This window comes from Candidatus Bathyarchaeota archaeon (assembly GCA_023131225.1).
Taxonomy (GTDB): Archaea; Thermoproteota; Bathyarchaeia; order Bathyarchaeales; family SOJC01; genus JAGLZW01.
Genome location: JAGLZW010000017.1, coordinates 1 through 55,685 on the forward strand (window position 1 = coordinate 1; position 55,685 = coordinate 55,685).

Below are 55,685 nucleotides of genomic sequence, written 5' to 3' on the forward strand. Positions count from 1 at the left end.
CGAAACCAGAAGCTCCTTTTTCACTCTCTATCATACCTTTCAGTAATTGCTTTCCGAAGCTGTGCCCTTTACCCCTTCTATGCACCCATATACAATTCATAACGACAACGTTGTCACCAATGATGGGAAGACCTGAACCCTCAGCAGGTGCATACTCGATTGTGCCAACTGGGTCCCCCTTGAAAATCAAAATCTTCTTGTGAAAGCCCTTTGGAATTACAGACTGCAAGTACTCATGGCGCTGCTTATAGAAGGCATCTCTCTTACTACGAAAGCGACCTCCGTAGGTATCTCGCCTACTATGAAAGAGGCATCTGTAAAGGTATCTCTCATACTCGGGATTTTCAGTTACATCAACGATTTCAACTGCAGAGTTAACCTTCATTTCACCATATACCTAACCAACCCACAGAAGATAAGATTTCTTGTCTTTCATAGTCCCTCTACACTCTTCGTGATAACAACACTACTAGCAACCTTAACGTATAGAATAAGCGGAAAAATCAGATTCTTCTTTCTCGCAAAACCTTAATCAATTGATTAAGCCTATTAAAATCATTACAGAAATCAACAAAATCTTTCTACACAACGATTTTCGTGATTTTAGAAGCTAGACAATGAAATTTGATATAAAACTTCGTTTAATGACTAGTTAGTTGCCGTTTTCAGAGAGGGACGACTTGACATGAAACAATGGAAACCACCGTCTCGCTTGGAGAGAGCGGTATATATGCTAATGCTTTTGCAAATGATACTGGGCGTTATTTATGGAGTCTTATTTGGACCTTATTTGGGTGTCGAAATTCTACTGTACTTTGGATGCGTTGTCTTGACAGTTGGCTTTGTCTTTTTCTTTCTGGGTCCATATGAACTTGGAAAAAAGGGTGGCGCTTCAAAAGGAGCAAGTTGTGTGTTTGCTTTAGTTCTCGTTGACAGTGGAGTTTATGCCGTTGTTCGACATCCCCAAGCTCTGGGCTTTAAACTGTTAATGTCTGCCTCTGTTCTAATTTCCCAACATTGGTTAAGCGCAATTCTTGGTGTTCCAATGATAGTGTACGCTTACGTATCCATGCGAAAGGAAGAACAATCCAACATCGAGAAATTTGGCGATGCCTACAAACGCTATATGCAAAAGGTGCCAAGAATGAATTTTGTGCTAGGATTTATTAGACTGCTAAGACGCAGAAAAGAGCAGTAAGAATCTATGAATCTAATCTTTCACAGTCATCAACATGGTATTGAACCAAATCTCTCCAAATTTGTTATATTTAATTGCCCCTCAAATAACAAATTTGTATAATGAGGGGATGAAAATATGAAAGACACTATGAGGCTGGAATTGCTTGGTTCGGTTCAATTAATTGTGGGTATAGTCTTGGTTCTCCTCTGGTCATTCTATTCTTCGGAGTGGTGGTCTGTGGTATGTGGATTTCTCGCAGTATTTTTCTTGGTTGAAGCAATTTGGCACTATGCAGTATGTGACTGTCTACGATATTTCAGAAAAGTTGTCTAACAAGTGCGTGCAAGTGAGACATAAATCTTGAAAGGTTATTGAAAAAAATGGGATCCGTTGAATTGGAATGTGATTGCAAAAATGACAGGGAAGGGATTTAGTTGGAAAGAGAACATCTGGTGGGTTTCTTGGTCCGTTTTGTGGTTCTTCAAATTATTGCGGGTTTTTTCCTGTATAACCGAGAGAGTTTCTTGGCAGTAGCCATTTTTGGATGGATAATCATGATAGTTGGGTTTGTTATAGGTTTGATGGGTGTCTCTACTCTTAGAGAATAACGTACATGAGAGTGTTGCTCATAGGTTATTTCCATTTTTTTTTGGAATTTATGCAGAGTTTTCTTGTTCATGCTTTTCCATCTGTCCATATATGGTTCATTGTTACTATTTACCCGTGTGCATGTCACTACTGAGAAGAATTGGGGAAGTTATGGTTTTATAACCTTAGGCGACTCTGTAGTTTTTGTTTTATTTGCTTTTCATGACTTCGATGTATAAGAAACCCTCTTTAACCTTCTTTTCCATTTCCTCAGCCCACTTTTCTTTTCCTATCTCTTTGATTCTACGAAGCCTATCTAGATGCCCTCCGTAGGCTTGAACTTGTGGTTTTAGTTTGTCGCAAGGCATTTTTTTGCACTCTGCACATGTTGAAAATCCTTTTTCCCTACAACAATCTCTGATTACACAGACTGGTGGTCCGCCACCAGCTAAGCAGCTAGGACATTCTCCAAACATTTTCATCAGAGATTGCAGAACTTCTTCAAACTGGGAGTAGAAAGCAAGCTTTGGGTCCCATTCTTTGGCTTCCTTTGCTATTTCTCGAAATTGATAAGCATTCAATACTTCGAGTAGTTGCAAGGCTCTCTTCCTAATCATTTGCTGATAAATTGCACACGCACCGCAATAAAGACCACAATACCCAACTAAACTTGGCCCATCACTCATAGATGCTCCCCCTTTCGGATTGAAGATAAGATTGTTGATGCTTCAAATAAGTTTCACCTTTTAAGAAATGAAGATATAAAGCATTTATCCGCCTAATTATACAGTTTTCAGCCTTTCTTGGAAAGCCTTTCTAATCTCTTCCTCACTTAGCGGTGGTCCTGCACCTAAGTATTCGCCATTTACAATAATCGCTCCCACGATTCCATATTTTAATATGTTCTCCCGCTTGTTGGTATCAAAATCATTTACGACAACACGGTCCCCGAATTCTCTTGCTATCTTCTTAACTCTTTCCGAGTTCTGCCAGTCAAACGGACATTGGTCATTATGGAAAATGTCGATTTTCAACTTTCCCTCAACTAGCTTTTGCTTATGTAACAATGTTAACCAACAAGGATTTTCCACACTTCCAAATTTTTTCATAAAGATGTTGACTGGACCACTTTTCGTCACATTCTTAAATCCATACTTCTCAAAGAAAGTTCTTGGCATAAAATTCTGCCAGTCAGTCGCTTGCACAGTCAATCCTTTCCTTCCCATATTTTTAGTGTCTTCAATGCACGCTCGAAGAAGTTTGTCTCCAATTCCTTTTTTTCGTTCATTAACTTTGACATTCATGCAAGGAACAACCACAGCATCTTCACCGACAACGTTCAAAGGAGCGTCTTCTACGGGGTAATACTCGATGAATCCAACTGGCTTGTCCTCCTTATACGCGATATTGGCCCGTCCACCCCTTTGCAACTTCTCCAGCAAAAGCTTCTTCTTTCTCTTTTCTCCTTGTAGAAAGAATTCATTTTTGGTTCCTCTCGGAGAACAAAAGGTTGCCACATCTTCCACGTTTTTTTCAGTTAACTCACGAATCTCAACCATGTTCTTCGCCACTAGTAACTAGCCTCTGCCGTTTTAAAGCCTTGAGGGATATGTGTGTTCTGGGCAACCTTTGTCAAAATCTCAGTCTATAAGAAACGACATTCTTAAGCAAACTTGACTTGATATAGCATCAAATTCAAGGTGATATCGGGAGATATCTCCATTTATGATAGTTCTGACAAGAAAATACGCTGCATTATCAATGTCGTCTCTAAACGAGCCATCTTCTGGTAAACCACAACTTTGGGACAAATAGCCAGCTCTTCTACAGCTTACTAAAAGGATTAATAGAGCAGTTCTGCTTGGAAAAAAACAGTCTCGTCTGCCCCATCGCACGCACGTCTAATTTTCTAACTTTAACAACAATCGGAAAATCATTTACAACCCGCCCCAAAACAAGACAGTGATGCGGCGGCAAATCTCGAGCCACAGCCTTCACAGTTTCCGCGTCCACCTTAGAAGCTCTAGAAACAGTCTCTAGATCATGCCCATTAGTAAAGTTAAAGAGAAACAAGTTATCGGCTTGACGATAAATATTCTCTCGAATCGTATCTGGCTGATTAGTTATGAAAGTGGTGAACACCCCAAAATGCCGCATTCGAGTAACTATGTCAATCCAGTAAGTCTCTCTCAGATACAAGTGCGCCTCCTCAGCAAACAAAAAAATAGCTCGCAGTTTCCAATCTGTTAATAGCTCTACAAGCTTGCCAAGCACATACTCAACCACAATAAGCCTATTTATCGTTGATGTGTCACGAAGATTGATCACAACTGCACCGCCTACTCGGGCTTTGTGAAGCGAATTCGTCAACGAGGTTGCCTGTGCCGGGTTGTCAGTAAGCAAACCAGAATTCAGCAATGTATGATATCGAGATAACAAAGCATCACGCACATGCTGATTACACTTCCAATTCCTTATCGCCTCACCTAACTCATGCATCGTCAAAACGTCTTTTTCTTCAAGAAAACGCCATATGCGTTTAAACTCTCTGGCTGAGGTCCCTGGCAAACTAAGCGCGTTCACAAGAACATTAAGCATTACACGAAGTTTCAACTGCCCCAGAGTTACTTTGAGGTTTTTTCCAGGCGTTAAAACATGAATCTTTTCACGAAACTCGTTAGGTTTTCCATCAACATTTTGACCAAGGCCTGCATATTCGCCGTTCAAATCAAGGATTACAACGGGGGCACCGTGGCTTATCAGACTAAGGGTTAACAGTTTGGATATGTGAGACTTACCGGTTCCTTTTTTGCCTGTAATAATGTTTAGACTGCCATCTAAAGCCCGCAAATCAACGAGAAGCTGCTTCTTTTCTGTTGTTTCACCCAGATTTATCTGATAATTCCCGTCAATTTCTGTCTGAGCAAGTAGCCTTTCAATTGGGAGCGTCTTGATTATTGCACGAGAACGGGAAGGAAGCCAAGAACTCGTAGGCACTAACTCGCCGTTATTGTTTGTAGCTCGAATTTTGCAGATTAGTAGGCGTGCATCTTGAATATAGGCAATATGAGTCGCCACTTCAAAAGGATCTACATCTTCCCCTTCTATATAGGAACCATCATTATGGTTTCGAAGCAATTCCTCCAGAATGCCTGGTATGTCAGCGTATTGTATGTCTATGACTTGAACGATTAGACCTTTTCCAGTTTTAAGGTCCTCAATAGTTAGGTAATCACCTTTCTCAACTTCTTCATTTGGAAAACTTATGATGTGCACCGTTGAACCTTCTTTTCTATAAAGCCGCAAGTCAACTAACCTTCCGGTCCTTTGCCGAAGCGACCAAAAAGTATGCGACGTATATTTGGCCTTCTTAAAATTCTTATGTTGTTTTCTCTTGCAACGCAACGTTGTATTCCTAAGACCTCTGTTGCCGTGAACGTAGAGAATATATGAGCAAGACGGAGGGTTTCTGGATAACTCTGTAGAATTAAATCGTTCCCAAGCAATCTTTGGACCGCTTCAATCGCTTGTGTATGAGACAACTGCTTATCAACATCTAATCGGAAACTGCAGCAGCCCCCAGTTAGCCTTGCTACATATATATTACCCATTGAGCGCATTGGGCCTCCATACTCAGGATAGCCCTGTATTTTGAGCAAGCATGGAGGCGGATATTTCCATGCAAGGTCTGTTAGGCGATGACCATATAGAAGTAGTCGTGTCATCTTTGAAAAAGCTAAGATAGTGTTTTGATTGTCACGCGATTCCTTTAGCAGTCGTTCCATGTTATGTACAGGTGTTTCAGGAGTGCCCGCTGTGAGACTTCCATCCCAAAGAATAAGGTTGCCATGCGTTGTCTGGTTGATGGTTGCCTGTATCCATCGTTCGAAAAGAGTTGTTAGTCTGAGCTGCATGTGAAGAATGTTAGGTGAAATGTATCGTTGTATATGTGCTGTTTGGCGATTTTCACCAAAGTTGTGAATATCATTTTTGTTTTTCTCAGTAATGTGAAAAGGAAAAGGACCCAATCGCAAGTAACGGTAGCGATCAGCTTGTTTCCATACAATAGCACCTCTTACTGCAAGTAACAAGCCCGTTTCGGTTTCGCCCAGTTTTATGCTTGAGACATCTATTGCAACTATGGGAGTTTTTGTATGATTTGGCTTCAGCTTCACGAGTCTTGTCGAAGGAAGGAAACATTTTGGTTCTTCTCGTGCAAAACGTTGAGTTGTTGTGTTTCCTGCAAAAAATGGTTGATTGTCCACCCATTTTTTCATGGAGCGTACGCTGAGCTCTATGAATTGCTGCGGAAATTGTAGGTCTTCTTTTTGGGGTGGAAAATTATATTTTGGTGTTGTTGTTATAGGTAATTGTGCATTCACCAAGATTCACCAATATCTTTATGTTTGGTGTTCTTGGCATTTAAGTATTGTGCATGAACAAATTGCACAATACAATAACCAATAGGCGAGAAACAGTGGTTGAAAGCAGAGATGCCAAGGGTCGTGTACATGTACGGTTGAAAGTGGGGAGCATCGATGTTGAGGTTGAGTGTGGTGTAGATGAAGTGGGGGACGTTGTTAGTAGGGTTTTGGAAGCGCTAGCTGAAAGTGGTGGTGTCGTTGCGGATGGTGCAAGTTCTTCTGGAAGAGTCGGGGTTAGCTATCGAGAGACCTGCAAAGGTTTGATTTTGGATCTGTGGCGGGAAGGCTGGTTTGGACTTGGTCGTAGCCTTGGTGAAGTTCATGGGGAAATGGGTCGTAGAGGTTTTCATTATGATCGCACAGCTGTAGCGCACGCGTTGGTCGATTTGGTTCGAGAGGGAGTCTTGACACGGGAGGGAAGGCCCAGAAGGTATCGCTATCTGCAGAAACGTCCACCGCCAACTGTCGCCAAAACCAAGAAAAGCCAAGAGAAGTGAAAAAACGATAGGGGGGAGAAGAGGGGGAGGTAGGGTGTTTTTGGTGTGTGCATGCGCAATGCTAGGAGCTCTGAGTTTTGTTTAGCTTCGAAAAACTTTCTAAAAGGATTGCGAATGCGAATGAAGTATTTGTATCATTTACAGGCTACATGGGTTACTGTGTGTTTCAAATTGATATTGGCTTCTGTTATTTCAATTGGAGATTTTCGAACTGCAGGATCTGTTCCTGATGCGCGCGCGTATGAAGAGATACAAGGGCGTGGATTCGGCCATTGAGAATCATTTTAGAAAACTACGAAAGAACCGGAAAATTGTATATTTACGCTAAGAAAGGAAAAAACCCATATAATAATGAGAACACAAAAATTGTACGAAATGCTAAAGCGACTTGTGTGAATATGCGGGTGTATAAGAACTATAAACTGTCGAACGCAGCGACGAAACAATCCGAATCTTGTAAAAAAGAACAAGAACTCTAAAGTCTAAGCCTTGCCTCGAATCTGTGGCAAGACCTCATCTATTAACTGCTTGACCCCTAAGGTCGAAAGCCGAAAACCTACATCCTCTACTCTCACTACTAGACCCTTACGACACAGCTCGCCAAGCCGGGTACCTGTAATCTTTCCGCTCTTTCCCAGCCAAATCTGCATCTCTTCCTTTGATAACCACGGTTTGTATAAAACGCCCAACCGCCCCCCAACATAAGCTGCAAGCAACATCAACAGCAAACCTTCATTATCAGTCAACTTTTCCTTAGGAACCAAAACCGCCGGTCCCTCCTCTGCCACAGCAACCAAACCCTTTGCAGCTTCAACAACCTCCACTAAATCCACAGTAAGAACCACTTCCCGCGTCGCATCAAAAAGCGGAATCATCTTACCGAAAAACTGGTTAATGCCCGCCCAAACATCGTCAACATCACCTGTAAAAGTTTCCTCAATGTCCTTATACTTAATATGCACCGTAACACTCAACGTCAAGTGCTCTCCTTCAACTTCGACATAATTTCCTCCTCAACCCACTTCTCACCCTGCGTTGTCAATCTAAATTGCGGTCGCCCCGGGTCAGGCTTGAACACCAAACCCCGCTTCGTCATCTCATTCAACCTTGCTGGCACCATAGACTTCACACCGCTAGATTGCAGCAAACGGTCAATTTGCGTCGCCGTATTCGTCTTTCCATCAGAAGCATACAAAACCAGCCCAATAGATTCATAATGCGTGAGTTTACGTCTCGCTGTAATTACTGGTCCTTTCGTAGTAAACTCTACAATTCCATCCAACTGTGCTTGCAAAGGCGGTGTCAGCTTCGATGAAACCAGATCGCCAATTCTCTCCATAAACTCAGGGGGCATCTCTTGCAGCATATCCAAAATATCATTTGCGCTATTACCTTCAATAATAACTTCACCGAAAGACGTCTTCACTCGAATTCGTAGGTGCCCAGGCAATACTTAAGCCTCCTTCTTGGCCAAAATGTAGACGTACCCAGCGTCAGTTTTCCATCGTCTCACTTTCCCTTTTTTCACAAGCCAAGACAATACACCCGACAAGGTTGTGGATGGATAATGAATAGCATTCGCCTTCAAAGCTTCAGTGATCTCAGGTGTTGTTCTAGGTCTCCAAGCCCCCCATTCAGTCTCAAGCAGCTTTAAAACAGCCTGACTACAGTTCTTTGCCTTCTTGATTGAGGGGTACATTTTGGACGGTTTGGCAGTGGGGGAAGTCAACTGCACTGTTACAGGTGATTTTTGGGTGGCACTGATTTTAGAGTCTATGTGGGAGAATGCTTTGGAAATATTCTCAACAAGTTTTGGGAGATCCCTAACTGTTTTCAAAACTTCCTTTTGTGTGCCTGAAATTTCAACCTCGTTTTGGTTTATTTTGATGCGGAACGAAAATGGCATGCTTTGTCTAACCTCATAATGATAGAGTGATATTAGATAGATATTATAAAATCTTTTACTGTTCAACATGGGATTTCGTATTCATTCATAAGAGAAGATATGTGCTGTTGTTGCGTCGAAGCCTTATGTTGCCAAAGCTGTAACTTTCAGACAGAATCGCGGAAAGATGTCAAGATATGATTTCACCCGTTTCTTGTCTGTATGATTGAGCGAAGTGAATGCGGTAAAAAGTCGTTTCTCTTCCGTTAACGACTTCTTTGTAGCTGCCTTTGTAGACTTCACAGTCGCAGCGGCTGGGTTCAATGGCCACTGAAACGAAGTTGGGGAAGCATTTGAACAATCTTGTGCAGAGTTTCCTCCCTTTTTCTGTTAGTTCGAACGCTTTTTTCTTTTTCACCTACTTTCTTGATGCTGTGTTTTACGAGTCCTTTTTGTTCAAGTTGCTGTCGATGGGAAACTTGCGGGAGTGTGCGCCGTCGCCGACACGTTAAAAAAAAGATTCTGTTAAGTTGAGTAGACATTCGCCCCTTCTCATAAACTGAAGTAGAAGGTGTGAAGTGAGTGGCAAAGGATGCACTTGCAGCATGGAAGTTGATGAGAAGGGCATCTAACTAGGCTAGATTCGCTGTTTCTAATACTCCTAATTTTTGATTATTTTGAGAAAACCTTGGATATTATATACTGAGCGATTACATTAGCGAAACGCTCTTAGAAGATCATCTTTGAAACGATAGGTTGACGCTTAAATCTCCTAGTTTTGCCTAGACCTTTTCAAGATCTGCAAGAGTAAGGTGCTTTTTTATTCCAGCTAATGGTGCTATGAACGAATTCATGTTTTGGACAGTTTTTGTTTTCTGCAAGTCTGCAAGGAATTCTGAATAGTCAGTATAGTTCTTGTGCATAGTGACGATTATGGAATTTTTTCCGTCAAGTCCGTTGCCTTTGCCAACAAATACTACTCTAGGGTCTTTTTCAAGCCATTTGTAAGGTATTTCAGTATCTGCTTTTTCCTCTGATAGCCATTGTGTGAAAGTAAATGCTGCTAGTTCGAATCCAAGCTTGGTAAAGTCTGGCAGCGCAGTATATTGCAAAACATACTTTTCGTCTTCAAGTTTTCTCCTTGTCCGCGTAACGGTAGGTTGTGAAAACCCGAGAACCTTTGCTAAGTCTCTATCGCTTCTTCGAGAGTTCTTAATCAATTCGTACAGAAGTTTCGGAATTTTGTCAGTATGCATGCCTTTGCATAAACTGCAAAGTAATATATAAATTATATGATTGCCTTTGAGACAGGTGCGATTTTTTAATTTCAGCTAGAAATTAGCGTTTTTTATGACCTTTTTAAAACATAGAGCCCTCTGGTGAATCTTTCAGCTCTGCTTTTCCTCACCAACACTGTGTCTTCAATTCGAAAACCGCCGAAGCCAACGATGTATACCCCAGGCTCGTCGGTAACCACGTTTCCAACCTTTAGTATGTCTTTGCTTGTAGGACTCAAAACAGGCTGCTCATGAACTTCTAGCCCAACGCCATGACCGAGACCGTGGACAAAATATTCACCGTACCCCTCCTTCTCTATAATACTCCTTGCAGCTGCATCTGATTCCGCAGCCTTCGCTCCCTCCCGCATCTCTTGAAAAGCTTTCTCCTGAGCCCTTTTCACCACAGTATAGATTTTTTCCTGTTTTGCAGATGGCTTACCGACTGCAAACGTTCTAGTCATGTCTGCACGGTAGTTCTTGTATGTCGCCCCAATATCGACAACCACTAGATCTCCAGTTTTAAGTTTTCGTTCACCACATCCCCCATGGGGATAAGCCGAGTGGGAACCTGAGGCAACTATAGTGTCAAAAGCTACGCCATAAGACCCGCTGACGCGCATCGCATACTCAATTTCAGCGGCAACCTCATACTCTCGAGGCCCAGCTTTAATTGTTTCGTAGGCAGCTTGCATGCCCTCAACTGTCAACTCTGCAGCTTTTCGCATTTTCCTCAGCTCATCCTCATCTTTTACTTTGCGAAGATTCCAAACGTATTCGCTCTTAGCTTCGAGCTTAGCGGTGTTCATAAGAGTTTTGCTGAATTTCTGATATGTCTCAACATTCATTGTGTCGAAGCCTAACTTCTTTAACTTTAGGCTCTTAATCTGCTTGGCAACTTTCTTAACCAAGTCTTCGCCACGTTTCACCAGTTCTACCCTACAGTTCTCAGCTTCAGCCTTTGCCCCTTCATAATTTACACCGTAGACGTAAAGGATACTTTCATCATCGCTTGGAACTAACATCGCAGCAGCACCCGAGAAATCGGTAAAATAGAGCATATTAATCAGGTTGATGATTAAGTAGCCGTCAAATTCCTTTCTGAAGGCAGCTTTCAAGGCTTTAATTCGATTCCTCAACGCACATCCTCCATTATAAAGAATTCTAGTTGATAAAAATAGAGTATAACCTTTGTGGACTTCTGCCTAGCCGCCACTCATTAGCGACATAAGTATAACTTGGTCTCCGTTCCTAAGACTTGTCTCTACGTCGTCAAGCTGTCCAATCAGCACTCCATTTACAGTGACCACAAAACCTGTTTTAACATCTTTTTGACCTGGCTCAAAAATTTCCTTTTTGAAAAGCGTTCCATAAAGATTTGACAAATCACTCAGCAGTTCCTGAAGCGAAGCTCCCTTGCTTAACTCGATTTCTTCAACTCGTTTGTTAAGCAAGTTCTTGATGAAGCCTAAATACTCCACTTTCACCTTCATGTTAAGCCACGTCTTCAAAGAATATTTTTCGACGGGTCTATTTAACTCTTCTAAAAGAGTCATGTTGTAAGCGGAAGGGGAATTGTATGTACTAATCGATAAAAGTGCAAATCTAAGCTTAAACAAAGTTACGGTGTTAGCCTGAAAATAGAATCTTGCTCAACTGAGTGGTTGGTAGCCCGGGAGAGATTCGAACTCTCGTCTGAGGGTCCAAAGCCCTCTATGCTTGTCCACTACACCACCGGGCTCTACATTGCTTATACACGTAACCATCGTAAAAATCTTAACATCCACTTATACATAGTGTTAAAAAGCGGGAAAAGCTATGGGCGTCAACCTCACTCCAATTATGGTAAAACAAATTCTCACCCTAAACGATTTAAAAGGCAAAAGCCTTGCAGTGGATGCCAACAACTACCTCTACCAATTTCTATCCCTCATACGAGTAAGGGACGGAACACCTCTAAAAGACTCAAAAGGAAACATCACATCCCACCTTACAGGTCTAATGTTCCGATCCACCCGCTTAATACACGATTTTAACATAGACCTTGTCTTTGTATTTGACGGTCAACCACCAGCACTAAAAGGAGGAGAAATTAAAAGGAGACGCGAACAGCGAGAGAAAGCCCTTCAAGAATGGCAAGAAGCATTGAAAGCCCGAGACTACGCTAAAGCCTTCTCAAAAGCGGTCATGACAAGCCGACTAACACGAAGCATGATAGAAGACGCTAAAAAATTACTCACGCTTCTCGGAATCCCTTACGTGCAAGCTCCAAGCGAGGCAGAGGCTCAAACCGCTTATATGGCGATGCGAGGTGATGTTTGGGCCGCAAGCAGCAAAGACTATGACTGCGTTCTTTTTGGGGCACCAAAACTGTTGCGGTTTTTAACAATTCATGGACGGGAATACCTGCCAAGCAAAGGAGTAGCGAGACCCTTGAAGCCTGAACTTATCACCTTATGCCAACTTCTTTCGCATCATGAAATAACGCGTCAGCAACTTGTTGACTTGGCGATTCTGATTGGAACGGATTTTAATAAAGGAATAAAAGGTGTAGGACCTAAAACAGCTCTCAAACTTGTCAAAGGACATGGGAGAATAGAAAATCTGCCTAGCAAGTTTTTGTCAAAAATCCCACCACAGTACAAGGAAGTAAGAGAAATTTATCTTCATCCAACAACAACGTTAGAATACGATCTTAGTTATAATCCCTTGCGTGAAGAGGAGCTTTTTCACTTTCTCTGCGATCAGCGAGACTTCGCTCAGAAACGGGTGAAAACGATTGTTCAAAGAATGAAAGAAATTCACAGACTAAAAAAGCAAGCAAGACTTGAAAAATGGTTTACCAGGAGCATGTGACCTGTTTGCTCTGCGCCAAGGTTTCTGAAAAACAGTCTAAACACTCTAAAAAGACAGAAAAGTATCAGAAAATTATTTAAACCATTTCCACAGAAGCCTATGATACCATGGGAGGCAGGTAGAATGAGATTCGATTACGCTTTGTATGTTGTAGCAATGGTGTGCTTCATAATAGCGATCTATGCTTTTGTTGCATCTTTAGCCGAAGTAACTGAACTTTATCTTTATGTGCTAGCCGTTATCGGCGTTGTTTTCATAGGGCTTGGATACATGGCAAGACCAAAACAGGCAACACTTGCGTCAGCAACAACAGTAGCTCCGCCATCACCACCCGTATCATCGCCAGAGCCAACAGTGAAGCCAAAAACTGAGCCAAAAGAAGAACCGAAGAAAGCTTCAACGAAAAAAAGAGCGCGAAAGAAAAGAACCACAAGAAAACGTAAAAAATAACCTAGCTTTGCTGCTTCACTTCTTGATTTCTCAATGTTCCAGTTCCGTCGTGAAAAAACTTTCTGTCATTTAGAAATAGAGTGCGAGCTAACAAAAAAAATAACTGCGTGTATTGACTAGGCATCAGTTTTAGTTACAATTTTGCTAATCGCTGAAAATCCAACAAGATATGATAAACGATGTTCAAGCGCGCGCATTGAGACAGAAAGAACTTATAATTTAAATTCCCAAAATTTGACGGCTCCTAGAGCGATAAAAGTTAAGAGAATGTTAGTTGCATTAGGAAAGCAGAAAAGTAGTCTATTGAGGTGAACAGTGTGCAAGTAAAACGTCATCCAACAAAATACATGGGCGAAGAATACCGCCGCCTCGTAAGTGAAAGCTTGAACTGGGAGCTCAAAGAGCTTCAAACTGCCAGCGAACCCGTCTGCACAATCGATGGCAAAGAAGTCATCATGCTCTGTGCCAACAACTACCTCAACCTGTCAACACATCCTAAAGTTGTCAACGCTATGCTGGAAGCAACCAAGAACTATGGAGCAGGTGCAGGGAGCGATCGCTCCATTGCAGGAAACATGATGCTGCATGAAGAATTGGACATCCGTTTAGCCAAGTTCAAGAAAGCTCCCGCCTCATTAACATACCAGACTGGCTTCATGGCTAACGAAGGATTAATTCCCCAACTATGTGGTAGAGGTGATCTTTTCGTGTCTGATGAGCTTAACCATGGCTCCATCATAGACGGTGTCCGCTTGACCCACGCTGACCGAGCAATCTTTAAACACAAAAATGTTGAAGATCTGACCCGCGTCATGGACGAAGCTGAAAAACACCAACCACCTTACAAGCACATTTGGATTCTAACTGACGGAGTCTTCAGTATGGACGGTGACCTCGCTCCTCTCCGCGAAATTGCCAAAATCGCTGAAGAACACGGTGCAGGCGTTTATGTAGACGATGCCCACGGAGAAGGCGTGCTCGGCGAAGGCGGTCGCGGAATCGTCAGCCATTTCAACCTAACCCCAGACCAAGTGCACGTTGAAATGGGAACGTTTTCCAAGGCCTTCGGCGTCATAGGAGGGCACATAACAGGCTGCGAAGACCTGCGAAACTTTGCCTATAACAAATCCAGAAGCTGGCTTCTCAGCGGAGGCGTACCGCCAGGTGTAGCTGCGGCATGCATCGCAGCGATCGATGTTCTTGAAACTGAGCCGGAACACGTAAGAAAGGTTTGGGAAAACCGCAACTACTTCCTCAAAGCAATGCAAGACCTCGGCTTTGACACGGGAAATAGTGAGACTCCGATTGTACCGGTTATGTGTGGAGAAAGTAAAACAGCGAAGGAGCTTGCAAACTTCATTTGGGAGAAAGGCATCTTTGCATTGCCAATTGTTTTCCCAATGGTGGCGCGTGGAAAGGCGCGAATCCGAGTCCAACTATGCACCAAACACACGAAAGAGTATTTAGACAAGGCAGTTCAAGCGTTTGAGGAAGGGGGAAAGAAGCTAGGTCTAATCTAGGCAGAGTGAAATAAGAGGCCAGCACAACCCAATTTTTTCCACAACATACATTTAAAGTTCTTCGTTGCGTAAAATATGATGGGCTTGAAAGAAGAGAAAAGAGCTTTCAGAGAAACTATCTGGCGCGAAATGACAGAAAAGGAAATAGTGGAATTCCCACTACCATGCTTTGGCAGAATTCCAAACTTTACAGGCTCAGGAGAGGCAGCTAACAGAGTCAGGTCATTACCTGAATGGAAAAACGCATCAATAATTTTTGCAAACCCGGACTTCGCCCAGCAAAAAGTCAGAGAGAACACGCTGAGAGAAGACAAACTCCTAATCATGGCTTCGCCAAGACTGAAACACGGTTTTCTTTTGGTCGCTCCAGATAATGTGCAGGAGAAAGAAAGTTTTGCATCCACCATAAAAGGGGCATTCAAATATGGACGAAAAATCGAAGCCAACAATCTTCCGAAGCCGAACCTTGTGGTAACTGGCTGCGTGGCCGTGGATAAGCATGGACATAGGCTTGGAAAAGGCGGCGGTTTCGGAGACCGAGAGCTTCAACTGTTGAAACGTAGGTTTGGCAATATTCCAGTAGTCACAACTGTTCATGACACACAACTGGTGAAATTGGTGCCTTATGAGACGCATGATGAAAGCGTCGACATAATTGTTACGCCAACTCGAATAGTTAGAGTTAAATGCAGTCGAACCCAAATCACTGCAACTGAAAAATGAAGTGTCAACTTGTTGTTCATAGACTGGGATTGGATGTATCAAGTGGCATCGCAGTTTGGATTTTTTGGCGTCTTTCTAGTTAGTCTGATAGGCACTATGATGATTATCGTTCCTATCCCTTATACGCTGGTGATTTTAGGGTTAGGTGCTGCTGGATGGAACCCTATATTGCTCACAATTGCAGGAGGCTCTGGCTCTGCTATTGGAGAACTTTCAGGTTACTTTCTTGGATACTACGGACGAAGAATAATCAGCGAAGAAAGACAGAGAAAAATGCGTTATTTCCTCAAGCTTTTTGGCAGATACAGTCCCGCCGCCATTTTTGTTTTTGCACTAACCCCGCTTCCAGACGACCTGCTCTTTATTCCACTAGGCATACTGCAGTACAACCTTTTCAAAGCGTTCATTCCAGCTATATTAGGGAAGCTTCTCATGTGTTACATCCTAGCATCCTTCGGCAAGGTCTACGGGGACATTCTCATTTTCCTTTTCGGAGACACAGGAGGCTGGATAGGCGCACTTATAATGGCTGTGCTTCTGATCCTCGTCATATATGCCCTATATCGGGTTGACTGGGAAAAACTCTTTGACAAGTATGTTGCAAACAGAGGAAAAAGTTAAGATGCCATTGACTTCAAAGACTTGAGGATAGGCGAAAGAACTTGAGGGTTATAGCTGACTTACACATTCACAGCCGCTTCAGTAGAGCCACAAGCAAAAGGATAAACATCCAAGAGATTGCGCGATTTGCCAAAATAAAAGGCTTGAACTTAGTAGGCACGGGAGATTTTACGCATCCCAAATGGATGAAAGAGCTGCAAGAGGATTTAGTTGAAGCGCCAGGCAAGGGGCTTTTCAAGTCATCCAAATTCGCAAACTCAGCCTGTTTCATGATAACCGGCGAAGTAAGCACGATATTCATGTTCAGAGGCGAAACAAAGAAAATTCATCATCTAATTTTGACGCCCAACTTCGAGACGGCAATACAAGTCAACGATCGACTAGCACAGTATGGCGACTTGAGCCTTGATGGAAGACCTACACTTGAAATGTCTGCGCCGCAGCTGGTGGAGGAAGTCATGTCTGTTTCGGCAGATAACGAAGTGATACCCGCTCATGTTTGGACCCCGTGGTTCAGTCTTTTCGGTGCCTTCAGTGGCTTCGACAAAATAGAAGATTGCTATCAAGACATGACAAAACACATTCACGCCTTAGAAACCGGCTTGTCTTCCGACCCACCTATGAATTGGCGGATAAGTGCCTTAGACAAGTTTACCCTAGTATCAAACAGCGACAGCCACAGTTGCTGGCCATGGAGAATTGGACGAGAAGCCAACGTTTTAGACCTTGAACAGCTCACATATGAGGAAGTTGTGGACGTAATTCGCAAGAAAGACCCAGAACGGTTCAAGTTCACCATCGAAACAAACCCAGCCTATGGCAAATATCATTGGTCTGGACATAGAAGCTGCAATGTCTCCATGCCGCCACAAGAAGCAATGAAGTTTGGTAATCTTTGCCCAATGTGTCGTAAGAGGCTAACGAAGGGCGTGGAACAAAGAGTTGAAGAGTTAGCGGACAGACCAGCAAGTTTCAAGCCGCAAAACGCTATCGGCTACATGCATCTACTGCCACTGTCAGAAATCATTGCAACAGTTTTGAACGCGTCATCTCCTAGCGTGCAAAACGTCTGGAGCGTCTTCAATAGCCTGATGGCCAAGTTTGGCAGCGAATATAATGTGCTGATTGACGCTTCTGCAGAAGAACTGTCTAAGGTTGTTGACCCAAAAATCGCTGAGGCGGTTGTTAAGGTTAGAGAAGGAAGAGCCCAAGTCATCCCTGGTTATGATGGGGTTTATGGTCAACTTATTCTCTTTAAGGAGCGCAAGACGGAGCCTAGGGTTAGCAAAGTTCCCCAACGCAGTCTGACGGAATGGTGTAGCCACACTTAATACCTGCTGGCACACATACATGAAGATATATAGGGCTAGTTAAGCACGCGTTCTCTAATCTGATTGTTTTCATTTCTATGTTCAATCTTATCTCTATTCAAGGTTTTTCAGCGTCTATGTCTCTCACTGAGCTTCCCATTCCGTAATGCGGCACAATCAAGTGCTTTGAGGACGTCTGCTCTCTCCTTAAAAAACCTTCTAAAATAAACTTCAAGATTCTTGATTTGCACATTCTTACGGGGTATCTTAAAGCTCATCTGGAGTGTATATCCTTGGAGAAATGGATTGGAACTGGCGGTGTAGTTGCGGAGGCTCAGGTTGAAAATCTCCTGAAACAGCTGCAGCAGTTGCCAACGAATGTTCTAAGATTAGGATGATAACTCAAATGTGAAAGCTGAAGGACATAGCTTATTTACTGTACATTCCCCGCAGTTAGGTTTCTTGGCGGTGCAAACTCGTCGACCATGAAATATGAGCAAATCATTAAGTTTCGCCCATTGTTCCTTGGGAACAAGCTTCATCAAATCCCTTTCTATCTTGTCAGGGTCCTTACTCGCACTCAATCCTAATCTTTGGGAGAGTCTTCGAACATGCGTGTCAACGGCAATTCCTTCAACAACTTGGAAGGCGTTCGACAATACAATGTTTGCAGTTTTTCTAGCCACTCCAGGCAGTGTAGTCAATTCATCCATTGTCTTCGGCACTTTTGACCAGAACTTTTCCACAAGCATCTGCCCCATCTTCTTCAAGTATTTAGATTTGTTTCGATAAAAGCCAGTAGATTTTATGTCCTTTTCTAGTTCCTTAAGGTCTGCATTTGCATAATCTTCCGCTTTCCTATATTTTTTAAACAAGCTCTTCGTGACTTCGTTGACTATCTTATCAGTTGATTGAGCTGAAAGTATTGTTGCAACTAGAAGCTCCAACGGGTTGCTGTAATGAAGCGCTATTTTCGCATCTGGGTGTTCCTCTGCTAGAAGTTGGATGACTTTTTGAACTAGTTCCTTATCTTTCATTTTGCAGACTGCCTTTATTTCTCCTAATGAATAACGGAGAAGCTGTAGAAACGGGGCGACTATGATTCTGTTATCTTAATCGCTTGAGTTGGACAATTGACTTCGCAAGCTCCGCAGAAGATGCATTCAGGCTCGTTCACTGGGTCTGATTTTTGTTCCGAAACAGGATGCCCAGGCGTATCGATCATTTCAAAAACTGATACGGGGCAAACTGAGACGCAAATGGCATCTCCATTACATAGGTCTTGGTCTACGGCCACTTGAGTTCCATGAATGCCAAGTTTCTTCGGAGGGTTCACTTCTCCTCTCACGTCATGACCATTATGGGTGTCCACTTTCGATTTCTTCATAAAGTCGGGGTCAATAGGCATCTTTCACAATTCCTCCTAATTCTTTCACTACTATCCAAGTGCCATTATATATTTGCTTTTTTCAAATTTTACAGAAAACCTTAATCATGGTTCGACGCTATCTAGGTGGCATTGGTGGAGAAATTGGAAGGATACGCAGACAAAATATTGAGAGTAGATCTATCTACCAACGCTTTTAAGGCAGAAACACTGCCACCCGGATGGCCGCGCAAATTTTTAGGTGGAATGGGCTTTGCAAGCACCTTGCTTTTCAAGGAAACAAAAAAGGGCTTAGATGCTCTTGGCGCAGATAATAAGCTAATCATTGCACCAGGGCTTCTGACAGGGACCGGTATTCCGACTGCTTCGAAAACACTTTTCTTAGCGAAATCTCCTCTAACAGGTGGCTTTGGAAAGGCAGCCGCGGGTGCATCAATTGGACCTGCATTGAAAAAGGCTGGATATGACCTTTTAGTAATACAAGGAAAAAGCTCGAACCCTATTGTCTTGGTTATCGCTGATGACGTAGTAAAGGTGGATGGTGCGGGGGAGCTTTGGGGCAAAAACGTGCGTGAAACTGCCGCTCTGTTAAAGAAGCGCTATGAAGGTTTTTCAACTGCCGTGATTGGGCCAGCTGGTGAAACTCTTTCGAGAATAGCTGGAATTGACTGCGATGAGCGACAGGCTGCACGAACGGGTGTTGGCGCCGTTATGGGTTCCAAAAAATTGAAGGCAATTGCTGTGAAAGGCACTTCTAACATTGAATATGCTGACGCTCAAGCTTTGCGTGATTTAGTTATTAAATGGACTAAGAGTATTAGAGAAAACCCTGGCTCGCAACTGGACATGAAGTACGGAACAGGAGAGTTCTATGCTTGGATGAATAAAGACAAAGGAGTTCATCCGAGTCGCAACTGGCAACAAGGCTACTTCCAAAAGTCTTTCGACAACCTCAAAGAAGGAGATTTGAGTCAATTGGATCCCTATTATTGGTCGCCAAAATACACAGTCAGAAACAAAGGTTGCCCAAACTGCACCAAGCCGTGTGGCAGGATCGTTAGAATCAATGAAGGCAGATACGCAGGCACTGAACTCGATGGTCCGGAATATGAAACAATTTATTCTCTAGGGGCCAACCTTGAAATCGACGATTTTGAGGCACTGTGTCACGTCCAGATGATGTGCGACCTTTACGGATTGGACGCTATCTCTGCAGGACTTACTGTTTCGTGGGCCATGGAAGCTTTCGAGAGAGGGTTGCTTACTATGGAAGATTTGGACGGCGTTGAGTTGAAATTCGGAAATGTAGACGCGACGCTCGAAGTTTTGGGGAAGATGGCGCATCGAGAAGGGAAAGTTGGCGCACTTTTATCGGATGGCGTAAAGGCTGCCAGTGAAAAGCTGGGCAAAGGCTCCAGTCACTTCGCAATTCATTCAAAAGGGCTTGAATTACCTGCCTATGACATCAGAGGAATCAAGGGAATGGGCTTAGCATTGGCGGTTGCTGTCCGCGGCGGTGACCACTTGACAGCAGTGGTTTATGGAACGGAGCTTGTTGGAAAATGGTGGAAATTCTCTGGTATAGACCGGTTTTCAGCTGAGAACAAGGGTTATGAAATAAAGGTTCACGAGGACTTGATGACCCTTTATGATATTGTTGGAGTCTGCAAGTTTACTAGACACATGTTCTTCGCTGAGGCTTATCCTGAAATGATTAAGGCAGTTACTGGAATGAAACTGAGTGTAACTGATCTCTTTGCGATTGGTGAGCGAGTATATAACCTGCAGCGAGCTTTCAACGCCAGAGAAGGGCTTGACAGAAAGGCTGACTCTCTGCCTGCTCGAGTGTTTGAAGATCCGATTCCCAAAGGGATTTCTAAAGGCAGTAGAATCAAAAGAAGCGAGTTTGAAAGGATGCTTGATGACTACTATCAAGTTCGAGGATGGTCATGGAATGGTGTCCCCACAAAGGTCAAGCTTGTTTCCCTTGACTTGTATGAAGTTGCAGAGGAAGTGGGTGTCTAATAAGCAAGTGATGGCAGCTAGGGGCTTAAGAAGCATAGGAAGAAGAAGAAAGATTTGAGTAAGACAAATGAGCCAACAGGTGGAGAGAGGTTGAGTGAAGGGAACATATATGTGATTCAAAAGCACAATGCAACCCATCTTCACTATGACTTGAGATTAGAAATGGACGGTGTCCTGAAGAGTTGGGCGGTTCCAAAGGTTCCTCCAACCCAACCAAGAATCAAGAGGCTTGCTGTGGAGGTAGAAGACCACCCTATTGAATACGCTAGTTTCGAAGGTGAAATACCCGAAGGTGAGTACGGTGCTGGCACTGTGAAAATCTGGGATAGCGGGAGCTATACACTTTTGGAGCGGAAAGAAAACAAAATAATTGTTGACATTCATGGCGAAAAGCTGAATGGAATCTATTTTCTCATTAGATTTAAGGGTAAAAAGAATTGGTTGTTCTTCAAAAAGAAATAAAGTGTGCTTGACTCAATGTTAGACGTTCCAAAAATGCGGAAGCGGCTTGAATGTTTATGCATGGCTTAACTTTCCACTATGAGCTCTGAACGGAGCTTGATAGGTGCCAAATGTAAGTAGGGATTTTCTAGAGAAATGAAACACTATTTTAATAAATCTGGATATTCTGTAGTCGTAGTCTTGTAGAGATGCTACTCTATGGTTGTGGTCGGTAAGCTCCGAAGTAAAAAAGACTTTCATCACTTCCTTAGAGAACTTGATGTCAAAAGCGTGATTTTCGTAGTAAAACCAAACTGGAGCAACGCGCATACTTTTACTTCAGCTGAGACGCTTGACAAGCTTTTTTCCGCATTGCAAGGCAGAATCAAAGTGATTGAGGGCTATTCAGCGTGGAGAAACGAACTTAATACTGGACCAGAACCAAGAGATGTCATAACTCCAAGTAACGCCAAAGCGAAGTGGCAGTGGATTAAAGAACAAGACAAGTGGTTTCTCAAATACAGCGGCATCGATGAAATCTTGGCAAAGCATGATGTTGAGTACATAAACGTCACAGAAGAAATCTGGTCAATGAGAACCCTCGATCCCAACGAGGTTAGAGAGTTCGTTGATAACAAATACGGAATACTTGTTAGCCAAGAGATGTACAGTTTTGTACCCACCAAAATCTATGAACTTCGAGAGAGCGTCCTCATCAGTCTCAACAACAGCCGGCGAACCCGCGAAAAAATCTCGCTCTCAACCAAAAATCTGTTCGGCTTGATCCCTGACCCTGCACGATATGGAAAATGGCACGGCAAAAACGACAGTCACCTATCCCGAAGCATTGTAGACATTAATAAAATCTACCGCAGCCTCTTCTCACCGTGCTACTGGATTAACGAGATAAAGGAATCGGGCATTTTTGTGGGAAGTAAAAACTCGATGGAGGCTGACGCGGTTACAGCCAAATTAATGGGCCTAGACCCTGAAACGATTGATTATCTCAAGCTTGCCACTAATGTCTTTGGTGGGTATGACAAGGAAGTTTTGACAAAAATACCTAAAAAGCTCTGACCTTCGCTTTCTTACATCTCTTCAGTGAAAAAAATGGGGATTATTGAAAGCATAGAGCTTTCTTTCATGGCGTCTCCCATTCCTCAAGTGCCCTCTTCATGTGCATGAGCGCTTTTTTCTCTAAGGGCTTAACTTTCCTCAGCATATCTGCTCCTTTCCTCCGGTCCTCTAGTTTCATTTCGCCTTGGAATTTGAAGGGGAAAATTCTAGTGAATTCTCCCATGAACTTCGCTCCTTTCGCATAGCATTCAGCAGCAGCCAACAAGTGCTCTGAATGTTTGCCGGGGTGCTTTTTGGCAAGCCGCTTCAGAAACTCGCCAGACATTTCTCGCCCTTCCTGAACACAAGCGGCAACATAGCTGTTGCCATGATAGTTTTGCTTTTCCTCTGGAAGATTCTCCAGAACGTTAACCCACTCGTCTAGCGCAGCAGGACCCGCAACATAATTTTCGAGAATCGGAACACCGGCTTCAGCGAAGCGAACAACTCTCTCAAGGGCCTTTCTATCCAGTCGAGCAAGGTCTGGCTTAGCTTTGTCTCTGAAGAAGAGAGCCTCAAGACAGCCTGGCGCTTTCAAGTCATAGAAGAGAATAGGGTCTTCAGGCTTATTGGTGAGATGTCTGAAGGTGCTTGTGAGATATGATTTTCCCTCATACCCCTTGACGATCCCATATTCGGGCACTACCAGCCCCCATAGAACCACAGGCCTATCTTTCTCATCTATCTCTTGCTTAATCTTCTCGAATAGCTTTCCGGCAATCTCGATTTCTTTAGGCGTATGTTTGCCCTCAACCTCTGGGTAAGAGTGAGGATACTCATACTGTTCTAATGTCCATCCGAAATTTTCGGTGGCATTGTGGATTTGCTTCCAAGTTTCGTTGGGTAGGGCAGTTGGTCCCGAGGGGCAAGTGATGCCTTTTGAGACATTGATTAGAAATGCGTAGCCAGAGTAACCGCCTATGTCCACTGTATCGCAGTCGACTCCCAGGGCTTTCAGTGATCCAGATATTGCACCAGTGTAGGACAACCAGCAATGCTGATACACAACTTCTTTGCTTATCACTTTTCTACTCAAGGTTTTTCCCTCAATCAAACCTTTGGTGTAGCGTCTGCGTAGAGCATATCTTCTCTCCTCTTTTCTCCAAGCAGAATTTTTGTACGTAGTCGCTGCTGCGCTTAATAGTTCCTTGCCATCAACTGTTAGATTGTATTCTCCCTTAGCAACTCTCTGGACGAGTCCTTTTTTTATCAATTGGCTCATGTGGTTGGCAAGGGCTGTTTTCGAGAGTTTTGTATGTTGCATCAATTTAGAGAAGTCATGGACTCCTTGTAGGAGTAGCGCTAGTACTTTTATCCTTATAGGATGAGCTGCTGCTTTTAGAAGTTCTGCTATGCCTTTAGGAGACTCTGAGAGAATGTTTCTTAACTGTTCATTGTCCTCTTTTTTGCTCAATTAGGCTACACCTTAGGCGAATTAATTGAGTATCTGTGTTCATTTAAAGGTTTCTATTTTCTGTGAACTAAAGCACTAATTTTGGTGAACAAGCGCGACAACTCTTGGAAAATGAGCACTCTAAAATTCGCTAGTTTCTAGTATTTGGTTTAATTTTTCTCAGGATTCTCTATATGTGTTCTGGAGAGATGCCACAGGAATATGCCAGAAAAGAACACTAATAGCTCTAAAGAAAGTTAAGTCGTAAGTCCCAAAGGAGCACAGAACTACTGTTATGCAAACTGAGAAAAGAACAAAAAAGGATGATTGAAGCTGACGCTACCTTACTACATCAACTGAGATGACGGTTTTCTCTTGCATTCGTTCAGATGCATACTTCAATAAAGCATTAAACTCTTCATTATCTAAAACATTTTTCGCGCGTGCTAAAATCTCCAAACAAACTTCTTTGAACACCAAGTCAGCACATCCAGCTTTGGCATCGTCAATCAAATCCTTAGAAGCGTTATACAAAACACTGTTCAAATGATTTCACCTCAGCCAAAAAATGAAGGGGCAAACCATTAACCTTTACGACTTGAAAATACATATTAAAAATACATTTTCTTTACTCGATTCAAACGGATAATTAATATTCAATATTCAAGGGAAAAGAAGAATTGGTTGATTATTGATGATGGGGGACTAGACAGAGAAACCTCAAAACTGCGCTTCCTTCATTTCTAAAGTGGTGCATCGCGTTGGGCGGAATGAAAGTTACATAGCCGGGGCCAACTTTTTTTCGTTGGTCACCACAGACAACTAAACATTCACCGTCCAATATGAAAACCTCATGCTCCCATTTGTGAGAGTGATGAGGGGTGCTCCCTCTTGGAGCAATTTCGAAGCAGCGCATAGCGAAATGTTCTGCCCCGTCGTCTTTGGTTATTAGCCAACGAACTTTAACTCCTTCAGCGCCACTCTCCGTTACTTCATCTGCCTCTACTTCTGAAAAATGCAGCGCTTTGAATCCCATGTAAATCACATATTCACAAAAAAGAACAGCTGTATTTAAAATTAGCCCAACTCTTCTGATCGACATATATCGGTTTTTGACATATGTTTTCTCTGAGAATACTGGCTTAATTAGTGAGAAGTGTATTTTTCTTCTAGAGTTATTATCTAGAGGAGTTGTTCATCGTGGTCAGGAAGGGTGTTGCTGTTTGGATTTTAGGCTCTTTGACTTTTATAGCTGGGTTACATGTTCTAGACAGTTTTCTATGGTTAACAGGCAATGGAAGTGAACCGCTACTCTTGGCGATTTACCCATTCACTCGGCTGTTAGAGACCATTGATCCAATTGTTTACTTGCTCTGTTCCTCAGTGACAGTGTTTTTTCTTTGGGGTGGAACAACAGTAATTGCACTGCGAAATCCTATTGAAACATTTTTAGGGAAAGTGTTGGAGGACGGAAAGAAGGAAAATCAATCTGATGTGGAGTTGTTAGAGGCCAAAACGAGTATTTTGGAAATGATGAGTGAAACTTTGGAAAACAACAGCAGGTTGTTGTCTGGGTTGCGAGACGTTGTTTTCAATGTGCGTAGCGAGGTCTTGAATATTAGACCCTTAAACAAGAGCGTAGAAGGGTTGAAAAACGATGTTGAAAGGTTGAAGAAGATGATGAAACGCTTGGAGAGAGAGGTTAAGAGATATAAGTTGTGCCCAGCTTGTGGGCGAGAGGTATTGGCAGAGTTTAGAATATGTCCCTACTGTGGCGAGAATTTGCTGAAACCCGCAGTGGACAGCGGAGCGGTGATGTTAGCAGCCTTGCCGATATCGCATGCTAAGAAGAGGAAATGACGTGTGGGTTCGCCTTCATGGTATCACTAGATTTTACTTAGTTTCAACTAAGTAGCCAACAGACACTAGGTGTGCATCTCATTCTACAGCGTGAATGGATGATGAACAGCAAAAATTATGCATTCCTTATGTTTTCATTTTCCTTCAAGATGCATCTTAAGCACAGCAAATATAAGTAACCCTTCATTATACAAATCCAAATTCACAAAGGAAAACCTCACCATGACCGCAACCAAAACCACAACTACGATACAAACACCCATCTGCACCAGCTGCAACCGCACCATACTCACAGGCACAAAAGCCACAAAATTCAACTGCCCAAATTGTAACGAAATAATCATCTGGCGATGCCAAAAATGCCGCAAATTCGGGCGCCATTATAGATGCCCAAAATGCGGATTTACGGGGCCATAAAAGTGGCAAACGTAGTAATAAGCTACAAAATTTTTCCAACAGGAATAGAAGTGGACTTTAATAAGCTGCAAAAGCAAATAGAGAAAGCCCTTCCGCCTCAAGCAAAAATTTACGCTGACTACCAAACAGAGCCCGTTGCTTTTGGCCTAAACGCTCTTATAGCCTACATTCGAATTCCAGAGGATGAAACTGGCATCTTAGATGAAGTGGAAAGAAATATAGAAAAAATTCCAACAGTGAGCCAGATTCAAACGCTTATGGTGAGAAGAACACGCTAATGCCTATTAGCTTGTAATATTTATAAGTCACATGACCCTTTTCGACTTCGTAAACTTCACAATCATATCAAAAAAGAAGGCGTAAATTTGAGTGAAATACAGCTCCGCGTAGGGGATGCAAAACAACGAGATGTAGGTCGTGGCATAGCCCGCCTAGACCAAGAAACCATGCAAAAACTCGGCATAAGCGCTGGCGACGTCATAGAAATCACAGGCAAACGAACAACGAGCGCCATTGCCTGGCCCGCGTACAGCGAAGACCAAGATCGGGGCATAATCCGCATAGACGGCTTCGCACGCAAAAACGCGAGTGTTGCCATAAACGAATATGTTGCAATCAAACCAGCTGCGGTAAAGAACGCGACAAATGTAGTTCTAGCGCCTGTTGATATGCGCTTAAACGTAGACGAGGACTTTACAAACTTTGTTAAAAACCGTTTAATGGAACGCACCTTCGTCGAAGGCGACACAACACTAGTGATGATGCTCGGGCACGCTATACCCTTCACAGTAACAAAAAGCCGTCCTCATGGAATAGTTCGCATCACAAAAGACACACATTTCCAAATACTTAACGAACCAGCTCCAGAAACAAAAGGACTTCCTCACACCACTTACGAAGACATAGGCGGTCTACACGAAGAAATGCAACGTGTAAGAGAAATGGTAGAGCTGCCACTGCGGCATCCAGAACTTTTTCAACGTCTAGGAATAGATCCTCCTAAAGGTGTTCTACTCCACGGTCCACCAGGTTGCGGTAAGACCTTGCTAGCAAGAGCCGTGGCAAATGAATCAGAAGCAAATTTCGCTTCCATAAACGGTCCAGAAATAATGAGCAAATTCTATGGTGAATCAGAAGCAAGACTACGAGAGATTTTTCAGCAAGCGCAGCAAAACTCTCCAAGCATCATATTTATCGACGAGTTAGATGCAATTGCGCCAAAAAGGGAAGAAGTCACAGGTGAAGTTGAAAGACGAGTAGTTGCACAACTCTTAGCTCTCATGGATGGTTTGAGCGGAAGAGGGAACGTGATCGTCATAGGTGCCACCAACCGACCCCAAGCCCTTGATCCTGCACTTCGAAGACCAGGCCGCTTCGACCGAGAGATAGAAATAGGTGTTCCAGATAAGAAGGACCGCCACGAAATCATGCAAATTCACACACGCGGTATGCCCCTAGCAGAAGACGTTGACCTGAAGAAACTATCTGGAATGACCCATGGCTACACAGGAGCAGATATGGCTGCCTTGAGCAGAGAAACAGCGATGAAGTCTCTGAGACGATATCTCCCCGAAATAAACTTAGAAGAAGAACATATTCCCCCCGCAGTTTTAGAAAAGATGGAAGTACGTATGGAAGACTTTCTTAACGCCTACAAAGAAATAACTCCTACTGCCATGCGAGAAGTATATATAGAAACACCTACGGTGAACTGGACTGACATAGGCGGGTTGGAAGAGGTAAAACATGAGCTAATAGAAGCAGTTGAATGGCCCATAAAAAACCCAGAAGTTTTCAGCCGGTTGGGCATAACACCGCCAAAGGGCATTCTCTTATTTGGGCCGCCTGGGTGCGGCAAGACTATGCTGGCAAGAGCAGTAGCAACAGAAAGCGAAGCAAACTTCATTACAATAAAAGGCCCAGAGATCTTCAGTAAGTGGGTTGGAGAGTCGGAAAAAGCCATAAGAGAAGTATTCCGGAAAGCGAGAATGGCCGCACCAGCAGTGATTTTCTTTGATGAATTTGACTCTCTTGTACCTAGAAGAGGTATGGGTCTCGCCGATAGCGGCGTCACAGAACGCGTTATCAGTCAGCTTCTAACAGAGATGGACGGCATAACGACCTTGGAAGATGTAGTTGTCATCGCGGCCTCAAATCGACCTGACATTATAGATCGTGCTGTGCTACGTCCGGGACGCTTTGACCGACTTATCTATGTACCCGAGCCAGATGAGCAGGCTAGACTGAAGATGTTCAAAATCTATACAAAAGATATGCCTTTGGCTGAAGATGTTGATTTAGAGGCTCACGCTAAGACAACGAAGGGTTACAGTGGAGCGGACATTCAAGCACTCTGCCGTGAGGCTGGGTTGAACGCTCTGAGAAAAAGTATAACTTCAGAACTGGTGACACTAGCGGATTTCAAGGCCGCAGTAAATCAGATAGGGCCAACAATTTCACCTGATATGGAAATATGGTATAAAGGATTTGTCAAACAGATAAGAAGAGTGCAGAAACCTACAACACCTGTGGCGTAGGAGATGTTGTTAAAATGACTGTCAAAACTTGGAAACCCCACCCTCTTTCCACGGTAATCGTAGAACTACTACAACGCAAAGGACCTACAACTGATGCTGAACTGCACGACATGGTCAAGGAAGTTCGTGGTGACTTAGGATTCAGCGTCTTGAACAAGGAGCTAATGCGATTGGAAATAAAGGGTATAATCCATGTTTCTGCTCTTGCAAGAGGCAAACGACGAGTGGAATTGCGCAAAGTGAGGAGAAGAAAAAGCACGTAAGAACGGGGCTTTGTTGATTTTTGTTATTCCCCTTTCTAACCTTCTGTGGAAGCTCCTCTTGCTGCTCGTTTTGCCGTAGCGCCTAGTTTAGTTGAAGGCGTATAGGCTCCTCCAGTGAAGGTAAACCCGCATTTTCTGCATTCCCAAACTCCAACACTTTGGCGTTTCACAGTAGACGCGTGGCATTGAGGGCATCTGTGTCGCTTTTTGGTCTCTGTCACCACTTCGATATATCTTTTCCTTACAGTTGCACCGTATCGGCTCTTCAACCCTCCTGTTGGGCCGATCTTCTTTGTTTTTCCCATTGTTACTTCACCAGCAGTTTGCGTATTTCTGAAGCTTTTTCTTTAGCGATTTTTGCTGCTTCCAAGATATATTCTGTGGTAAAATAGCCAGTTCCTCCCTTCTGAACGGCGCATATTTTTCCTTCTTTTTCAATGGTTATCGTCAGTCTAGCGTCCATAACCTGTTCTTCCTCTAGCCAAGGATCAACAGCAAGTTTGCCATTTATCTTTGCGAACGTTACTGCTATGGGGTAGTTTTGCATCGGTAATGGAGTGTAGCCTGGTTTTACCTTGACTTCTCCTTCTTCAACTTCGTACTTGAACATCTTTGTGTTCAATAAAGCTGCTAGCGTTGCGATAGCTGAAGCGTCAATGAGGTTTCCGTCATAGTTGAGCACATAGACATCAACGAATACTATGAGTACATTTTTCCCTGGTTCTAGGCAGAGCTTTTCAAGGTCTATGGCTTTTGACTCTCGTATACCTCTGTCTACTACTCTTGCGAGTTCAATAGCGTCTTCTTTTGGGGGACCAGGTTCGAATGTTGGTGATGCCAGGGGAACAAGCTCAACGTTTACTGTTAAGACCCCTTCGTTTGGAGTGTCTGGGAAAGGTTTGCCGATTCCAATTTTTACTCCCACCAAGACTTCAGTTTTACCCAAAAGAACACGTGCTGAGCCTTCTGCTTTTTCGATGACGCCCATTTCCACTTTGATTTCACGGTAATCGTTTAACTCTCTTCCATCTAATCTCTTACCTTTACTCATTAGTTGGGCGATTTGTTGCTGTTTTACACGTATAATCATTGACATTATTCTTTCACTTCCTCCTTTACGACCACATATTTCGTCTTTAACGCTTCTTTTTGCATCTTATAGAGTTGTGTGCACCCCTCAAGAGAGAGCTTAATGGCTTTTTCAAATTCTTCAAGCGTTAATTGACCGTCCATCTGAAGCAGTGTTATGGCGTTTAGGTTTGGCATATATGCTAGAGGAACGTCTGCTTCCCCTTCTTTGTCTTCGCTGTCATTTAAGTCAAGAACAAGCTGCCCTTCTAATTTTCCTGCAGCGCAAGCCGCTGTCAAGTCTCGCATGGGAACACCTGCATCTGCCAAAGCTAATGAAGCCGCTGTTATTCCTGCGCATCTTGTGCCGCCGTTTGCTTGTAGGACTTCTATGAAAAGGTCTATGGATGTTCGAGGATAGTATTCTAGAAAGATTGATGGTTCTAAGGCCTCTCGTATCACTTTCGAAAGTTCTACTTCTCTTCTTGAAGGAGCGGGCGACTTTCTCTCATCCACGGAAAAAGGCGCCATGTGATATCGGCATCTCAATCGAGAACGGTCGGGTAAAGCAAGATGTTTTGGATGAACTTCATGAGGTCCATAAACTGCCGTTAAAATCTTATTCTTCCCCTGCTCAATATATGCTGAGCCGTCTGCATTGCTAAGAATGCCAATTTGTATCGTTGTTGGTCTTAACTCGTTAAATTTCCTTCCGTCTATTCTAACACTATCTTTGTCAATCAATTTTCCTTCTGCTTTAGGCATTTTTAATTTCACCTTCCTTTTCTTTTTTCAACATTTCTGCTACGCGATCGGTTAGACCACTTGTGTGGGACTCGTCTTCTATTTTGCGGATAGCCATGGCTGCAAGCTGCTCGTCCTCTAAGTTCTTGCCGCTTATAAGCACCACTCCGTTTTGGCCTAAAAGAATTTGACATCCTGTCTCACGTTTTATCATGCTTATCATTGAACCTTTTCTACCGATAATTCGCGGGATTTTCGTCGAAGTGATTTCAATGATTTGACCACGAGTAATTTTTCCAAGACCAGGCTCTCGTACTGTCAGAAGCGGGTCGCGGGTTCTGTCGTAAGACACAATTTTGGCTATAACTAGGTCTCCAACATCGAAGATGGATGATAGTTCGTTTTTCTGAGGGCGGTATGACCGCTCCATGACGTCTGAAGCACGTAGGACCGCTGGATAAGGTGCATCGATATCTAGGATCCATCCCCCTAGTGTTAATCCTACCACTTTTCCGATCACGGTGTCTCCAACTTTTGGAATATAGAACGATTTCAAAGCGACAACGCTGACTTTTCGTTCTTCATATTCTACTAGTCCAACACGAGTTGCGTACAGTTTTTCATTTTCTTTGAATGTGTTCTCACCAGCTATGTAGTTTCCTTCGGCTACTAAATCGCCGGGAGTTACAAGTTGTCGTCTTTCATAAAATGTGGGCATTTTTTCGCCACCATTCCTTTTTTTAACCTTTTTCTACATCTTTTTTGCTTCTGCGGTTCCTTTTGTTAGTTCTCCAAGTTTGTCCAGGAATGGTCCGTAGAGACCTGCTGGCATTTCGATTATGGAGAACCATGAGCCGTCTGCGCGCCATTCTTCACGTTTAATCGTGCCATAACCTTTGATTGTTCCATAGGCTTTTGCGGCGTATTCTGGGGGGATTCGCACTTTAACTTGGATTTGCTCTATTTTGAGTGGGAGAATCGGACGTAGAAGTTTGATTATGTCTTTTGCTTGTTCTTCAGCTTCTTTGAAAGGATCTATTGAGTAGTGGATCTGTTCCATTGCTTGTTCGATGCGTAAGGGTGGGTGAGGCAGGTTTGTTTTAGGGTCAACCGCTTGTCGTGCTATGAAAGCAATTATCTGTCTTCGTTTCTCTGCGGTTAGTTGTCTCCTCTGGTCTGTTGTCAGCTGTAGATTTCCTTTTCTCAGTATTATTTCCGCGATTTTTCGAATGTCTGTTGTTTTAAAAGCAGTTTCAAGTTTGCCTTCGCTTGCCTTTGTGCCCTTGTTAGCATCAGTAAATATTGTGTCTGTAACTAAGACTTCAGATATTGACGTGGTTTTGCCCATTGTATAGTTTCGGGCGGGTTGCGGTTTAACTAGGATTTCGAAGCGTTCACCGTCGCGGGTTATGCGCGCAACGGTGTATCGTTCACTCATTTCAGCATTTCACTCTACTCTACGGTCTTCATGTATTTCTCGACTTCTTCGTCTGGTAGTGCCTGGTAAGTTTTTGTAGTTGTGGGTACTATGCTGATCTTGACTCTAAGCTGTTCTTCCCTAGCTTCAAGCGCTTTTCTGAGACATTTCACGGTGAGTTTTATGGCGTCTTCCAAGCCTAAGTCTTTACGGTATTCCTCTTTTAGGATGCCTTCAACTGTTTCTCTTCCAACGCCCACTGCAATTGCTTTGTAGGCTCTGTATGTTCCGCTGGGGTCTGTAGAGAAGAGGCGGTTACCTGTCTTGTCGATGCCGCCGAAGATTATAGAGACTCCAAAGGGACGCACTCCGGCGTGTTGTGTATAAAGTTGCTTTATGTCGCCTATGCGTTTGGAGATTATTTCAACGTCGATGGGCTCGTCGTACATTAATCTGTTACTTTGGCAGTATACACGTGCTTGGTCGATTAGAATTCGTGCATCAGAGCCTAAACCAACGACTGCCGCACCAATATGGCTGTCTACTGCGAAGATTTTCCATGTGAAGCTTGAGTCTTGTAGTTTTGATTCAATTTTTTCTTCTGCACCTAAAACTACGCCTTCTGGGCAGACTATTCCTAGTATGGTTGCTCCTCGGTTTACTGTTTCGAGGGCGTATTCTACCTGAAATAAGCGGCCATCTGGGGAGAACACGGTTATGGCTCGGTCGTATGCTCCTGGTGCCGCAAATATAGACAACTGTATTTTCACCTCACGCAGACATTACTCATTTGCTTGACAAGAATCAGCAAGCTATACTAAAAACCTTTTCGTATAAGTTCGCATGTCAGAATACCCAGTCAAGAGTGGTAGTTAACCTTTTTCGCATAGCCATTTTGCGAGTTTATGGTAAGGCTTATTTTGTGTCTTCAACGCTTCTATTAAATGGTGCCACGTTTTGGGAGTTAATCTTAAGGTTTTAGTGCCAAAAACTCAAGTTGATCTGCAAAACCTCGCTGGAAAATCCATCGCTATCGACGCCTACAATGCTCTCTACCAATTTCTGGCAATTATCCGCCAACCTGACGGCACTCCCCTGAAGAATAGCACTGGCAGAGTCACCAGCCATCTTAGCGGTCTGCTCTACCGCACCTCAAACCTCGTCGAAATGGGCATAAAAGTCGCCTATGTCTTCGATGGTGCCCCACCAGCCCTAAAAAAAGTTGAAATAAAACGGCGAATAAAGATAAAAGAAGAAGCTACTGTCAAGTATGAAAAAGCTTTGACAGAGGGCAGGATTGAAGAAGCCCGCACCTACGCTCAAGCCACATCCCGATTGAAAGACTACATGGAACAAGATAGCAAACGACTCTTAACGCTCATGGGCATTCCATGGATTCAAGCACCAAGCGAAGGAGAAGCCCAAGCCGCATACATGAATAAAAAAGAAGTCTCAGATTTCTGCGCCAGCCAAGACTATGATTCACTTCTATTCGGCGCCCCAACTCTAATCCGCAACGTAACAATAAGCTGCAGACGCAAACTTCCAAGAAAACCAGTATATGTAGAAGTCGTTCCAGAAGTCATTGAACTCAGCAAAGTCTTAACCGAACTGGGCATAACACACGAGCAGCTGGTAGAAATAGGTATCCTTGTCGGCACAGACTACAACCCAAAAGGAGTAAAAGGCATCGGTCCAAAAACAGCCCTAAAACTCATCAAAGAACACGGCAGCCTTGATGAATTGCTACGAACATCATTAAAAAATAAAGAATTCCCAGCCAACCATCAACGAATAAAAGACATATTTCTCCACCCAAAAGTCACAGACAATTACAGCCTAGAATGGCGCGAGCCTGACACAGGAGGCGTTGTGGATTTTCTTTGCAGAGAACATGACTTCACAGAAGGCAGAGTAAGAAAAGCTTTAGAAAAGATGAGTAAGGGAATAAAGGAAGAGAAAGCCAAAACCACTCTGGATGCATTCTTCGGGTAAAACGCTTAAACCTTATGACCAAAACGCCCTGTCAAGGGCACAAAAGCCACTCCACCCAAATTCTCTCTAGCCAAACTACCATCAGCACCTTTACGTATACGAATTAAAGACTGAAACAAGTGAACATTACCAACAGGAGTAACTAAAACACCCCCAATCTTAAGCTGTTTCACAAGAGGAGGAGGGATCTCAGGAGCGGCTGCAGTTACTAAAATGCGGTCATAAGGACTCTGATCGGGATAGCCTAATGAACCGTCTCCATGAATCACAGTCACGCGATCACCGAACCCGTGACGCATAATATTCTCCCTAGCAAGCCGTGCCAACTCAGCTACAATTTCCACAGTGTAAACGTGTCCCCGCCCCGATCTTGAGGCATCCTTCGGCGCCACAATCTCTGCGATAGTTGCGGCATGCCACCCACAGCCAGCGCCAACCTCCAAGACACGATGCCCCAACTCCAACTCCAACGCTTCGTTCATAATAGCAACCATGTGAGGCGCACTAACTGTTTGTCCGTTGCCTATCGGCAATGGTGCATCTACTGACGCATATTCGACCGAACGTTCGGGTAAAAAGAGGACGCGGGGCACTTGTTTCATTGCACGAATGGCGTCCAAGGAACGGAGAGCCTTCTCGTTAGCAAGGTTGTCAACCAGTTGCTCCCAAGCACTTGTATCTCTTTTCATCTCTTAGCAGGCTCCTCTCACTTTACAATATTGCTAAGGTTCCTTAAGTACTTGAAATTGGAGAAGTGGAGGGCGAGGAAGCGTATTACTTTACTGTTACTGACTTTGCTAGGTTACGAGGCATGTCTGGGTCATAGCCACGTTCGATGGCCATGTAGTAAGCAAAAAGTTGAAGGGGCACCACGTAAGGTATAGGCGATAAAACTTCAGGAATCCCTCTTGTAACTTCAACGTAATCATCGGCCAACTTCATTATCTCCTCATCACCTTCCTCACAAATGGCAATAATGGAGGCCCCCCGAGCTTTCATCTCCATAATATTCCCTATTAGGGTCTTCCGCGTATCATCCGGAGGACAAACAAAAATCACTGGGAACCCATGCTCAATAAGGCTGATGGGGCCGTGTTTGCTTTCGCCAGCAGGAAAAGCAATGGATGGCACGTAAGCGATCTCCATAAGTTTCAAGCGACCTTCCAGAGCAGTTGCGTAGCTTATTCCTCTGCCTAGAAAGAAGAAGCAACGCTTATTCCTGTATTTTTTGGCCAATGCCTTTACTTTTTCCTCTTGTGTCTCAACTATTTTTTCCGTGATATCTGGGATTTTTTCGATTTTCTCGTCCAGAAGATCAATTTCTTCTTGAGAAACCTTGCCTCGCTTCTTAGCCAACCTGATTGCTAACTGCGAAAGAACTGAGAGTTGAGACGTAAATGTTTTGGTTGCTGCAACGCCGATTTCAGGACCAGATTGTTGACCAATGTAAACTCTAGAGACGCGAGTTAAAGTGGAGCCTACACCGTTCGTCAATCCAAGAATTGTGGCGGCTCTTTGTCTGGCAGTTTCGACCGCAGCTAAAGTGTCGGCTGTTTCACCCGACTGGCTGACTGCAAGAATTGTGCTGTCAATGTTAACCGATTTGCCATGTTGCTCAGTAAACTCTGAGGCTATTACTGGGTGAGTAGCCAAGAATGACAATTTTGAGAACATGTAGGACGCCGCTAGACAAGCGTGATAGGATGTGCCGCAAGCCACCATAATTACCTCGCGAGCTCTATCAAGAAAAGTTGTCAACAACTCCAAATACTTATCTTGCATCCGCAATGTATTGCGAAGGCAAAGCGGTTGTTCATGAATTTCTTTCAACATAAAATGTGGATACCCCTGTTTCTCAGCCATTTCAGATGTCCAGTCAACAAGCTTCGGTTCGCGAACCACGGTGCTACCATCAACCAGCTTCTTTATCTCATAGGCTTCATCGCTTAGAGTTACCAGTTCTCCATTTTCCACGAAAACAACCTTATTTGTTAAAGGTAGGAACGCCGGAATATCAGAGGCAAAATAGTAAGCATCGTCAGCGATGCCTAGAACAAGAGGACTTTCGTTGCGCACACAGATAATTCTGTTAGGTTCATAAGTTGAAACGACTGCGATTGCGTAAGAGCCTTGAAGACGCTCAATAGCACTAATCACTGCATTCTCAAAATCTGAAGAGGCAGTAACTTTTGATGTAAACTCCTTCTTTTTAAGATTCTCTTCTATCAGATGAGCTATTACCTCAGTGTCAGTCTTTGATCTAAAAACATGCCCGCTGTCTTCTAATTCCTTTTTGAGTTCGGTGAAATTTTCGATTATACCGTTATGAATGACAGCTATTCTAGGCGGGTCTGAACAGTCAAAGTGGGGATGCGCATTCACTTGAAGTGGTGCTCCATGTGTCGCCCAACGAGTGTGCCCAATACCAATCCTCCCAGGTAAGTCATCAAGGTTCCGTATGGCATGGACATCGTCGATTTTTCCCGCATCTTTTTTCACGAATAGCTTTCCATTTTCTATCGTTACTTCGCCCACAGAATCGTAGCCACGGTATTCAAGTCGTTTTAAAGCAGCGTGAATTACTGGCGCAGCACTTCCGTTTTTGAGAATACACCCAAATATTCCGCACATTCTTTTATTGCCTCACTCAAACTCTTTGCTGAATCGCTGAAATCCAAGATCTAGTAAGCAAGGGGGCTCTATAAGCATTTTTAGGAAAAACCTCTTAGCTTAAAAAGCATTTTCTTAATGGTCTTTATACGTTCATCGAAAACGCAACATCAACTATTAAAGCCACAGCCTCCCGGCCATATTTAATTTCTAAAGCATTAATAAAATTTTTATAAAGGAACTGGTTTATGCTCAGAAGAAGAACATTGGAAAAAAAACTACTGATCAGTGAAGACAGAAAACGGCAAGAAGTCAAAGAAATTGTCATTTATAAGCATCCAGAAAAACTGAAACCAGTTCTAAGCAAGCTAACATGGCAAATCCTCCTGTTGCTCAGTAAAAAAGAAATGTATCCAATGGAAATAGCTAAAAAACTGAACATTCACGAGCAAAAAGTCTATTACCACATGAGAAAGCTGGCAAAAGCGAACGTTATAAGAAAGGTGAAGGAAGAGGAGAAGAAAGGAGCAATTGCAAAATACTACAAGGCGAGCTTTCCAGCTTTCGGAGTGGAATTGCCTTTCGGCGGTCAAAAGCAAAAAATAATTTTGCCCTCTTTTATCGACAGAAAAACATCTTTATTCTTACATCCTATTCTGAAAGATTGTCTCTTCGATGGCAAAATTGTGGTAGGGAGCCCTGATCCTCACGGGGCCTTCAAAACAAGTGCTCGTGATGGCCACTATGCATCCTATCTGACATTTTTTCTCGGGCGATACGCAGAGCTACCAGATGAATTTGCCATAAAGCTGGATGTAGATGTAAAGGCTGAAAAAGAGGAAAAAAACAACCTGATTCTAGTAGGTGGTCCAGGCACCAATCTTATTACCCAAGAAATTAACGATTATCTTCCCATAAGGTTTAATATGACGCCTTCAGAGCATGGTTTTCTTTTCGGTGGTCTAGTTTCTCAAAAGACTAAGAATGTGTATACTGCTGACACCGTAGGGTTAATTGCGAAGATAGTAAACCCGTGGGCCAAAGACAAAAGAGTTATAGTTTTTGCAGGCAACAAAGCTGTAGGTACTAAGGCATGTGTCCTCGCATTTGCGAAGTTTTGGAAACAAACATTAAAGAATTATCAAGGTGAAGACAATTTTGGCGTGATTATTCAAGGTTTTGATTTGGGCGGCGATGGGAAAGTCGACTCAGTAGAAGTACTCGAATAGCAGCGTGTGCATAAAAGCATGAAAGAAATAATCATAAGAAAAATGCGGAAAAGCGACTTAGAAATCGTTTCTGAACTAGCGATGCTGGCTAACCCCTTCGCCGAGAAGGCAGGGTATAAAAGACATATTGAAGAAGAACTAGAAGGCAAGCCTGGGCTGGCTTTTGTAGCAGTCAAGGACAACAAAGTTGTAGGCTACGTGATGGGCGATGTAACCAATGGTCACGGTGTACTAGAAGACATAGCCATAGATTTAGCTCACCAACATCAAGGCATCGGAACACTGCTTTTAGAAACCGAATCCAAAGCGTTAAAAAACACTCAAGTAAAAATCATTGTAGCAGAAGTACATTATAAATGTGCCTCTGCAATTCCCTTCTACTACAAACACGGATTTAGAATATCCGGCATCGGGCGCGACTTCTTTGGTATGGGCCATGACGCCATAATACTTGAACTCATATTGTCAAAGACGAACAGCCATGAAAGCAGTTGAGGCCATAATTGCACGGGGCCATGAAAATATTCTTGCCTCAAACAAGAGCACGTTCGAAATTACAAAGGGTACTTATCTAACCAAACGAGGCGATTGCATAATTGCTGTGGGAGCGGGCAAAGGAATAACAGACTTGAGTGATGAATTCAAGAAAATTCTGAGGAAAAAAGGTGCTAAACTGACAGTTGTAATTCAAGTTGGCGGCGAAAAGGAAGTAGTTGAAGCTTGGGGAGACCCAAGACTCACATTTAATCATCCCACTGATATGGTTGTTCGCAAAAGCAACTACATTTGTGCGAGGACACTTGCAATAAAGGCTAACAAAGCAGCCTTAGATTTCTCAAGGTCCTTCGTGACAAAGCTAAGAAACTCTCAACAGGAAATCGACGTGATGTTAACCGTTGAGGATGCCACATAATTTTTAGCCTACGATCCACTCAACTGCTCTGCTGTTTCGATAAATCGAATTTAGCGATGCCGCAAGTTGGAATAGTCGTCAAATTCGTGATAACACATAATATTTCTTTCCCGTAATTTCCACAAGTCAAATCTTTCTTACACAGATATTTCAGATTTTGAGTAAGGTTTCAAACTTCATAACTCTTATCATAAAACTGAGTGTCTTCTATGATGATTTGCAATGAGTCAAAAAGAATTGTTTTTGAAAGAAGTTGTTAAGAAAGTTGGAGATAGAGTGGGTGATCAGTCTACAACTGAGAAAGTGGAGCATTTCGCAAAACATGGCACTTTATTCTTGTTTTTCGAAGTCTTAAATCTGAGAAAAGAAATAGAGAGATTAAAGAGAGAAGTGAAGACAAAAAAATAGTTCTTCCTTGAAAGCTCGCCGATATTTCGGAGACCTTGATGTTTCCCTTCTAGACAACCACGCCAACCATCACATATGGACATTCCGGGCAAGCTCAAGCGATGGTAGATTAAAGGGTGGGAGGTGGTGGAGGCGGTGGAATTTCTCTGGCAACCATTGCATAATAGAGACAGGTTATCGCAATTGGATAAATTGGGCTTACAAAGGCGGATATTACGTTTGTGATAAGGGGACTAATGACTGGATAGCTAGTGTTGAATGGCATTGCTAACATCATTGCGACACCGGTGACGATGCCAACAATTATGCCTAAGACCAGCAGGAGAGCAAAGATTTTCAGCCAACGATTACTCACAAGTCTCCTACTTCTTCCCAGACTTTCAAAGGCTCCTCTTTGCTCAGCAATTATTGCGGGAATTATCAGCGAAAACATTATGGCGATAATTATGCCAGGTACTACGAAAAGAACCAATCCGACTAGAGTCAAGATTCCAGCAACAAGTTGAGCCACGAGCAGTGATGGAAGCTTGGAAATTGCAAAGTCAAAGCTGACGCCAAGATTTGAAGTACCTTTCTCTATTTGATCAGAAGCACATTTGATAACAACTCCAACAGTGATGGCGCCTACAATCCACGAAACGAGACCCGACAAAACACCTATTGTGATGGTTACTGAAAAGAAGGCAAAAAGCCATTCTACTAGTTCTTCATAAGAGACTGTCGGGCTTGGCTGTGCTGGCAGAGGAAAAGACGAAGTTATTGCATATGTGGAAAGCCCCATTATTATTCCGGCAACTAGAAAAGGCAAGAAAAACTGCCAAAACTTGGAAAGGTAAAGGTTGAATGTTAGCGAAAGGATTTCGCCGACAGACAATTCGTGTGAAGGTTTTTCAATAGTCGTTTTGTCACACCTGTCTAATTGTATCAGGAAGTTTGTATTTAGTTTTAAATGTTCTATATGCATAATCATTTGATTCCAGGTAAATTCGCAAGTTGAGGTTCCTTTTTTTCTGGATGCGGCACCGCTAGAATAACGAACAAGAAGCATGGGAATATGGCAATGTTGGCGCTGATAGATACAGAATGACAAACAACGAAATCGTGGTGTGGCGATATGAAATATCCAAACTATATTTGATTCATGTTTTGAGGAAGAATATGGCGGGCCCGACGGGAATTGAACCCGCGACCTACGGATTAAGAGTCCGCCGCTCTAGCCTTGCTGAGCTACGGGCCCACAAGTTCTCCAGTCCTTTTGTAGCATAGTTACCCTAATATTTTTCGTTATTGCACATAAGCTAGTGGTGACTTAAATGGGTGCCCTTGTGTTTGTGGGCTTGGGATTACACGACGAAAACGATGTTTCACTACGTGGTCTAGAAGAAATTAGAAGAGCAGATTTTGTCTTCGCAGAATTATACACCAGCCTAATGAAGGGGCTGAAAATCGAGAAACTGGAAAATCTTGCGGGGAAGAAGATCGTTTTGGTGACTAGGAAAATGCTTGAAGAGGAAAATGGGCGGCAGATTCTTGCTGTGGCAAAGAAAGGAAGAGCGGTTTTTCTTGTGCCTGGGGATCCGCTGATTGCCACCACACATGTAAATCTGCGGATAAAAGCAAGAGAATTAGGCATTGAAACGTTTGTAGTTCACGGCGCTTCCATAGTCTCCGCAGCAATCGGGATGTCAGGCTTGCAGAACTACAAGTTTGGGAGAAGCGTAACAATCCCCTTTACCGACGGCTGCATTGTTTCAGAAACGCCCTACAACGTGGTGAAAAAGAACCTAGAGGCAGGATTGCATACACTTTGCTTCCTAGACATTAGAGCAGAGGAAAAGCGATTTATGACTATAAAGGAAGCGCTGGAAACGCTTCTGGTAACAGAGAAAAGAAGGAGAGAGTCAATAATCACATACAGTACATTAGTTGTGGGTATAGCAAGGGCAGGTTCTATGAACCCGGTTGTTAAAGCCGGTCTACTAGGCGAAGCATTAGATTATGATTTCGGAAGTCCTCCTCACACACTCGTTTTCCCAGGAAAGCTTCATTTTGTAGAGGCAGAAGCTCTCATTAAACTCGCAAATGCTCCTGAAAGCGTGAAGAAGTTGATTGGATGACTATTGAAGGGTTAGTTGAAAAATATTTAAGAAACACTCAGCAAGTTTTCAAACAAATAAAAGAAGGAAGTTTCCATAAAGGAGGGGGCGAAAAGGTTTTGGATTATGCGAAGAGATACTTGGAGGATGCGCTATATTATCGTGACCAAAAAAGATTTGAGACCGCTCTCGCCTCGGTGGCGTACTGTGAAGGTTTGCTCGAAGCGTTAAAATTACTAGAAATGGTAGAGTTTCAATGGCCAATAGAAAACAAGTAGAAAAGAAGCGCCCTATAGTTCTAACTGCAGGCGTGTTCGACTTGCTTCATCTTGGGCATGTTAAGTTCTTAGAAGAAGCAAAAAAGATGGGTGGAAAAAACGCGGAGCTAATCGTCATTGTTGCAAGAGACAAGACTGTTAAAAATAGGAAAGGCGAGAAACCAGTAATGTCTGAGAACCAACGTCGAGCGTTGGTGGAATCCTTAGAGGTTGTGGATGAAGCGATTCTGGGGTACGAAAAATTTAGCATAGACAGGGTTGTGGAAAAGATAAAGCCAGACATTATCGCTTTGGGACATGACCAGAAAGGTATTGGAGAAATTGTGAGAAAGGCTATCATGAATAAAAGCCTTAAAATAAAGGTTGTAAAAATTGGGAAGTTCAGTGAAGACGAGCTTAATAGCAGCTCTGAAATCAAGAGAAAAATAATTCAATTGTACAAACGTAGGTCCTAGACTGTTGTTCCAGCCAGCGTAATCATCGCCAGAAAAGCCTTGTAAACTTCTATCATATCTTCTGAGCTAAAAGAGATAATTCTGCCATTGATATGCTTTGAACCTGGCACTAAGGCTGCCATTTCAGCCATTCCAGGATTGATGAATGCAACTTCAAGATTTATCGGCGGCTTCATCTTGAAAAGTGTGAGGTTGCCAATTTGTTTCAAAGCTTTAATCGCGCCTTTCTTTATTAACTGTCTAGCTTTGACTGGACTGAGACAACGGGCAGCGGTTCTTCCCACAGCTTTCTTGACAACTACAGTCTCAACTTTTCCGAGGAATGTGTGTGCTTCTTCTATCAGTTTCTGGTCTCCAGTGACTAACGCAATGGGCACACCATAATACCCTGCTATTGCAGCATTGATGCCAGTTTCGCCCATTAATCTATTATTTATGGATATGTTGTATACTACCCGGCTGCTGTATGTATGTTCAAGAATGCTTGGATAGGCGCCTCGCATTCCATGATAGCCTATGAAAAATATAGCGTTGAACGACGCGTCGAGGCCTTCCATCATAGACATGGGTTTAGGTGAGCCAGTTATGAGTTCTGCGTTTTCATGGAGTTCTTCTGGGATTATATTTTTCATAGTGCCGTGAGAATCGTTGACTACTATCTTTCTGGCTCCTGCTTCAAAAGCGCCTTCGACAGCGGCGTTTACTTCCTCGGTCATAAGTTTTCGGGCACGTTCATGCTCTTTTCCGCTTCGGAGTACATGTTCGGCATGTGTTATACCTGAAATTCCTTCCATGTCCGCTGAAATGAAAACCTTCATTGTAGACCGCTTCTTATTTGCCTTTGATAAATAAAAGACTTCATTACGTACTTGCGCATTTAGAACTAGGAATAAAGAAGGCGTTTGATTGAGAAGTACGACTTGTAGGTTTTCGCCAACGTTCATCTTGGTAGCTGTCAATGTGGCAGTTTACATTTATACGTCTCTAATAGGAAATGACTTTATTCGCGCTTCAAGCAATGTCTTGGCGATATATGGTCAATACAATTATGCAGTTCTCCATTATGGTTGGTGGTGGCAGCTAATTACATCCATGTTCGTCCACGTAAGCATAGTTCACATTTTCAGCAACATGTTCTTTTTGTTGATATTCGGGTTAAGAGCGGAAGAACTTTTCACTGACACTGAGTACTATCTTGTTTATTTGATGTCGGGACTTGCAGGTAACCTTCTAAGCCTACTTTTGCCTCCATTAACTATATCTGCTGGAGCGTCTGGCGCCATCTTTGGCTTATTCGGCGCTGTCATAATATATATGAGAAAAATGGTTGAACGCTCTATAGTGAGCGCTCTGGTTTTCGTCTTCATGTTCCTCATCATTACTATGTCCACAAGCACAAACATATTCGCTCATTTTGGCGGACTTGTTGCAGGATTAGGAATTGGATATTACCTGGCGAAAAGACGGAAAATCTATTTGGCTTATAAAATGGGCCATTAGGGCATCGTGAAGACTTCAAACTTCATCTTCTGTCCATCCTTGATTTTAAGCTGATTACGTAAGTATTGAGGCGCAATAACTTCCAGCACAGATGAGTCGTAGTGGGTTCGAAGGGCAAATATTAAGGCGCCTTTCGCCTTGTTATTTATAAGAGTTGGGTAACATTTGACTGGACCAAAGGCCCGCGACTCATCTTCGAAGCCTTTAATTTCCACAGCTGGGTAGCCTTCTAACTCCTGTCTGGTTTTCATGTCATAGTCGGAGGTTAATTTAACGTTTAAAGTACCGGGATAAGGGGCAAATCCAAGTTTTTCAATGAACTGCTTCTTGTAGCCGTCCTGCCTGATGTAGTAGGCACCTTCGCCTAGACCGCTAAACACCACCCCTTCCAGTGTTACCGAAAGAGGATGAGCAGCTTCTACAATGACTTTCAACTTCGAGTGCAAATTATTCAACTGTGCCTTCCCCAAATCGGTCAGCCTAATTAGGCAACCTTCAGGCGTGATTGACCGGTTTATCCAGCCTAGGTTATCGAGTTCTATTAGGTGGCGAGAGGCTGTCTGTTGGGAAACCCCGACCTTTTCCGCCATATGTTGGGTAGAGACCTTCACAGTTCTGTGGTAAGCTCCTATCTCAGCAAGTTTGTACAGCATAAATTGCTGTCTCCACGATTGTGGGTTGGAGTAGGAAATACTCATTTTTGTACGCCTTACTCGAAAAAGAGAGGCTACTCGCCTATAAAAATAACGTAAATTCAGAAGCTCGCCACTAGATACTATGGGTGACGTCTGCGACCTAAGAATAAACCTCCCTAAAGTTCAAAGCTCTGTCACAAATCATATCTGACCTTATATCCAAAATACGTGCGACATTCATACTTAACAATTAGACAAGAAAAACCCCTTGTCACCATTCTTAAGAACGCCTCGAGTATAAATTCTTGAACTACGATAATCTAAAAAGATATGCAAAAAAATGTTACAGATTGAAAAGAAAGATGAGGATGATGGAAAGAAAAATTTGGATGATGATTAAAGCGGTTTTGCTTGATAAAAGGGTGGTTTTACCAGGTTTTCTGCTTTTGGCAATTGTCTTTATAGAGTTTCTCTTTCTAAACCGAATTTTTCCTGAGCTTGACATACCTGAACACTTTCTATTCGGCTTCGTATTGTCAGAATCCGCAAGCAAGTTAGCAAACGTTATGGGCTTGGATAAGCATCTAATGAGTAAGTTCGATGAAGAAAACCTGCATTACACAGACCTACTAATCCGACTACTTGGATTCCTACTTGTTGGCGGCTTATTATGGGAGTTAAGTGAACGATTTCTTTTTCCTATGTTTGAGGTCCCGTACAACCCGTTCTTTAAGTTGCCAATCACATTGCATAACATTGATGGTGCAATTGATGTGGCCGCTGGAACTTTAGGGTGTATAATGGCTTGGTGCACAAAGAGATTCTGATGTGAGAGCTTGGTCTGAGTCCTTTAAGATTTGTTTTCAAGCTTCTTTGTTGAGAATCGGCACATTATATTTGTTGAATGCTATTTGTATCGGTTTCTATCTGGTCACTGTGGATGCTGGCCATCTGTCTATAAACTTCTAGAAAATTTCTGGCGAATGCATCAGCTAGTTTTTCGGTGCCTCTATGTTTTTCTCCTTGAGTGCGTAAGTGATGATAAAATTCGTGGAGTACAACATGTGGGTTATAAAGAGCATCTTGGTTTGAGAAGTATATTGTCTTCTTTCTAACAACATAACAACCCCGATTTTTCGCGTGACCCTTCGGCATGCCGATTCTCACTTTAGGAGTTTCAACATTGTAGTACCTGCTAAGCTGCTCTAACGCTTCTTCTGGTTTTTTGGATAAGATTAAGTAGACTATTTTCGCTTTAAATGGAAAATGGATTTTCAATATGCGACCGCCATATCATGTTCTAGTGTGAAAGGTCTTTACCGCAGTGGTAGCACTTCTTTCTAAATGCGCTGAAAGACAGGGGTTTACCGCAATATGGACAGCGGAACTTCTCCTTAGACTTTTTTAGCCAATCCTCACCCTCGCCCGCTTCAATTCTCGATAGATTAGCTCTCAAGTCTACGCCGTCTTCTTTTAAGTATGCTTTCGAGAACTTGTCGAATTTTTCGCAATCATGCTCCTTATAGTCGAGGCATTCATAACAAAACTTGAATCCTTTCGCGTTTAAGCATTGGAGGATTTTGCAATCGTTGCCCCAGCATTCAGGAGTCAAAACCTGGCAGCCTTCGCATCGCACTTTCTCTGGAGAACACTTAAAAAAAGCTGCTACTCGTTGACGAAACTTCCCACCGTCTTTATGAGCTCTATAAATTTCACAAGCACCACAATAAAGACCACATCTTCCGACAAGACCAGTGTTAATCAAGGCGAGAACTCCTTTTCAGTGCTTAAAGGAGTCTTCCCTATTCTATGTTTTGGCAGACTGCCATTTACATCGTTATTGTTATATACTTGATGCGTTTTTATGCTTCAGCAGGGGAGCTGGGAACGTTACCCGGCTGAGAAGATGGGTGAAGCCCATCGACCCTTTGAACCTGACCCAGGTAATACTGGCGGAGGGAAAGAAGTTGAGTGAAAGTAAGACTATATTTCAAACAAAGATAATCGCTGAAATAGTTGCTTTTGTTGCTGTTTCAACTGCACTAAGTTACGTAAAGGTATTCAGTCTACCACAAGGAGGCTCGGTAACAGCCGGTTCAATGGTGCCTATTATATGGCTCTCGTTGAGAAGAGGCCCCAAAATGGGTATATTTGCCGGTGCACTCTATGGACTCGTTCAGTTAGTAGTCGAACCTTTTGTCTATCATCCAATGCAGGCGTTGCTCGATTATCCAATAGCCTTTGGAGCCCTCGGACTCACTGGCTTCTTTCAAAGGCGCCCATCTTTGGGCAGAGGGACAACTATTACCATAGACCGGTTAATCACAGTGTTGCTTTGCGTTATTACTTTCTTCCTTTTCAGCTACGAGCTGACGCAATATAAACTACGTGAGACTTTGTTCTTTTCTTGGATTTTTGCGTTTAGTTTCATCTTTCTATTGTGGCTAGAAGACAAAATACGAACCAATAGAAAAGGGGAACAGCAAAGAAATGTTACTCCAGCGCTTATTGGAGCAACTATAGGAATCTTTGGTAGGTTCTTGGCACATTTTGTTTCTGGAATAGTTTTTTTTGGCTCTTATGCTCCTGAGGGAATGAGCCCCATTATTTACTCTGCTATCTATAACGGTGCCTACATAGTACCAGAGCTTCTAGTTAGTGCTTATTTCATATATTTGCTTGCCAAAAGCGGCATGATAGGAATATATAAATGAACAGAAAGCGGTAAGCGTAATGAAACTCAAAACTGGAATCAAAGGGCTTGACGAGTTAATAGGCGGCGGAATCGAGTCTGGTTCGCGAAACATTCTTTATGGACCTGTGGGAGCTGGAAAAACCGTTTTTGCCATGCAGTTTCTTTGGCAAGGACTGCAAGAAGGGGAAACCGTTGCTTTCGACGTTATGGATAAGCCGTTTCCACGGTTGAGAGCATACTTCAAATCTTTTGGATGGAACATAGAACCCTATGAGAAGGCAGGAAAACTGATCGCCATACAAGCCTTTCCCCATTTTGAACCTTACCCAAAAGACCCAAGAGTAATTTACTTCGGTCTGGACAACTTTGAGGAAATGAAACGTATCGATAACTTGCTTTCAGAAAAGAAGGTGACAAGATTCGCAGCTGGAGATTTCAGCGAACAACTCTTCTCCTTATACGATTTGAAGTACATGGAACCTGTGGAAGATTGGACCATCAACTGGTGCCACTTCGACAACATTGTCAACATAGATATAATGACCGAGGCTACGCAGAAAGACGTTGCAACTCAGCGGGCAACCGATCTCGACCTAAACAAATCCCATAACATTTTCTTCTTCAGGTTTAATGAAGAAAAATGTCGCAGAGAACTGCGCATAGTGAAGATAGAAGGCTGCGACCATCCGTTGGAATGGTTGCCTTTCAAAATAACCAGCAAAGGCGTTAAAATGTTGAAAATATAGCTCCTTTGGACACGGTTGAAGTGGGAAAACTCCATACTAACGAGCTTAGAAAACTGCTTAAATGCATAAAGAAACACCCAAAAACCATAATCCCGCCCGCGCCTGGCTTCGACTCAGGCGTTCACACAATAAACGAAAACGAATATCTCGTGGTATCCACAGATCCCTGCATCGGCGTACCGGAGAAATGGTTTGGCTGGCTACTTATACACTATGCAGCATCAGATGTAGCCTTGTTCGGCGCGAAACCAGAATTTTGCACAATAACGCTGACAGGTCCCCCGTCAACGGAAGCGAATACCTTCATAAAAGTTATGAAGCAAATCTGTGCGGCAGCAGAGGAGCTTAACATGACAATTGTAACTGGACACACGGGAACCTATGATGGGCTTTCAACACTTGTTGGAGTGTGCACTGCTTATGGTGTCGTTCACAAAGATAAGCTGATTACTCCAGGAGGCGCCCAAGCTGGAGACCATATACTTTGCACTAAGCAAATTGGTCTCGAAACAGTTGTCAACTTCGCTCTCACACACAGAACCCTTGCAGAGAAACTCTTCACTACCGCTCGAACCCGAGCGCTTCAAAACCTAGTAAACAAGCAAACATGCGTCAAAGAGGCATCTCTTCTCGCTGATCTCGGAGGAGTTCACGCTATGCATGATACCACTGAAGGAGGGCTGGTAGCAGCTTTGAACGAAATGGCTGAAAATTCAAATCTCGGTTTTACTGTGGATTCGGATAAGTTTCCAATTTTGGAAGAGGCACAGATTCTTCGGAAGCACTTTGATCTTTCGCAAAGAGAGCTTCTCTCAATCTCTTCTACTGGCACTCTTCTAGCTGCAGTCGACCCTGAGAAAAGAGAGCAAGCGCTTCGGGAATTGCAAAAACAGGGTATAGAAGCTAGTTTGATAGGTACTTTCACGAAGAATAGAAAACGGGTGATGCGGCAGGTGAGAAAGAAAGTGGATTTTCCGGAAGAGGCTGAGGATCCTTATGCCAAAATAATGTTGTGATAACTTGCTGTATTGCTGATTCATATTTGGTTTTCATAATTCTTTTCTCTCAAGATTCCTACTAGAACACGGTAGCTAAGAGTATGAGGAGCCTTCTTGCTGTTCTTTGCGTTCTCCTTGCTTTCGTCTCAGCGTGTGGATTTGCCATTGCATATTCTGAGACTATCGAACTGCCAGGAGGAAAAAGCGAAATTAGGACTGTAAACCTGAACGAGGGAGACGAATTTTCTGGGCAAGTAATTGTATTGGGCAACGCAATTAACTTCTCTGTTTCCGATCCCGATGGTATGATAATCCTGAACTACACAATTGCTAACCCAACAAACTTTCGATTTACCGCCGCGAAAACAGGCACGTACAGCTTCAGCTTTGAAAACCGGTTCTCAGAAGAAATCAAATCCGTAACTCTCAACTACAACGTGCAACATTACATTTTTGGTTTTCCGCAAGAGTACATTCTCCTTTTTTTCATAGTGGGCCTTGCTATTGTCGGCGTTGTGGTCTTCGTCGCGATGTCACCGAAGCCCTAAAACTGTAATGCTGCAAAAGATTAAAGAAGGAAAACACCGATTTTTCACTTCAGATAAGTTGAAGGATATATGGACAAGATAGAAGAGAACCGAAAGCGGTTGGATAATGCGCAGGGATACAGCGAAGTGTGGGAAATAGTAAAAGACAACGCGAAGGCTGTTTTGAAGCAACAACGGCGAGGAATGATGCTTTTCCTCGATGACATGCCTCTCAGGCTTGGGGCGTACCATCCATTAGGAACAAACAACATAGTTTTAAACCGTGTTCTTGTCCAAATAGTTGAAGCAACCACGAAGTCTAGAAAGCTGTTAAACGCTTTCGTCTATACACTACTACTTCATGAGTACCTTCACGCCTTAGGGTACATCGCGGAAGTTGAAGTGCGACCCCTCGTTTATAGGGTTTCTAAAGCGTGCTTCGGTGAGGAACATGTTGCCACGCGGCTGGCGAAGTCAGGTCCTTGGTCTTTACTGCGGGGGGTCCCGTTGGGTGCTTTGAAGGCGCCAAGACGTGTGATGGAAATTGTGAAGGATTTTGAAAAGACGAATCAGAAATACATAGTTTAGTCGCGATTTCCCGGGTTTGCAGCTTAAAATCGTGAAACGAGGCTCGCTGAGCCGTTAAAGCTACCCAAAATCTTAAAAACGAATCAGCCAATCAAGTGTTTGGATTATGGAGAGAACGGGCTTGGTTTACTGTACTAAATGCGGAGCCAAAAACGAGGACGATGCCAAGGTCTGCGCGGATTGTGGTGCGCCACTGCAAGTATCTCGTCCGGAAAAAAAGTATCGCTCGGACGATGAATGTTTTGGGTCGCGTGAACGCCATCATGTTGAAGATGAATGTTTTGGGTTGCCTCATGGGGGGGCTATAGCGGGGATAATCTTTGGAGTTATGATTGTCTTCTTTGGGCTGGCGATCTTGTTAGGGCTTGCTAATGTATGGATTTACTTGTGGCCACTCATAATAGTTATTGTTGGCATACTGCTTATCGCTGGCGCGCTCTACGGAATGCGGCGCAGACACTAGTCATTTTCCACGCTTTTTCTACCGCAAATTCCGCATTCTTCAATGGGACAAGCGTCGCAAATTTCTTTGTGGTCGAGTTGAGAAAGCAGTATTCTAGTATAAAGCCAAAAAATGCTTAAGGCAATCAGATAAAAATCGACAATGATATTCTGAGTTATTGCGTCGACTCCAACAAGAAGTAGAAGCATACCAAAGATAAAGAAAGTATTCACTGAGAGGTGAATAGAGCTTTTACCCCAGTTAAACAGGTGATACTGAAGCAGCCCACAAGAAACTCCTATGAGACCGATCCAAAAAACCAGGCAATGGTTCAACCAAATTGGTAGATTAGCAAAGAAGTACAGTGCAACTCCAAGGAGAGAAAGAACAGCGCCTAAAATCAATCCCACGCAACCAGCGCAAAAAACTCTGTTGCCCACTCGAAATACGTGAGCACCAAAGTTTCCGCAATTAGGGTGATGCCCACGAAATGCGTACTTTTCCAGCGAACCAGCTGATTCGTGAGCAAACCCTTCCTGCTTTATCTTTCTAAAATGAAACATTTTTGAGCATTTTGAAGGAAATGCGCCAGCAAGAATTCCTAGGACGCAGACAATGCTGAAAACAGTACCGACGAGAGGTTTTCGCCAAGAAACTTCATTTTGTGTTGTTGGCGCCACGTTTGCAAATAAGGCGATGAGGATTAGTCCTAAAAAGGAGAATGTGAGGAAAAATATAGTGGCAAAGTTGTGGTGTGTTCTCAAAACAGTTCCCTTAACGCTTTCAAAAGACCTTGGCTTGCAAGGTAAGCAGCTAGTTCAAGGACTCCAAGAGGGGGAGGAAGATATTCACCCATGACAAACCAATATTCTTTCGGCGGTTCTACGAAAAGAACTCTCATCAAGTGTCCCAGCTTAACTCTAAGCTTTCATGTTCATTACATCTTATTAAAACTGTAAAAAGCTTTCACGGTCGAAAAGACTTTTTGTCTTATAGGAAGCTTGTCTTCTAAGCATGGATTGAAGCTTCAAGAAGATTCTTGCGTGTTCTTTGTTGGGATGGTTTTGACAACATTGAATCTCGCATTTGAGGCGGTGGATTATGATTCAAGTCTCTGTAGAGACCATAAGAGATTGTTAGTGTTGCTTTAGTTATTGAGGTATTAGTGTTCTAAGGCGTTCGACAAACTCGTTGTCTGTGTTTTCTTCAAGTTCAACGTGTTGAAACAGGCCTAGACCAGAGTAGAAGCTTTCGAGTATCTCTTTCTGCACGACTGTTGCCCCTGAATTCAAGTATTCTTGCATTGCTTGACTGAAAGATTCAAGGTTTTCGGCGATTTCGTTTTTCCTTATGGAATAGTTTTGTTCCAAGTATGTGTAAATAACATTAGTTGCTGTGGTCCCGAAAACTCGGTTGAGTGTCTTATCTACCGCTTTGTTGAGCATTTCTTCGTATCTGCTTGTTTTTTTGCAAATCTGTAGGGTCATCTTAGCGATCTCTTTAATTATAGTAAATAAAAGCATATATTACGATTTAATAAACCTTCGTGTCTAAATGTACAACACAAATACAACTGCAGCGAGGATTTTTCAGATGCGTGCATCTCTAGGTTGATGGTTAAACAATGGGAAAAGCTATCAAAAAAGCTGTCAAAAAGCTATCAAACACCAAAAACTAGGAAAACTGAAAACTTCAATGCACAACAGTGGAACAAAGGCTGCACAAACAAGCGTTTTGAGAGCTCCGAAAGAAAGAACATGAACAATCCATTTTTGGCTTCTTCTCGTGAACAAGGTTGAACGCATAGAGGAACACAGTTTTACAACGCTCTAAGACGTTCTCACAAAACTCAATTGTACCGTAGTTTTGTTTGAACAATGGTGAACTTGTTCAGAACATAGGGTTGAACAAATTGAAGAAAACAATAAGATTCATTGCAGATTTCAGAAAATCGGAATTTTGTTCCAGAGTTCAGTTGGGAAAATCAAAAATTTGCGCACGATGTGCGATTTACCCAAAAAAGTGAGGGGGGTGGGATTTGAACCCAACCAACCAACCAACCACGGACGACGACGGACGACGGAACGACCAACGACGGGACAAACGACGGACGACGGTTAATGGACGACGGGAAAAAGGTTAACTATTTTTTTCCTTCCATCTGTGGATAGTAATGGAATAGGAATAAGGAAGGATGGATATAGAGAGAATAGAGTGAGGGGTAAGAAATGCACAAAAACCAGCCAACTCCGCGCAATGTCCGGTATTCTAGAAGCTGAACCTGCCTTGTTTGATTAATGTCTTTCCATCGAGTTCTACAGTGGGCTCTGCAATAGTGGATCTGAAACCCCAATCGCTTTCGTTTTTTCCACCAATCTTAGAGTTGTCACCTATACCTATCGTAGCTGTTCCAAGGACGATGGGGTTGTAGACGAATCCAGTCTTGGCTTTTGGGTTTATACCCAGTGTAAACGTTCCTATCCTGTCTTTGTCTCCCGTTCCTTTCTCCCACATTTCCTTTACTACATCGATGTTCTTACCTCCTTCGAAAGTCACCAACTTACCATCTTTGAAATCCCATCTGACATTGGGGACTAACACACCTGTTGTAGGTTCAGGGACATCAGAAATGAAAGTGCCATCCGCAGTTGCCTCTGAAGGAGCGAGCCGTACTGCCCCGCCAGGCAATCCAACAAAAATAGCTCCCTTTTCTACGTCCTCTTCATCAACTACACCATCATATATGTTGACGGGTCTGTCTGCAAGGTTGAAGGTTAGGTTAGTTCCATTGGGAGCTGTAATGTGTACTCTCTGTGCTTGTTCTAGAAGGCTTCTAAGCTTCTTTCCTAGTCTTCTCATGTCTTCGTATTTCACATCCAAAGCGTCGTAAACATTCTTCTTCCATTCTTGGAAGTTGAACCCATAGGTTTTAGCTCGTTGAGGTGTCACGTGTCCCAACAGTATCTCTGCAGATCGAATCCTCCGTTCAAAGAGTCTATCATAGAAGGGTTTGTCAGCTTTGGAAACTGCATTCCACCTTTCGGCGGAAACCTGCCTTAGTCTCTCGGGCTCTTCTGGGCCTGATATGAAAATACTGGCAGTGGCTATGTCCACCAGTGAAAGCCCAAAGGGGTTAGAAGTCTTAAGATCTTCCAAATCACCATTTAGCAGCCTGTCATAGAAAATCTCATCCGTCCCAAACTCTGTATGAATTTGAGCACCAGCTCGTATACATTCTATAGCTAGGGCTTCTGCCAAATCAAGCGTGTGGCGCCAAGTGAAAATCGTCACCCTATCGCCCTTCCCTATTCGAAGACAAGTCCTTACTACTTGGTTCACAAACGAATGGGTCGACATTTCAACTCCCCTTTATAACCTTCCCAACTTTGCTATAAAGGTTTTACACCCAACCATGCGCTATTTGCAGATTTTGCTTTTATATGGCAAATCTCATAGAATAGTTAATTGTGAACTAGTGGTCCATATGCAGGTGACCTGTTAATGGATACAAGAAGGACTTCAACAAGTGATGGACTCAGCAAAGAACTGGGTTGGGCTGCAAAGCGCGTTTTGGAAGACTTGGTTCTAGTGGGCGACAAAGTCTACATGAAAGGTCTCTCCGGAGACACTCAGAAGTTCATGCAAGAAGAGTCAGCCCGACTGAAGGCGAAATTGCTGCTGGACCCAAGGAAGGCAAAGGTTGGTGAAGAGATTCATATGCAGTTCCATCTCGCCAATGAAGGGAAAATTCCAGTTTTTCTGACCAAGATTGAGGAGATCCTCCCACCAGCCTTTGAGCTGGTTGCCAAGCCTGACTACAGTCACCTTAGTGCAGGTTTTCTCGATTTGAATAAGAGACAGCTCAACCCTTCAGAAACTGAAGATCTCCATCTTGCCTTCATACCTCTAAGTGAAGGTACATTTTCAGCAATGCCAAAGATCAGCTACTTTAATGGAGCAGAACAGCAAATGACTTGTGAGCCCTGCTGTGCAACTGTCGAGATTCTAGAGAATCTACTTCCAGACCGTATCAGAACTGGATACAAAGATCTCGACAACTTACTCCTAGGCGGAATACCTGAAAAATATTCAGTTATCATAACTTCAGTTTCCTGTGATGAAAGGGAATTACTCATCAAGAAATTTCTTGAAACAGCGTTGAAGGCGGGAGAAGTTACTTTCTGCTTCACGATAGACGCTATAGGTGTCAAGGCTTTGGCTGAAAAGTTTCCAGAGAATTTTTTTCTCTTCATCTGCAACCCACAAGCAGGCACAATCATCAAAGATATGCCGAACGTTTACAAACTTAAGGGTGTTGATAATCTGATTGACATCAACATTGCCTTGACTTCCGCTTTACGCAAATTGGATGGTCAGTTTCCTGGAGGGCGAAGGGCATACATCGGGATAATTTCAGACGTTCTCCTGCAACATGGGGCTATTCAGACCAGAAGATGGTTAACTGGGCTTGTCACTGAGTTGAGGTCAAGAGGTTTCACATCTCTCTCGTTGGTGAATCCTTATATGCATAGTTCTGAAGAAGTTCAAGCGATATTAGATCTCTTTGAGGGAGAGATCAGCATCTTCGAAAAGGGAGCTGAAAGATTTTTGCAGATCAAGAAACTCTACAACCAGACCTATTTGGAGAACCAACGACCGATAAGAAAGATGAGGTTAATCAGCGAACATCTGAGAAGAAGAGGCAAATGGCAAAGATACTGAAACGTGCGCACGCGTAAAAAGTAGCCAAAGGTAAAGGCAAGCCTTGATATAAGTCAAGTAGATGGTTCTCAAAGTGTCTTGTATGAAAGTCTAAGGAAAAATCAATGCGCGTGCGTGTGCCATTTAGCTCAAGAATTTAGCGACCGCGTCGACTGATTTCCTAGGACGGGGTTTTGGAGTATGGGTGGGCCATCCAAGTGCGACAGCTGCCATTAGCTTCCAAGGCTTTCCAAGGTGCTTCTTTAAAGCATCAAGCGTGTAGAAAATGTCTCCAATCCATACGGTTCCCAGCCCTAAAGCATATGCTTTCAGAAGCATATTCTGAATCGCAGCGGCTACACTGTGAATCTCAGTCTCCCAGCCTCTCTCTCCAGCATTCCAAACCATTATCACAACCTGAGCCTGCTCCATAATGTCGCAAGACAAGAATGAGGAGCCCATGTTCTCTCGACCGGTTCTTTCGGAAACCATTTCTAGTTCACGTCTGAACAGGTCGGTCAGCTCTTTTTTTGATTTGCCAGTGAGTACAGTGAACCGCCATTGTTGACCATTTTTTGCCGAAGGAGCAAAGGTGGCAGCCTCGATGACTTGCCTCACCAATTCTTCCGGCACATTCTTGTCGAGGTAACTTCGAATACTTCTTCTACCCTTTAATGCTTTGTCCAGGTCCATCTGCCTTTCCTTCTGTGTTCTTTACGGTGGGCAGATTAATCAGTTTTACGCGCGCAATGGTTGTGCTTTTCTATGTTAGCAGTGGAGATGTCTCCCGAGTTTTCCCGCACAACCCCTTTTTTTTCTCGGTGAATATACGAGTTAACGTCTTTCTCCTCTCATGACAAAGTATTTTCT

The 55,685-nt window shown here is 43.2% G+C and carries 70 protein-coding genes, 2 tRNA genes and 1 riboswitch (1 of these 73 running past the window's edge); of the genes, 34 read left to right on the plus strand and 38 right to left on the minus strand.

Annotated elements, in window-relative coordinates:
• A partial coding sequence (locus KAU88_04250; protein MCK4477721.1) for a hypothetical protein occupies positions 1-385 on the minus strand: 385 nt, incomplete at its 3' end.
• Between the two features lie 300 nt (positions 386-685).
• Between KAU88_04250 and KAU88_04255 the strand changes: the two genes are divergently transcribed.
• Both KAU88_04255 and KAU88_04260 read left to right on the plus strand, forming a co-directional pair.
• Positions 686-1,198, plus strand: a complete 513-nt coding sequence (locus KAU88_04255; protein ID MCK4477722.1) for an isoprenylcysteine carboxylmethyltransferase family protein — start codon at positions 686-688, stop codon at positions 1,196-1,198.
• Positions 1,199-1,614: 416 nt separating this feature from the next.
• Positions 1,615-1,788, plus strand: a complete 174-nt coding sequence (locus tag KAU88_04260) for a hypothetical protein (GenBank protein ID MCK4477723.1) — start codon at positions 1,615-1,617, stop codon at positions 1,786-1,788.
• A 189-nt stretch (positions 1,789-1,977) separates the two neighbouring features.
• Here KAU88_04260 and KAU88_04265 read toward each other — a convergent pair whose 3' ends face one another.
• The 4 genes from KAU88_04265 to KAU88_04280 all read right to left on the minus strand — a co-directional run bounded on the left by KAU88_04265 (position 1,978) and on the right by KAU88_04280 (position 6,150).
• Positions 1,978-2,454, minus strand: a complete 477-nt coding sequence (locus KAU88_04265; GenBank protein ID MCK4477724.1) for a DUF3795 domain-containing protein — start codon at positions 2,452-2,454, stop codon at positions 1,978-1,980.
• A 96-nt stretch (positions 2,455-2,550) separates the two neighbouring features.
• Entirely contained in the window at positions 2,551-3,327 is a 777-nt protein-coding gene (locus KAU88_04270; GenBank protein MCK4477725.1) for a GNAT family N-acetyltransferase, read from the minus strand.
• A 265-nt stretch (positions 3,328-3,592) separates the two neighbouring features.
• Complete coding sequence (locus tag KAU88_04275) at positions 3,593-5,044, minus strand: ATP-binding protein (GenBank protein ID MCK4477726.1); 1,452 nt, start codon at positions 5,042-5,044, stop codon at positions 3,593-3,595.
• A gap of 35 nt (positions 5,045-5,079) precedes the next feature.
• Positions 5,080-6,150: a hypothetical protein gene (locus tag KAU88_04280; protein MCK4477727.1), complete on the minus strand. Its 1,071-nt coding sequence runs from the start codon at positions 6,148-6,150 to the stop codon at positions 5,080-5,082.
• A gap of 53 nt (positions 6,151-6,203) precedes the next feature.
• Here KAU88_04280 and KAU88_04285 point away from each other — a divergent pair, with 53 nt between their 5' ends.
• Positions 6,204-6,689 (plus strand): hypothetical protein, encoded by a 486-nt coding sequence (locus KAU88_04285; protein ID MCK4477728.1) that lies wholly within the window; start codon positions 6,204-6,206, stop codon positions 6,687-6,689.
• A gap of 482 nt (positions 6,690-7,171) precedes the next feature.
• On the opposite strand, the gene KAU88_04290 is transcribed toward KAU88_04285, so the two are convergent.
• The 8 genes from KAU88_04290 to KAU88_04325 form a co-directional block, all read right to left on the minus strand.
• Entirely contained in the window at positions 7,172-7,663 is a 492-nt protein-coding gene (locus KAU88_04290; protein MCK4477729.1) for a hypothetical protein, read from the minus strand.
• A 2-nt stretch (positions 7,664-7,665) separates the two neighbouring features.
• Positions 7,666-8,139 carry a hypothetical protein gene (locus KAU88_04295; GenBank protein MCK4477730.1) on the minus strand — a complete coding sequence of 158 codons (474 nt, stop codon included), beginning with the start codon at positions 8,137-8,139 and terminating at the stop codon, positions 7,666-7,668.
• Between the two features lie 3 nt (positions 8,140-8,142).
• Positions 8,143-8,595 carry a hypothetical protein gene (locus KAU88_04300; protein ID MCK4477731.1) on the minus strand — a complete coding sequence of 151 codons (453 nt, stop codon included), beginning with the start codon at positions 8,593-8,595 and terminating at the stop codon, positions 8,143-8,145.
• A 169-nt stretch (positions 8,596-8,764) separates the two neighbouring features.
• Positions 8,765-8,992: a hypothetical protein gene (locus KAU88_04305; GenBank protein ID MCK4477732.1), complete on the minus strand. Its 228-nt coding sequence runs from the start codon at positions 8,990-8,992 to the stop codon at positions 8,765-8,767.
• A gap of 364 nt (positions 8,993-9,356) precedes the next feature.
• Positions 9,357-9,830 (minus strand): Lrp/AsnC family transcriptional regulator, encoded by a 474-nt coding sequence (locus tag KAU88_04310; GenBank protein MCK4477733.1) that lies wholly within the window; start codon positions 9,828-9,830, stop codon positions 9,357-9,359.
• A gap of 92 nt (positions 9,831-9,922) precedes the next feature.
• Positions 9,923-10,990: an aminopeptidase P family protein gene (locus KAU88_04315; GenBank protein MCK4477734.1), complete on the minus strand. Its 1,068-nt coding sequence runs from the start codon at positions 10,988-10,990 to the stop codon at positions 9,923-9,925.
• 66 nt (positions 10,991-11,056) lie between these two features.
• A complete protein-coding gene (locus tag KAU88_04320) occupies positions 11,057-11,407 on the minus strand; it encodes a MoaD/ThiS family protein (GenBank protein MCK4477735.1) in 351 nt (116 codons plus the stop codon).
• Positions 11,408-11,516: 109 nt separating this feature from the next.
• Positions 11,517-11,592 (minus strand) — tRNA-Gln (locus KAU88_04325).
• Between the two features lie 77 nt (positions 11,593-11,669).
• On the opposite strand from KAU88_04325, the gene fen (KAU88_04330) reads away from it, so the two are divergent.
• From fen (KAU88_04330) to KAU88_04355, 6 genes are all read left to right on the plus strand, one after another.
• Entirely contained in the window at positions 11,670-12,707 is a 1,038-nt protein-coding gene (fen, locus tag KAU88_04330) for a flap endonuclease-1 (GenBank protein MCK4477736.1), read from the plus strand.
• A 123-nt stretch (positions 12,708-12,830) separates the two neighbouring features.
• Positions 12,831-13,157, plus strand: coding sequence for a hypothetical protein (locus KAU88_04335; protein ID MCK4477737.1), 327 nt, complete (start codon positions 12,831-12,833; stop codon positions 13,155-13,157).
• A 347-nt stretch (positions 13,158-13,504) separates the two neighbouring features.
• Positions 13,505-14,677 (plus strand): aminotransferase class I/II-fold pyridoxal phosphate-dependent enzyme, encoded by a 1,173-nt coding sequence (locus KAU88_04340; protein MCK4477738.1) that lies wholly within the window; start codon positions 13,505-13,507, stop codon positions 14,675-14,677.
• A gap of 75 nt (positions 14,678-14,752) precedes the next feature.
• Positions 14,753-15,400, plus strand: coding sequence for a 5-formyltetrahydrofolate cyclo-ligase (locus KAU88_04345; GenBank protein MCK4477739.1), 648 nt, complete (start codon positions 14,753-14,755; stop codon positions 15,398-15,400).
• A 9-nt stretch (positions 15,401-15,409) separates the two neighbouring features.
• Complete coding sequence (locus KAU88_04350; GenBank protein MCK4477740.1) at positions 15,410-16,021, plus strand: VTT domain-containing protein; 612 nt, start codon at positions 15,410-15,412, stop codon at positions 16,019-16,021.
• A gap of 41 nt (positions 16,022-16,062) precedes the next feature.
• Complete coding sequence (locus KAU88_04355) at positions 16,063-17,352, plus strand: DNA helicase UvrD (protein MCK4477741.1); 1,290 nt, start codon at positions 16,063-16,065, stop codon at positions 17,350-17,352.
• Between the two features lie 368 nt (positions 17,353-17,720).
• Here the strand turns inward: KAU88_04355 and nth are convergent, their stop codons facing one another.
• Entirely contained in the window at positions 17,721-18,368 is a 648-nt protein-coding gene (gene nth / locus KAU88_04360) for an endonuclease III (protein MCK4477742.1), read from the minus strand.
• Positions 18,369-18,427: 59 nt separating this feature from the next.
• On the minus strand, positions 18,428-18,739 hold the full coding sequence (locus KAU88_04365) for a 4Fe-4S binding protein (protein ID MCK4477743.1): 312 nt from the start codon (positions 18,737-18,739) through the stop codon (positions 18,428-18,430).
• A 123-nt stretch (positions 18,740-18,862) separates the two neighbouring features.
• On the opposite strand from KAU88_04365, the gene KAU88_04370 reads away from it, so the two are divergent.
• From KAU88_04370 to KAU88_04380, 3 genes are all read left to right on the plus strand, one after another.
• The gene (locus KAU88_04370) at positions 18,863-20,743 is read left to right on the plus strand and encodes an aldehyde ferredoxin oxidoreductase family protein (GenBank protein MCK4477744.1); all 1,881 of its coding nucleotides are present in this window, start codon (positions 18,863-18,865) and stop codon (positions 20,741-20,743) included.
• Positions 20,744-20,797: 54 nt separating this feature from the next.
• Positions 20,798-21,205 carry a 3'-phosphoesterase gene (locus KAU88_04375; GenBank protein ID MCK4477745.1) on the plus strand — a complete coding sequence of 136 codons (408 nt, stop codon included), beginning with the start codon at positions 20,798-20,800 and terminating at the stop codon, positions 21,203-21,205.
• Between the two features lie 198 nt (positions 21,206-21,403).
• Entirely contained in the window at positions 21,404-22,261 is an 858-nt protein-coding gene (locus KAU88_04380) for a DUF362 domain-containing protein (protein MCK4477746.1), read from the plus strand.
• A 64-nt stretch (positions 22,262-22,325) separates the two neighbouring features.
• Here KAU88_04380 and KAU88_04385 read toward each other — a convergent pair whose 3' ends face one another.
• From KAU88_04385 to KAU88_04395, 3 genes are all read right to left on the minus strand, one after another.
• Positions 22,326-23,714: a winged helix-turn-helix transcriptional regulator gene (locus tag KAU88_04385; protein ID MCK4477747.1), complete on the minus strand. Its 1,389-nt coding sequence runs from the start codon at positions 23,712-23,714 to the stop codon at positions 22,326-22,328.
• Between the two features lie 318 nt (positions 23,715-24,032).
• The gene (locus KAU88_04390) at positions 24,033-24,239 is read right to left on the minus strand and encodes a hypothetical protein (GenBank protein MCK4477748.1); all 207 of its coding nucleotides are present in this window, start codon (positions 24,237-24,239) and stop codon (positions 24,033-24,035) included.
• 142 nt (positions 24,240-24,381) lie between these two features.
• A complete protein-coding gene (locus tag KAU88_04395) occupies positions 24,382-24,729 on the minus strand; it encodes a cupin domain-containing protein (protein ID MCK4477749.1) in 348 nt (115 codons plus the stop codon).
• 164 nt (positions 24,730-24,893) lie between these two features.
• Here KAU88_04395 and KAU88_04400 point away from each other — a divergent pair, with 164 nt between their 5' ends.
• From KAU88_04400 to KAU88_04420, 5 genes are all read left to right on the plus strand, one after another.
• Positions 24,894-25,553, plus strand: coding sequence for a hypothetical protein (locus KAU88_04400; GenBank protein ID MCK4477750.1), 660 nt, complete (start codon positions 24,894-24,896; stop codon positions 25,551-25,553).
• Between the two features lie 222 nt (positions 25,554-25,775).
• Positions 25,776-25,970 carry a DUF1610 domain-containing protein gene (locus KAU88_04405; protein ID MCK4477751.1) on the plus strand — a complete coding sequence of 65 codons (195 nt, stop codon included), beginning with the start codon at positions 25,776-25,778 and terminating at the stop codon, positions 25,968-25,970.
• Positions 25,940-26,248 (plus strand): elongation factor 1-beta, encoded by a 309-nt coding sequence (locus KAU88_04410; GenBank protein ID MCK4477752.1) that lies wholly within the window; start codon positions 25,940-25,942, stop codon positions 26,246-26,248. The genes KAU88_04405 and KAU88_04410 overlap by 31 nt, the downstream gene beginning before the upstream one ends.
• A gap of 87 nt (positions 26,249-26,335) precedes the next feature.
• The gene (locus KAU88_04415; protein ID MCK4477753.1) at positions 26,336-28,507 is read left to right on the plus strand and encodes a CDC48 family AAA ATPase; all 2,172 of its coding nucleotides are present in this window, start codon (positions 26,336-26,338) and stop codon (positions 28,505-28,507) included.
• Between the two features lie 14 nt (positions 28,508-28,521).
• Positions 28,522-28,770 carry a hypothetical protein gene (locus KAU88_04420; protein MCK4477754.1) on the plus strand — a complete coding sequence of 83 codons (249 nt, stop codon included), beginning with the start codon at positions 28,522-28,524 and terminating at the stop codon, positions 28,768-28,770.
• 35 nt (positions 28,771-28,805) lie between these two features.
• Here KAU88_04420 and KAU88_04425 read toward each other — a convergent pair whose 3' ends face one another.
• The 6 genes from KAU88_04425 to psmA are packed head-to-tail and all read right to left on the minus strand — an operon-like array spanning position 28,806 to position 32,751.
• Positions 28,806-29,075: a 50S ribosomal protein L37ae gene (locus KAU88_04425; protein ID MCK4477755.1), complete on the minus strand. Its 270-nt coding sequence runs from the start codon at positions 29,073-29,075 to the stop codon at positions 28,806-28,808.
• 2 nt (positions 29,076-29,077) lie between these two features.
• A complete protein-coding gene (locus KAU88_04430; GenBank protein ID MCK4477756.1) occupies positions 29,078-29,866 on the minus strand; it encodes an exosome complex protein Rrp42 in 789 nt (262 codons plus the stop codon).
• On the minus strand, positions 29,866-30,603 hold the full coding sequence (locus KAU88_04435) for an exosome complex exonuclease Rrp41 (protein MCK4477757.1): 738 nt from the start codon (positions 30,601-30,603) through the stop codon (positions 29,866-29,868). The genes KAU88_04430 and KAU88_04435 overlap by 1 nt, the downstream gene beginning before the upstream one ends.
• Positions 30,596-31,300, minus strand: a complete 705-nt coding sequence (locus KAU88_04440; GenBank protein MCK4477758.1) for an RNA-binding protein — start codon at positions 31,298-31,300, stop codon at positions 30,596-30,598. The genes KAU88_04435 and KAU88_04440 overlap by 8 nt, the downstream gene beginning before the upstream one ends.
• 33 nt (positions 31,301-31,333) lie before the next feature.
• A complete protein-coding gene (locus KAU88_04445; protein ID MCK4477759.1) occupies positions 31,334-32,020 on the minus strand; it encodes a ribosome assembly factor SBDS in 687 nt (228 codons plus the stop codon).
• 14 nt (positions 32,021-32,034) lie between these two features.
• Positions 32,035-32,751 (minus strand): archaeal proteasome endopeptidase complex subunit alpha, encoded by a 717-nt coding sequence (gene psmA, locus KAU88_04450; protein MCK4477760.1) that lies wholly within the window; start codon positions 32,749-32,751, stop codon positions 32,035-32,037.
• 205 nt (positions 32,752-32,956) lie between these two features.
• On the opposite strand from psmA, the gene fen (KAU88_04455) reads away from it, so the two are divergent.
• Positions 32,957-33,994: a flap endonuclease-1 gene (gene fen / locus KAU88_04455; GenBank protein MCK4477761.1), complete on the plus strand. Its 1,038-nt coding sequence runs from the start codon at positions 32,957-32,959 to the stop codon at positions 33,992-33,994.
• 5 nt (positions 33,995-33,999) lie between these two features.
• Here the strand turns inward: fen (KAU88_04455) and KAU88_04460 are convergent, their stop codons facing one another.
• Positions 34,000-34,683: a protein-L-isoaspartate(D-aspartate) O-methyltransferase gene (locus KAU88_04460; GenBank protein MCK4477762.1), complete on the minus strand. Its 684-nt coding sequence runs from the start codon at positions 34,681-34,683 to the stop codon at positions 34,000-34,002.
• Positions 34,684-34,768: 85 nt separating this feature from the next.
• On the minus strand, positions 34,769-36,625 hold the full coding sequence (gene glmS / locus KAU88_04465; GenBank protein ID MCK4477763.1) for a glutamine--fructose-6-phosphate transaminase (isomerizing): 1,857 nt from the start codon (positions 36,623-36,625) through the stop codon (positions 34,769-34,771).
• 245 nt (positions 36,626-36,870) lie between these two features.
• On the opposite strand from glmS, the gene KAU88_04470 reads away from it, so the two are divergent.
• From KAU88_04470 to KAU88_04485, 4 genes are all read left to right on the plus strand, one after another.
• Positions 36,871-37,833, plus strand: a complete 963-nt coding sequence (locus KAU88_04470) for a helix-turn-helix domain-containing protein (GenBank protein ID MCK4477764.1) — start codon at positions 36,871-36,873, stop codon at positions 37,831-37,833.
• Positions 37,834-37,851: 18 nt separating this feature from the next.
• Positions 37,852-38,328 carry a GNAT family N-acetyltransferase gene (locus tag KAU88_04475; GenBank protein MCK4477765.1) on the plus strand — a complete coding sequence of 159 codons (477 nt, stop codon included), beginning with the start codon at positions 37,852-37,854 and terminating at the stop codon, positions 38,326-38,328.
• Entirely contained in the window at positions 38,315-38,746 is a 432-nt protein-coding gene (locus tag KAU88_04480; protein MCK4477766.1) for a DUF371 domain-containing protein, read from the plus strand. Before KAU88_04475 ends, KAU88_04480 begins: the two co-directional genes overlap by 14 nt.
• Before the next feature lie 222 nt (positions 38,747-38,968).
• A complete protein-coding gene (locus KAU88_04485; GenBank protein ID MCK4477767.1) occupies positions 38,969-39,154 on the plus strand; it encodes a hypothetical protein in 186 nt (61 codons plus the stop codon).
• A 109-nt stretch (positions 39,155-39,263) separates the two neighbouring features.
• On the opposite strand, the gene KAU88_04490 is transcribed toward KAU88_04485, so the two are convergent.
• Both KAU88_04490 and KAU88_04495 read right to left on the minus strand, forming a co-directional pair.
• Positions 39,264-40,124: a hypothetical protein gene (locus KAU88_04490; protein MCK4477768.1), complete on the minus strand. Its 861-nt coding sequence runs from the start codon at positions 40,122-40,124 to the stop codon at positions 39,264-39,266.
• 189 nt (positions 40,125-40,313) lie between these two features.
• Positions 40,314-40,391, minus strand: a tRNA-Lys gene (locus tag KAU88_04495).
• Between the two features lie 76 nt (positions 40,392-40,467).
• On the opposite strand from KAU88_04495, the gene KAU88_04500 reads away from it, so the two are divergent.
• From KAU88_04500 to KAU88_04510, 3 genes are read left to right on the plus strand one after another with little or no spacing between them, the layout of a single operon-like run.
• Complete coding sequence (locus tag KAU88_04500; GenBank protein ID MCK4477769.1) at positions 40,468-41,271, plus strand: diphthine synthase; 804 nt, start codon at positions 40,468-40,470, stop codon at positions 41,269-41,271.
• On the plus strand, positions 41,268-41,528 hold the full coding sequence (locus KAU88_04505; protein ID MCK4477770.1) for a DUF357 domain-containing protein: 261 nt from the start codon (positions 41,268-41,270) through the stop codon (positions 41,526-41,528). The genes KAU88_04500 and KAU88_04505 overlap by 4 nt, the downstream gene beginning before the upstream one ends.
• The gene (locus tag KAU88_04510; protein ID MCK4477771.1) at positions 41,507-41,983 is read left to right on the plus strand and encodes an FAD synthase; all 477 of its coding nucleotides are present in this window, start codon (positions 41,507-41,509) and stop codon (positions 41,981-41,983) included. Before KAU88_04505 ends, KAU88_04510 begins: the two co-directional genes overlap by 22 nt.
• Here KAU88_04510 and KAU88_04515 read toward each other — a convergent pair.
• Positions 41,980-42,801, minus strand: a complete 822-nt coding sequence (locus KAU88_04515; protein MCK4477772.1) for a M55 family metallopeptidase — start codon at positions 42,799-42,801, stop codon at positions 41,980-41,982. The two genes, KAU88_04510 and KAU88_04515, sit on opposite strands and share 4 nt — an antisense overlap.
• 88 nt (positions 42,802-42,889) lie before the next feature.
• On the opposite strand from KAU88_04515, the gene KAU88_04520 reads away from it, so the two are divergent.
• A complete protein-coding gene (locus tag KAU88_04520) occupies positions 42,890-43,483 on the plus strand; it encodes a rhomboid family intramembrane serine protease (GenBank protein ID MCK4477773.1) in 594 nt (197 codons plus the stop codon).
• Here the strand turns inward: KAU88_04520 and KAU88_04525 are convergent.
• The gene (locus KAU88_04525) at positions 43,480-44,136 is read right to left on the minus strand and encodes a DUF120 domain-containing protein (protein MCK4477774.1); all 657 of its coding nucleotides are present in this window, start codon (positions 44,134-44,136) and stop codon (positions 43,480-43,482) included. The genes KAU88_04520 and KAU88_04525 overlap by 4 nt on opposite strands.
• Before the next feature lie 287 nt (positions 44,137-44,423).
• Between KAU88_04525 and KAU88_04530 the strand changes: the two genes are divergently transcribed.
• On the plus strand, positions 44,424-44,945 hold the full coding sequence (locus KAU88_04530) for a hypothetical protein (protein ID MCK4477775.1): 522 nt from the start codon (positions 44,424-44,426) through the stop codon (positions 44,943-44,945).
• 64 nt (positions 44,946-45,009) lie between these two features.
• On the opposite strand, the gene KAU88_04535 is transcribed toward KAU88_04530, so the two are convergent.
• Positions 45,010-45,396 carry a hypothetical protein gene (locus KAU88_04535; GenBank protein ID MCK4477776.1) on the minus strand — a complete coding sequence of 129 codons (387 nt, stop codon included), beginning with the start codon at positions 45,394-45,396 and terminating at the stop codon, positions 45,010-45,012.
• Positions 45,397-45,418: 22 nt separating this feature from the next.
• Positions 45,419-45,883: a DUF3795 domain-containing protein gene (locus KAU88_04540; protein ID MCK4477777.1), complete on the minus strand. Its 465-nt coding sequence runs from the start codon at positions 45,881-45,883 to the stop codon at positions 45,419-45,421.
• 99 nt (positions 45,884-45,982) lie between these two features.
• Positions 45,983-46,098: riboswitch (TPP riboswitch) on the plus strand.
• Between KAU88_04540 and KAU88_04545 the strand changes: the two genes are divergently transcribed.
• The 6 genes from KAU88_04545 (at position 46,086) to KAU88_04570 (ending at position 50,135) form a co-directional block, all read left to right on the plus strand.
• A complete protein-coding gene (locus tag KAU88_04545) occupies positions 46,086-46,832 on the plus strand; it encodes an energy-coupled thiamine transporter ThiT (protein ID MCK4477778.1) in 747 nt (248 codons plus the stop codon). It overlaps the preceding riboswitch by 13 nt.
• Positions 46,833-46,851: 19 nt before the next feature.
• Positions 46,852-47,559, plus strand: coding sequence for a hypothetical protein (locus KAU88_04550; protein MCK4477779.1), 708 nt, complete (start codon positions 46,852-46,854; stop codon positions 47,557-47,559).
• A 5-nt stretch (positions 47,560-47,564) separates the two neighbouring features.
• On the plus strand, positions 47,565-48,575 hold the full coding sequence (locus tag KAU88_04555) for a hypothetical protein (GenBank protein MCK4477780.1): 1,011 nt from the start codon (positions 47,565-47,567) through the stop codon (positions 48,573-48,575).
• Between the two features lie 83 nt (positions 48,576-48,658).
• Positions 48,659-49,105 carry an emp24/gp25L/p24 family protein gene (locus tag KAU88_04560; GenBank protein ID MCK4477781.1) on the plus strand — a complete coding sequence of 149 codons (447 nt, stop codon included), beginning with the start codon at positions 48,659-48,661 and terminating at the stop codon, positions 49,103-49,105.
• Between the two features lie 69 nt (positions 49,106-49,174).
• Positions 49,175-49,672: a hypothetical protein gene (locus KAU88_04565; protein ID MCK4477782.1), complete on the plus strand. Its 498-nt coding sequence runs from the start codon at positions 49,175-49,177 to the stop codon at positions 49,670-49,672.
• Positions 49,673-49,793: 121 nt separating this feature from the next.
• Positions 49,794-50,135: a zinc-ribbon domain-containing protein gene (locus tag KAU88_04570; GenBank protein ID MCK4477783.1), complete on the plus strand. Its 342-nt coding sequence runs from the start codon at positions 49,794-49,796 to the stop codon at positions 50,133-50,135.
• Here KAU88_04570 and KAU88_04575 read toward each other — a convergent pair.
• The 4 genes from KAU88_04575 to KAU88_04590 form a co-directional block, all read right to left on the minus strand.
• Entirely contained in the window at positions 50,132-50,878 is a 747-nt protein-coding gene (locus tag KAU88_04575) for a hypothetical protein (GenBank protein MCK4477784.1), read from the minus strand. The two genes, KAU88_04570 and KAU88_04575, sit on opposite strands and share 4 nt — an antisense overlap.
• The gene (locus tag KAU88_04580; GenBank protein ID MCK4477785.1) at positions 50,875-51,015 is read right to left on the minus strand and encodes a hypothetical protein; all 141 of its coding nucleotides are present in this window, start codon (positions 51,013-51,015) and stop codon (positions 50,875-50,877) included. Before KAU88_04580 ends, KAU88_04575 begins: the two co-directional genes overlap by 4 nt.
• A 250-nt stretch (positions 51,016-51,265) precedes the next feature.
• Positions 51,266-51,601 (minus strand): hypothetical protein, encoded by a 336-nt coding sequence (locus KAU88_04585; protein ID MCK4477786.1) that lies wholly within the window; start codon positions 51,599-51,601, stop codon positions 51,266-51,268.
• Positions 51,602-52,382: 781 nt separating this feature from the next.
• The gene (locus KAU88_04590; GenBank protein MCK4477787.1) at positions 52,383-53,471 is read right to left on the minus strand and encodes an aminopeptidase; all 1,089 of its coding nucleotides are present in this window, start codon (positions 53,469-53,471) and stop codon (positions 52,383-52,385) included.
• Between the two features lie 144 nt (positions 53,472-53,615).
• On the opposite strand from KAU88_04590, the gene KAU88_04595 reads away from it, so the two are divergent.
• Positions 53,616-54,836 carry a hypothetical protein gene (locus tag KAU88_04595; GenBank protein ID MCK4477788.1) on the plus strand — a complete coding sequence of 407 codons (1,221 nt, stop codon included), beginning with the start codon at positions 53,616-53,618 and terminating at the stop codon, positions 54,834-54,836.
• Positions 54,837-54,959: 123 nt separating this feature from the next.
• Here the strand turns inward: KAU88_04595 and KAU88_04600 are convergent, their stop codons facing one another.
• Positions 54,960-55,508, minus strand: coding sequence for a nitroreductase family protein (locus KAU88_04600; protein ID MCK4477789.1), 549 nt, complete (start codon positions 55,506-55,508; stop codon positions 54,960-54,962).
• 141 nt (positions 55,509-55,649) lie between these two features.
• Positions 55,650-55,685, minus strand: partial view of a GNAT family N-acetyltransferase gene (locus KAU88_04605; GenBank protein ID MCK4477790.1) — the end only. It continues 474 nt past the right edge of the window; the window shows 36 of its 510 coding nt (coding positions 475-510); its start codon lies off the right edge, out of view; it ends in the stop codon at positions 55,650-55,652.

Coding starts and splice junctions, on each gene's coding strand:
- KAU88_04255 (MCK4477722.1), top strand. CDS start 686: ATGAAACAATGGAAACCACCGTCTCGCTTGGAGAGAGCGGTATATATG.
- KAU88_04265 (MCK4477724.1), bottom strand. CDS start 2,454: ATGAGTGATGGGCCAAGTTTAGTTGGGTATTGTGGTCTTTATTGCGGT.
- KAU88_04270 (MCK4477725.1), bottom strand. CDS start 3,327: ATGGTTGAGATTCGTGAGTTAACTGAAAAAAACGTGGAAGATGTGGCA.
- KAU88_04285 (MCK4477728.1), top strand. CDS start 6,204: ATGAACAAATTGCACAATACAATAACCAATAGGCGAGAAACAGTGGTT.
- KAU88_04300 (MCK4477731.1), bottom strand. CDS start 8,595: ATGCCATTTTCGTTCCGCATCAAAATAAACCAAAACGAGGTTGAAATT.
- KAU88_04310 (MCK4477733.1), bottom strand. CDS start 9,830: ATGCATACTGACAAAATTCCGAAACTTCTGTACGAATTGATTAAGAAC.
- KAU88_04320 (MCK4477735.1), bottom strand. CDS start 11,407: ATGACTCTTTTAGAAGAGTTAAATAGACCCGTCGAAAAATATTCTTTG.
- fen (MCK4477736.1), top strand. CDS start 11,670: ATGGGCGTCAACCTCACTCCAATTATGGTAAAACAAATTCTCACCCTA.
- KAU88_04335 (MCK4477737.1), top strand. CDS start 12,831: ATGAGATTCGATTACGCTTTGTATGTTGTAGCAATGGTGTGCTTCATA.
- KAU88_04340 (MCK4477738.1), top strand. CDS start 13,505: ATGGGCGAAGAATACCGCCGCCTCGTAAGTGAAAGCTTGAACTGGGAG.
- KAU88_04345 (MCK4477739.1), top strand. CDS start 14,753: ATGATGGGCTTGAAAGAAGAGAAAAGAGCTTTCAGAGAAACTATCTGG.
- nth (MCK4477742.1), bottom strand. CDS start 18,368: ATGAAAGATAAGGAACTAGTTCAAAAAGTCATCCAACTTCTAGCAGAG.
- KAU88_04365 (MCK4477743.1), bottom strand. CDS start 18,739: ATGCCTATTGACCCCGACTTTATGAAGAAATCGAAAGTGGACACCCAT.
- KAU88_04380 (MCK4477746.1), top strand. CDS start 21,404: ATGGTTGTGGTCGGTAAGCTCCGAAGTAAAAAAGACTTTCATCACTTC.
- KAU88_04395 (MCK4477749.1), bottom strand. CDS start 24,729: ATGGGATTCAAAGCGCTGCATTTTTCAGAAGTAGAGGCAGATGAAGTA.
- KAU88_04405 (MCK4477751.1), top strand. CDS start 25,776: ATGACCGCAACCAAAACCACAACTACGATACAAACACCCATCTGCACC.
- KAU88_04410 (MCK4477752.1), top strand. CDS start 25,940: ATGCCCAAAATGCGGATTTACGGGGCCATAAAAGTGGCAAACGTAGTA.
- KAU88_04420 (MCK4477754.1), top strand. CDS start 28,522: ATGACTGTCAAAACTTGGAAACCCCACCCTCTTTCCACGGTAATCGTA.
- KAU88_04425 (MCK4477755.1), bottom strand. CDS start 29,075: ATGGGAAAAACAAAGAAGATCGGCCCAACAGGAGGGTTGAAGAGCCGA.
- KAU88_04430 (MCK4477756.1), bottom strand. CDS start 29,866: ATGTCAATGATTATACGTGTAAAACAGCAACAAATCGCCCAACTAATG.
- KAU88_04435 (MCK4477757.1), bottom strand. CDS start 30,603: ATGCCTAAAGCAGAAGGAAAATTGATTGACAAAGATAGTGTTAGAATA.
- KAU88_04440 (MCK4477758.1), bottom strand. CDS start 31,300: ATGCCCACATTTTATGAAAGACGACAACTTGTAACTCCCGGCGATTTA.
- KAU88_04445 (MCK4477759.1), bottom strand. CDS start 32,020: ATGAGTGAACGATACACCGTTGCGCGCATAACCCGCGACGGTGAACGC.
- KAU88_04460 (MCK4477762.1), bottom strand. CDS start 34,683: ATGAAAAGAGATACAAGTGCTTGGGAGCAACTGGTTGACAACCTTGCT.
- glmS (MCK4477763.1), bottom strand. CDS start 36,625: ATGTGCGGAATATTTGGGTGTATTCTCAAAAACGGAAGTGCTGCGCCA.
- KAU88_04475 (MCK4477765.1), top strand. CDS start 37,852: ATGAAAGAAATAATCATAAGAAAAATGCGGAAAAGCGACTTAGAAATC.
- KAU88_04480 (MCK4477766.1), top strand. CDS start 38,315: ATGAAAGCAGTTGAGGCCATAATTGCACGGGGCCATGAAAATATTCTT.
- KAU88_04485 (MCK4477767.1), top strand. CDS start 38,969: ATGAGTCAAAAAGAATTGTTTTTGAAAGAAGTTGTTAAGAAAGTTGGA.
- KAU88_04490 (MCK4477768.1), bottom strand. CDS start 40,124: ATGATTATGCATATAGAACATTTAAAACTAAATACAAACTTCCTGATA.
- KAU88_04500 (MCK4477769.1), top strand. CDS start 40,468: ATGGGTGCCCTTGTGTTTGTGGGCTTGGGATTACACGACGAAAACGAT.
- KAU88_04505 (MCK4477770.1), top strand. CDS start 41,268: ATGACTATTGAAGGGTTAGTTGAAAAATATTTAAGAAACACTCAGCAA.
- KAU88_04510 (MCK4477771.1), top strand. CDS start 41,507: ATGGCCAATAGAAAACAAGTAGAAAAGAAGCGCCCTATAGTTCTAACT.
- KAU88_04515 (MCK4477772.1), bottom strand. CDS start 42,801: ATGAAGGTTTTCATTTCAGCGGACATGGAAGGAATTTCAGGTATAACA.
- KAU88_04525 (MCK4477774.1), bottom strand. CDS start 44,136: ATGCTGTACAAACTTGCTGAGATAGGAGCTTACCACAGAACTGTGAAG.
- KAU88_04550 (MCK4477779.1), top strand. CDS start 46,852: ATGAAACTCAAAACTGGAATCAAAGGGCTTGACGAGTTAATAGGCGGC.
- KAU88_04560 (MCK4477781.1), top strand. CDS start 48,659: ATGAGGAGCCTTCTTGCTGTTCTTTGCGTTCTCCTTGCTTTCGTCTCA.
- KAU88_04565 (MCK4477782.1), top strand. CDS start 49,175: ATGGACAAGATAGAAGAGAACCGAAAGCGGTTGGATAATGCGCAGGGA.
- KAU88_04580 (MCK4477785.1), bottom strand. CDS start 51,015: ATGAGAGTTCTTTTCGTAGAACCGCCGAAAGAATATTGGTTTGTCATG.
- KAU88_04585 (MCK4477786.1), bottom strand. CDS start 51,601: ATGACCCTACAGATTTGCAAAAAAACAAGCAGATACGAAGAAATGCTC.
- KAU88_04590 (MCK4477787.1), bottom strand. CDS start 53,471: ATGTCGACCCATTCGTTTGTGAACCAAGTAGTAAGGACTTGTCTTCGA.
- KAU88_04595 (MCK4477788.1), top strand. CDS start 53,616: ATGGATACAAGAAGGACTTCAACAAGTGATGGACTCAGCAAAGAACTG.
- KAU88_04600 (MCK4477789.1), bottom strand. CDS start 55,508: ATGGACCTGGACAAAGCATTAAAGGGTAGAAGAAGTATTCGAAGTTAC.